The sequence below is a fragment of the Streptomyces sp. NPDC104814 genome (assembly GCF_055583185.1).
Window position 1 is genome coordinate 1 of the sequence record NZ_JBVJOL010000013.1, and the last position, 56,712, is coordinate 56,712.

Annotated in this window: 49 protein-coding genes (1 of these 49 only partly in view); 27 read left to right on the top strand and 22 right to left on the bottom strand. The window is 73.8% G+C overall.

The window, feature by feature from the left end; all coding sequences use genetic code 11:
• A partial coding sequence (locus tag ACZ64A_RS32385; protein WP_469815476.1) for a carboxyl transferase domain-containing protein occupies positions 1-206 on the bottom strand: 206 nt, incomplete at its 3' end.
• A gap of 53 nt (positions 207-259) precedes the next feature.
• The gene (locus ACZ64A_RS32390; RefSeq protein WP_469815478.1) at positions 260-1,846 is read right to left on the bottom strand and encodes an acyl-CoA mutase large subunit family protein; all 1,587 of its coding nucleotides are present in this window, start codon (positions 1,844-1,846) and stop codon (positions 260-262) included.
• Between the two features lie 102 nt (positions 1,847-1,948).
• Between ACZ64A_RS32390 and ACZ64A_RS32395 the strand changes: the two genes are divergently transcribed.
• The gene (locus ACZ64A_RS32395; RefSeq protein ID WP_469815480.1) at positions 1,949-2,635 is read left to right on the top strand and encodes a TetR/AcrR family transcriptional regulator; all 687 of its coding nucleotides are present in this window, start codon (positions 1,949-1,951) and stop codon (positions 2,633-2,635) included.
• Positions 2,636-2,776: 141 nt separating this feature from the next.
• On the opposite strand, the gene ACZ64A_RS32400 is transcribed toward ACZ64A_RS32395, so the two are convergent.
• Positions 2,777-4,399 carry an amidohydrolase gene (locus ACZ64A_RS32400; RefSeq protein WP_469815482.1) on the bottom strand — a complete coding sequence of 541 codons (1,623 nt, stop codon included), beginning with the start codon at positions 4,397-4,399 and terminating at the stop codon, positions 2,777-2,779.
• 196 nt (positions 4,400-4,595) lie between these two features.
• Positions 4,596-5,219 (bottom strand): TetR/AcrR family transcriptional regulator, encoded by a 624-nt coding sequence (locus tag ACZ64A_RS32405; protein WP_469815483.1) that lies wholly within the window; start codon positions 5,217-5,219, stop codon positions 4,596-4,598.
• 150 nt (positions 5,220-5,369) lie between these two features.
• Here ACZ64A_RS32405 and ACZ64A_RS32410 point away from each other — a divergent pair, with 150 nt between their 5' ends.
• From ACZ64A_RS32410 to ACZ64A_RS32425, 4 genes are all read left to right on the top strand, one after another.
• The gene (locus ACZ64A_RS32410; protein WP_469815484.1) at positions 5,370-6,818 is read left to right on the top strand and encodes a purine-cytosine permease family protein; all 1,449 of its coding nucleotides are present in this window, start codon (positions 5,370-5,372) and stop codon (positions 6,816-6,818) included.
• A complete protein-coding gene (locus ACZ64A_RS32415; protein WP_469815486.1) occupies positions 6,815-7,933 on the top strand; it encodes a C45 family autoproteolytic acyltransferase/hydolase in 1,119 nt (372 codons plus the stop codon). Before ACZ64A_RS32410 ends, ACZ64A_RS32415 begins: the two co-directional genes overlap by 4 nt.
• Before the next feature lie 202 nt (positions 7,934-8,135).
• The gene (locus ACZ64A_RS32420; protein ID WP_469815488.1) at positions 8,136-9,194 is read left to right on the top strand and encodes a right-handed parallel beta-helix repeat-containing protein; all 1,059 of its coding nucleotides are present in this window, start codon (positions 8,136-8,138) and stop codon (positions 9,192-9,194) included.
• Positions 9,195-9,242: 48 nt separating this feature from the next.
• On the top strand, positions 9,243-10,271 hold the full coding sequence (locus ACZ64A_RS32425; RefSeq protein ID WP_469815489.1) for a methyltransferase: 1,029 nt from the start codon (positions 9,243-9,245) through the stop codon (positions 10,269-10,271).
• 69 nt (positions 10,272-10,340) lie between these two features.
• Here the strand turns inward: ACZ64A_RS32425 and ACZ64A_RS32430 are convergent, their stop codons facing one another.
• Positions 10,341-11,477, bottom strand: coding sequence for a SchA/CurD-like domain-containing protein (locus ACZ64A_RS32430; protein ID WP_469815491.1), 1,137 nt, complete (start codon positions 11,475-11,477; stop codon positions 10,341-10,343).
• Positions 11,478-11,666: 189 nt separating this feature from the next.
• On the opposite strand from ACZ64A_RS32430, the gene ACZ64A_RS32435 reads away from it, so the two are divergent.
• Positions 11,667-14,051 (top strand): molybdopterin oxidoreductase family protein, encoded by a 2,385-nt coding sequence (locus ACZ64A_RS32435; RefSeq protein ID WP_469815493.1) that lies wholly within the window; start codon positions 11,667-11,669, stop codon positions 14,049-14,051.
• Positions 14,048-14,539, top strand: coding sequence for a hypothetical protein (locus ACZ64A_RS32440; protein WP_469815495.1), 492 nt, complete (start codon positions 14,048-14,050; stop codon positions 14,537-14,539). Before ACZ64A_RS32435 ends, ACZ64A_RS32440 begins: the two co-directional genes overlap by 4 nt.
• 131 nt (positions 14,540-14,670) lie before the next feature.
• On the opposite strand, the gene ACZ64A_RS32445 is transcribed toward ACZ64A_RS32440, so the two are convergent.
• The 5 genes from ACZ64A_RS32445 to ACZ64A_RS32465 form a co-directional block, all read right to left on the bottom strand.
• Entirely contained in the window at positions 14,671-15,183 is a 513-nt protein-coding gene (locus ACZ64A_RS32445) for a hypothetical protein (protein ID WP_469815497.1), read from the bottom strand.
• Complete coding sequence (locus ACZ64A_RS32450) at positions 15,180-15,986, bottom strand: SDR family NAD(P)-dependent oxidoreductase (protein ID WP_469815499.1); 807 nt, start codon at positions 15,984-15,986, stop codon at positions 15,180-15,182. The genes ACZ64A_RS32445 and ACZ64A_RS32450 overlap by 4 nt, the downstream gene beginning before the upstream one ends.
• Positions 15,979-16,746: a polysaccharide deacetylase family protein gene (locus ACZ64A_RS32455; protein WP_469815501.1), complete on the bottom strand. Its 768-nt coding sequence runs from the start codon at positions 16,744-16,746 to the stop codon at positions 15,979-15,981. The genes ACZ64A_RS32450 and ACZ64A_RS32455 overlap by 8 nt, the downstream gene beginning before the upstream one ends.
• Entirely contained in the window at positions 16,743-17,642 is a 900-nt protein-coding gene (locus tag ACZ64A_RS32460) for a DMT family transporter (RefSeq protein ID WP_469815503.1), read from the bottom strand. Before ACZ64A_RS32460 ends, ACZ64A_RS32455 begins: the two co-directional genes overlap by 4 nt.
• Before the next feature lie 88 nt (positions 17,643-17,730).
• Complete coding sequence (locus tag ACZ64A_RS32465) at positions 17,731-18,582, bottom strand: SDR family NAD(P)-dependent oxidoreductase (RefSeq protein WP_469815505.1); 852 nt, start codon at positions 18,580-18,582, stop codon at positions 17,731-17,733.
• A gap of 396 nt (positions 18,583-18,978) precedes the next feature.
• Here ACZ64A_RS32465 and ACZ64A_RS32470 point away from each other — a divergent pair, with 396 nt between their 5' ends.
• Together ACZ64A_RS32470 and ACZ64A_RS32475 are read left to right on the top strand one after the other, a co-directional pair.
• Positions 18,979-20,082 carry an MGDG synthase family glycosyltransferase gene (locus ACZ64A_RS32470; RefSeq protein ID WP_469815655.1) on the top strand — a complete coding sequence of 368 codons (1,104 nt, stop codon included), beginning with the start codon at positions 18,979-18,981 and terminating at the stop codon, positions 20,080-20,082.
• A 70-nt stretch (positions 20,083-20,152) separates the two neighbouring features.
• Positions 20,153-21,427 carry a cytochrome P450 gene (locus ACZ64A_RS32475; RefSeq protein WP_469815506.1) on the top strand — a complete coding sequence of 425 codons (1,275 nt, stop codon included), beginning with the start codon at positions 20,153-20,155 and terminating at the stop codon, positions 21,425-21,427.
• 162 nt (positions 21,428-21,589) lie between these two features.
• Here the strand turns inward: ACZ64A_RS32475 and ACZ64A_RS32480 are convergent, their stop codons facing one another.
• Positions 21,590-22,075 (bottom strand): DUF1360 domain-containing protein, encoded by a 486-nt coding sequence (locus ACZ64A_RS32480; RefSeq protein WP_469815508.1) that lies wholly within the window; start codon positions 22,073-22,075, stop codon positions 21,590-21,592.
• Between the two features lie 215 nt (positions 22,076-22,290).
• On the opposite strand from ACZ64A_RS32480, the gene ACZ64A_RS32485 reads away from it, so the two are divergent.
• Positions 22,291-23,526, top strand: a complete 1,236-nt coding sequence (locus ACZ64A_RS32485; RefSeq protein ID WP_469815510.1) for a polysaccharide pyruvyl transferase family protein — start codon at positions 22,291-22,293, stop codon at positions 23,524-23,526.
• Positions 23,527-23,584: 58 nt separating this feature from the next.
• Positions 23,585-25,039: an FAD-dependent oxidoreductase gene (locus ACZ64A_RS32490; protein WP_469815511.1), complete on the top strand. Its 1,455-nt coding sequence runs from the start codon at positions 23,585-23,587 to the stop codon at positions 25,037-25,039.
• 44 nt (positions 25,040-25,083) lie between these two features.
• Here ACZ64A_RS32490 and ACZ64A_RS32495 read toward each other — a convergent pair whose 3' ends face one another.
• Positions 25,084-26,697, bottom strand: coding sequence for a right-handed parallel beta-helix repeat-containing protein (locus ACZ64A_RS32495; protein WP_469815513.1), 1,614 nt, complete (start codon positions 26,695-26,697; stop codon positions 25,084-25,086).
• Between the two features lie 379 nt (positions 26,698-27,076).
• Here ACZ64A_RS32495 and ACZ64A_RS32500 point away from each other — a divergent pair, with 379 nt between their 5' ends.
• The 5 genes from ACZ64A_RS32500 (at position 27,077) to ACZ64A_RS32520 (ending at position 32,093) form a co-directional block, all read left to right on the top strand.
• On the top strand, positions 27,077-29,452 hold the full coding sequence (locus ACZ64A_RS32500) for an MFS transporter (protein WP_469815514.1): 2,376 nt from the start codon (positions 27,077-27,079) through the stop codon (positions 29,450-29,452).
• 283 nt (positions 29,453-29,735) lie between these two features.
• Positions 29,736-29,978: a DUF397 domain-containing protein gene (locus ACZ64A_RS32505; protein WP_361638029.1), complete on the top strand. Its 243-nt coding sequence runs from the start codon at positions 29,736-29,738 to the stop codon at positions 29,976-29,978.
• 152 nt (positions 29,979-30,130) lie between these two features.
• Positions 30,131-30,301: a hypothetical protein gene (locus tag ACZ64A_RS32510; protein WP_469815516.1), complete on the top strand. Its 171-nt coding sequence runs from the start codon at positions 30,131-30,133 to the stop codon at positions 30,299-30,301.
• A 140-nt stretch (positions 30,302-30,441) separates the two neighbouring features.
• Positions 30,442-31,341, top strand: a complete 900-nt coding sequence (locus ACZ64A_RS32515) for a universal stress protein (RefSeq protein WP_469815517.1) — start codon at positions 30,442-30,444, stop codon at positions 31,339-31,341.
• Positions 31,342-31,595: 254 nt separating this feature from the next.
• Positions 31,596-32,093 carry a hypothetical protein gene (locus tag ACZ64A_RS32520; RefSeq protein WP_469815518.1) on the top strand — a complete coding sequence of 166 codons (498 nt, stop codon included), beginning with the start codon at positions 31,596-31,598 and terminating at the stop codon, positions 32,091-32,093.
• Between the two features lie 12 nt (positions 32,094-32,105).
• Here the strand turns inward: ACZ64A_RS32520 and ACZ64A_RS32525 are convergent, their stop codons facing one another.
• Together ACZ64A_RS32525 and ACZ64A_RS32530 are read right to left on the bottom strand one after the other, a co-directional pair.
• Positions 32,106-34,073, bottom strand: coding sequence for an N-acetylmuramoyl-L-alanine amidase (locus ACZ64A_RS32525; protein WP_469815519.1), 1,968 nt, complete (start codon positions 34,071-34,073; stop codon positions 32,106-32,108).
• Positions 34,074-34,497: 424 nt separating this feature from the next.
• Complete coding sequence (locus tag ACZ64A_RS32530; RefSeq protein ID WP_469815520.1) at positions 34,498-35,643, bottom strand: aminoglycoside phosphotransferase family protein; 1,146 nt, start codon at positions 35,641-35,643, stop codon at positions 34,498-34,500.
• A 253-nt stretch (positions 35,644-35,896) separates the two neighbouring features.
• Here ACZ64A_RS32530 and ACZ64A_RS32535 point away from each other — a divergent pair, with 253 nt between their 5' ends.
• Entirely contained in the window at positions 35,897-37,393 is a 1,497-nt protein-coding gene (locus ACZ64A_RS32535) for a DNA-binding protein NsdB (RefSeq protein ID WP_469815521.1), read from the top strand.
• Positions 37,394-37,484: 91 nt separating this feature from the next.
• Here the strand turns inward: ACZ64A_RS32535 and ACZ64A_RS32540 are convergent, their stop codons facing one another.
• The 3 genes from ACZ64A_RS32540 to ACZ64A_RS32550 form a co-directional block, all read right to left on the bottom strand.
• On the bottom strand, positions 37,485-38,906 hold the full coding sequence (locus tag ACZ64A_RS32540; RefSeq protein ID WP_469815522.1) for a PP2C family protein-serine/threonine phosphatase: 1,422 nt from the start codon (positions 38,904-38,906) through the stop codon (positions 37,485-37,487).
• Positions 38,907-39,201: 295 nt separating this feature from the next.
• Positions 39,202-40,227, bottom strand: a complete 1,026-nt coding sequence (locus ACZ64A_RS32545; RefSeq protein WP_469815523.1) for a Gfo/Idh/MocA family protein — start codon at positions 40,225-40,227, stop codon at positions 39,202-39,204.
• 102 nt (positions 40,228-40,329) lie between these two features.
• Positions 40,330-41,424, bottom strand: a complete 1,095-nt coding sequence (locus ACZ64A_RS32550; protein WP_469815524.1) for a baeRF3 domain-containing protein — start codon at positions 41,422-41,424, stop codon at positions 40,330-40,332.
• 148 nt (positions 41,425-41,572) lie between these two features.
• On the opposite strand from ACZ64A_RS32550, the gene ACZ64A_RS32555 reads away from it, so the two are divergent.
• Positions 41,573-42,352: an alpha/beta fold hydrolase gene (locus tag ACZ64A_RS32555; protein ID WP_469815525.1), complete on the top strand. Its 780-nt coding sequence runs from the start codon at positions 41,573-41,575 to the stop codon at positions 42,350-42,352.
• A 28-nt stretch (positions 42,353-42,380) separates the two neighbouring features.
• Here ACZ64A_RS32555 and ACZ64A_RS32560 read toward each other — a convergent pair whose 3' ends face one another.
• Complete coding sequence (locus ACZ64A_RS32560) at positions 42,381-43,976, bottom strand: alpha/beta hydrolase (protein WP_469815526.1); 1,596 nt, start codon at positions 43,974-43,976, stop codon at positions 42,381-42,383.
• A 411-nt stretch (positions 43,977-44,387) separates the two neighbouring features.
• Between ACZ64A_RS32560 and ACZ64A_RS32565 the strand changes: the two genes are divergently transcribed.
• Complete coding sequence (locus ACZ64A_RS32565; RefSeq protein ID WP_469815527.1) at positions 44,388-45,095, top strand: chaplin; 708 nt, start codon at positions 44,388-44,390, stop codon at positions 45,093-45,095.
• Positions 45,096-45,543: 448 nt separating this feature from the next.
• Complete coding sequence (locus ACZ64A_RS32570) at positions 45,544-47,010, top strand: hydrolase (RefSeq protein WP_469815528.1); 1,467 nt, start codon at positions 45,544-45,546, stop codon at positions 47,008-47,010.
• A 293-nt stretch (positions 47,011-47,303) separates the two neighbouring features.
• Here the strand turns inward: ACZ64A_RS32570 and ACZ64A_RS32575 are convergent, their stop codons facing one another.
• On the bottom strand, positions 47,304-47,744 hold the full coding sequence (locus tag ACZ64A_RS32575; protein WP_469815529.1) for an SPW repeat protein: 441 nt from the start codon (positions 47,742-47,744) through the stop codon (positions 47,304-47,306).
• A 195-nt stretch (positions 47,745-47,939) separates the two neighbouring features.
• Here ACZ64A_RS32575 and ACZ64A_RS32580 point away from each other — a divergent pair, with 195 nt between their 5' ends.
• The 7 genes from ACZ64A_RS32580 to ACZ64A_RS32610 all read left to right on the top strand — a co-directional run bounded on the left by ACZ64A_RS32580 (position 47,940) and on the right by ACZ64A_RS32610 (position 54,007).
• Entirely contained in the window at positions 47,940-48,017 is a 78-nt protein-coding gene (locus ACZ64A_RS32580) for a putative leader peptide (RefSeq protein WP_361638668.1), read from the top strand.
• Between the two features lie 200 nt (positions 48,018-48,217).
• Complete coding sequence (ssuE, locus tag ACZ64A_RS32585; protein ID WP_469815530.1) at positions 48,218-48,772, top strand: NADPH-dependent FMN reductase; 555 nt, start codon at positions 48,218-48,220, stop codon at positions 48,770-48,772.
• Positions 48,773-48,839: 67 nt separating this feature from the next.
• Positions 48,840-49,982, top strand: coding sequence for an LLM class flavin-dependent oxidoreductase (locus tag ACZ64A_RS32590; protein WP_469815531.1), 1,143 nt, complete (start codon positions 48,840-48,842; stop codon positions 49,980-49,982).
• Between the two features lie 125 nt (positions 49,983-50,107).
• Positions 50,108-50,461: a YciI family protein gene (locus tag ACZ64A_RS32595; protein WP_469815532.1), complete on the top strand. Its 354-nt coding sequence runs from the start codon at positions 50,108-50,110 to the stop codon at positions 50,459-50,461.
• Entirely contained in the window at positions 50,458-51,645 is a 1,188-nt protein-coding gene (locus ACZ64A_RS32600) for an RNA polymerase sigma factor (protein WP_469815533.1), read from the top strand. Before ACZ64A_RS32595 ends, ACZ64A_RS32600 begins: the two co-directional genes overlap by 4 nt.
• A gap of 68 nt (positions 51,646-51,713) precedes the next feature.
• Positions 51,714-53,033: an aldehyde dehydrogenase family protein gene (locus tag ACZ64A_RS32605; RefSeq protein ID WP_469815534.1), complete on the top strand. Its 1,320-nt coding sequence runs from the start codon at positions 51,714-51,716 to the stop codon at positions 53,031-53,033.
• Between the two features lie 59 nt (positions 53,034-53,092).
• Positions 53,093-54,007 carry an aldo/keto reductase gene (locus ACZ64A_RS32610; protein WP_469815535.1) on the top strand — a complete coding sequence of 305 codons (915 nt, stop codon included), beginning with the start codon at positions 53,093-53,095 and terminating at the stop codon, positions 54,005-54,007.
• On the opposite strand, the gene sph is transcribed toward ACZ64A_RS32610, so the two are convergent.
• The 3 genes from sph to ACZ64A_RS32625 all read right to left on the bottom strand — a co-directional run.
• Positions 53,995-54,978, bottom strand: coding sequence for a sphingomyelin phosphodiesterase (sph, locus tag ACZ64A_RS32615; protein WP_469815536.1), 984 nt, complete (start codon positions 54,976-54,978; stop codon positions 53,995-53,997). The genes ACZ64A_RS32610 and sph overlap by 13 nt on opposite strands.
• Before the next feature lie 136 nt (positions 54,979-55,114).
• On the bottom strand, positions 55,115-56,107 hold the full coding sequence (locus ACZ64A_RS32620; protein ID WP_469815537.1) for an alpha/beta hydrolase family protein: 993 nt from the start codon (positions 56,105-56,107) through the stop codon (positions 55,115-55,117).
• Positions 56,104-56,712, bottom strand: the 3' portion of a protein-coding gene (locus ACZ64A_RS32625) for a zinc-binding dehydrogenase (RefSeq protein WP_469815538.1). The gene runs 312 nt beyond the window's last position; only the last 609 of its 921 coding nucleotides appear in the window; the start codon falls outside the window, past its right edge — the gene reads right to left on this strand; it ends in the stop codon at positions 56,104-56,106. Before ACZ64A_RS32625 ends, ACZ64A_RS32620 begins: the two co-directional genes overlap by 4 nt.

Here is a 56,712-nt window from a genome sequence, read left to right on the forward strand (position 1 = left end):
TGCCGGGCGAACTCGTCGAGCTCGACGAAGGAGCCTTCGTCCAGGAGCAGTTCGATGCGTTCACGGGCCGTCAGTTTGCCCTTGGCGTGCTGTTTTTCGACGGCGCGTGCGGAGCCGGCGTGCGTCGCTTCCTCGATACGGCGCTGCAGATCCGCGAGCTTGCCCGCGGTCGTACGGATGTCGATGTCGTTCACTTCTCGCTCCACCAGGACTTTCTCTCGCTCCACCGGGTGCTCTCGCCGCACCGGGACTTCGCTGATCAGAACGTGTCGTGCGGGACGTGCACGCCCCACACGTCGCGCAGGGCGTGGGAGACCTCGCCCACGGTGGCGCGCAGCCGCAGCGCCTCACGCATCGGGGGCAGCACGTTGTCCGTGCCCCGGGCGGCGTCCCGCAGGGCGTCGAGGGCGCGCTCCACCGCGTCCGTGTCGCGCTCGGCGCGCAGCACCGCGAGGCGTTCGCACTGGTCGGCCTCGATCTGGGGGTCGACGCGGAGCGGTTCGTAGGGCTCCTCCTCGTCGAGGACGTACTTGTTCACCCCGACGACGGTGCGCTCCTGGTGGTCGATCTCCAGCGCGATGCGGTACGCCGACTTCTCGATCTCCGACTTCTGGAAGCCCTGCTCGATCGCGGCGACCGCACCTCCGCGGTCCTCCACGGCCTGGATCAGCTCCAGGGCGGCCGCCTCGATGTCGTCCGTCATCGACTCCACGACGTAGGACCCGGCGAAGGGGTCCACCGTCTTGGTCACGTCGGTCTCGTAGGCGATGACCTGCTGCGTGCGCAGGGCGAGGCGCGCCGCCTTCTGCGTGGGCAGGGCGATGGCCTCGTCGTAGGAGTTGGTGTGCAGGGACTGGGTGCCGCCGAGGACCGCGCCGAGACCCTGGAGGGCGACCCGGACCAGGTTCACCTCGGGCTGCTGGGCGGTGAGCTGCACACCGGCGGTCTGGGTGTGGAAGCGCAGCATCTGCGACTTGGGGTTCTTCGCGCCGAACTCGTCGCGCATGATCCGCGCCCAGATGCGGCGGGCGGCACGGAACTTGGCGATCTCCTCCAGCAGCGTGGTGCGGGCGACGAAGAAGAAGGACAGGCGGGGCGCGAAGTCGTCCACGTCCAGACCGGCCGCGAGCGCGGCGCGCACGTACTCCTTGGCGTTGGCCAGCGTGAAGGCGATCTCCTGCACGGGCGTCGCCCCGGCCTCGGCCATGTGGTAGCCGGAGATGGAGATGGTGTTCCAGCGCGGCAGTTCCTTGTGGCAGTAGCCGAAGATGTCGCTGATCAGCCGCAGGGACTGCTTCGGCGGGAAGATGTAGGTGCCGCGGGCGATGTACTCCTTGAGCACGTCGTTCTGGATCGTGCCGGTCAGCTGATCGCCGGAGACGCCCTGTTCGGCCGCGACGAGCTGGTACAGCAGGAGGAGGGTGGAGGCGGGGGCGTTGATCGTCATCGACGTCGACACCTTGCCCAGCGGCAGGCCCTGGAAGAGGGTGCGCATGTCGTCGATGGAGTCGATGGCCACGCCGACCTTGCCGACCTCGCCGCGGGCGATCGCCTCGTCGGAGTCGTAGCCCATCTGGGTCGGCAGGTCGAAGGCGACGCTCAGGCCGCCGGTGCCCGCGGCCACCAGCTCGTGGTAGCGCTCGTTGGACTCCTTGGCCGTGCCGAACCCGGCGTACTGCCGCATGGTCCACGGGCGGCCCGTGTACATCGTCGGATACACGCCCCGGGTGAACGGGAACCGGCCCGGCGCGCCGAGCCGGGCGTCCGCGTCGGCCTGCGACAGGGCCGGTCCGTCGTAGACCGGCCGGATTGGCAGACCGGACTCGCTCTGGGCAACGGGATCCACGCCGGAACCTCCTCTGGTACTCGATATACATGAAACGGTACTCAGTACCGTCGGCGGGGGCAAGAGCCATCCGGCCACCGGGACGGGAGAGGATGTGGGGTCATGAGCAAGCCACCGGCGCGGATCCGACTCGCGGACGCCGCCTTCGCCCTCTTCGACGAGCGCGGATACGAGCAGACCACCGTCGACGACATCGCCGAACGGGCCGGACTGGGACGCACGACGTTCTTCCGGCACTACCGGTCGAAGGAAGCGGTGATCTTCCCCGACCACGACCGGCTGCTCGACCTGATCCGGGAACGGCTGGCGACCTCCAGCCATCGCACGGCGCTCGTCGCCGTCTCCGACGCGGTGCGCCTGGTGCTGCTGCACTACATCGAGGAAGGCGATCTCGCACGGCGGCGGTACGCCCTGACCAGCAAGGTCTCCGCGCTGCGGGACCGGGAGATCGCCAGCGTGGCGCGCTACCAGCGGCTGTTCCGCGAGTTCATCGCGGACTGGATGGGCGACCCCACCACGGCGGCGTCCCTGCGGGCGGAACTGATGGCAGCGGCCGTCGTCGCGGCCCACAACCACGTGCTGCGCCGCTGGCTGCGCGGCGAGTCCGCCGACCCCGTCGCGGAGATCGACGAGGCGATGGGCGAGGTGCTGGCCCTGTTCCCGGCGCCCGCGGCCGACGGAAGCGGAGCCGAGAGCGGTACGACGGTCGTCGCCTTCCGCAGCGGCCAGGACCTGGAGGCGCTGCTCCCCGCACTGCGGCGTCTGGTCGAGGACGGGCCGGCCCGGTGAACCGGCGCGGGGCGGGGCCGCGCACACCGGTGAGGGGGCGGGCCCGCGCACAGCGGTGAGGGGCGGGGCCGCGCACAGCGGAGCAGCGCTCGGCGCGTCCTGCGCTGCGTGGTGAGCGCTGCCCTGGTCGTCGCCTGTGCGCTAGAGCTGTGCGGCCCGGTGCGTCGGACGCCCGTCCAGCACCGTGAGGACGACCGGCAGTTCCGGCAGGTCCGTGGCGGACGTGGTGAGCGGGTCGCCGGCGAAGACCGTCAGGTCGGCGCGGTGGCCCACGGCGAGCAGTCCGGCACGGTCCTCCTCACCGGCCGCGTAGGCGGCGTTGACCGTCATCGCCTGGAGCGCCTCCAGGGCGGTGAGTGCCTGCTCCGGGCCGTGCGGCGGCTGGGTCAGGTCGCGGGTGGGGCGCCGGTGCCGGGCGCCGGACATCACGGTCAGCGGGGGATAGGGGGCGATGGGCCAGTCGGAGCCGAGGACGACACGCGCTCCGGCGTCCCACAGGTCGCGGCAGCGCCAGGCGCGGGCGGCGCGCTCCTCGCCGAGCCGGCGTGACCAGTTGTCGGTGTGGTCGGCGCGGGTGAAGTCGCAGCAGTGGGTGGGCTGCATGGAGGCGATGACGCCCAGCTCGGCGAAGCGGCGCACGGTGTCGTCCGGGACCGTCTCGATGTGCTCGACGCGATGCCGTACGGCGGGTCCCCCGGCGCCGCGCGCCGTCTCGACGGCGTCCAGGACGTGCCGTACGGCGGCGTCGCCGATGGCGTGGGTGGCCACCGGCACCCCGGCGCGGTGCAGCTCGCCGACGACCCGGGTGTAGGCGGCGGGGTCCGGCCAGAACGCGTGGGTGGACTCGCCGTGGCAGTCCGGCTTCTCCAGCCACGCGGTGCCGTTGTCGATGGTGCCGTCCATGAAGATCTTCACGCCGTCGACCCGCCACAGCCGGCCGCCGGTGCCCTGCTGGGCGATGAGCGCGCGCACCCCGTCCTCGTCCGTGCCGGGCTGGCACCAGGGCGCCACCCGCAGCCGCAGCGGCAGCTCACCGGACTCGTCCAAATCCCGGTAGAGGTCGAGGCTGTCGCCGCCCGCGTCCATGGCGTGGCCGCCGGTCAGTCCCGTCGCGGCCATCGCGCGCAGCGCGGCCGCGAGGCGGGCGCGGCGCTCGTCACGGGTGGGCTGCGGGGCGGCGCGCTCGACGAGTTCGCAGGCGGCGTCCTCCAGCAGCAGACCGGTGGGGCGGCCCGAGGCGTCGCAGACGACCTCGGAGGCCTGGTCGAAGGTGCGCGGCCCGTCGACGCCCGCGAGTTCCAGCGCGCGCCGGCTGGCCAGCGCGGAGTGCGCATCGAAGAGCAGGAGCAGGGCGGGTACGCCGTCGAGGACGGGGTCGAGGGCGGCGGCCTCGACCGGGCGGTCGCCGAAGGCGTTGGGGTCCAGGCCCCAGGCGTGCAGCCAGGCCCCGGGCGCGAGACGGGACACCTCGCGCGCCAGGGCCGCCCGGACGTCGGTGAGGTCCGTGCAGCCGGACAGGTCCAGGCCGTGGGTGAGTTCGGCGCCGGAGACCGGGTGCAGATGGCCGTCGGTCAGACCGGGCGTGACCACGGCGCCCTTGAGGTCGATGACCGTGGTGGCGGGGTCCGCGAGGGCGCGGATCTGCCGGTCGTCGCCCAGGGCGGTGATGCGCCCGTCGGCCGCGGCGAGCGCGGTCTGCGGCAGGAAGGCACCGGTGACCGGGTCGAGCAGACGACCGGAGAGCAGGACGAGGGACGTGCGCACAGCGGCTCCAGGGAGTACGGCGGGGCAGGGCCGCCTCGGGGGCGGCGGACGGGGGGATCGGTTGCGGCGCGCAGCCGCAGCGGACGGCGGGCTTCGCAGGCGCCGGGTCCAGCTCAACGCGCCGTGGGTCAGGCCCAGTTCGCGTTCCCCGGTCGTGGCGACAGGTGGTGGACGGCGGCTCCCGCAGGCGCCGGGTTCAGCTCAGCGTGCCGTGGGCCAGGTCCAGTTCGCGTTCCGCGGTGGTGGCGGCCAGGCGCACGATCGCGGCGGGCCGGTTCGTGGTGTCGGTGTTGGCGTGGGCGCCCAGGCCGTCGAGCACGACCAGGATGTGGATGGCGGCGACCAGCGGGTCGCCGGTGCGGAACTCCTCTGCCTCCACGCCCTGCCGGATCAGCGCGGCGAGCCGTTCGCGCCACGCGGCCTCCTGCACGCCGACCCGTTCGCGCAGCGGGGGCCGGTAGCGGCTGAGGTGCCGGGCGTTGATCCACAGGCGGCTGATCGCGTCGTAGGCCTCGCCCCTGGTGTGGGAGAGGAAGCACGCCAGCCGCTCGGTGGGGGTGCCGTCCTGGGGCCCGTCGGGCAGCAGTTGGTCGAGTTCGCCGGTCGCGGCACTGGCGAACGCCTCCGCGACCAGGTCCTCCACGGCGGGGAAGTAGTGGCTGATCAGCCCGGGCCGGACGTCGAGCTCCTCGGCGATCCGGCGCAGCGTGACGGCCTCCAGCCCCTCGGACAGGGCGACCTCCGCGGCCGCCGTGACGATCTCCGCGCGCCGGGCGGCGGGGTCCTTGCGAACTCGGGTGCGCTGAACGCTTGACGGCATACCCCGGATGCTATTGAGTGTGCGACCAATAAGCAAGCGATGGCCGGACGAACAGGCCGCCGCACCTCCCGAGCGGTTCCCGCGGCCTCGAAGCGGGCCCGCCCCCGGCCCGACGAGCGGGCCCCGCACCCCAGCACGTGGAGAGACCAGATGGCCTCACTGACCCCAGAACCGTCCACGGACACCGACGACCGTCCCGGCGACCCGGCCCCGCCCACCGGCCGCGTCGAGGCGCACGGCGTCGACCACATCCCCGACAGCGAGCGCCGCGGCCGCCCGCGCGAGCTGTTCCCGGTGTGGGCCGCGGCCAACGTCAACTACCTGTCCCTGCTGGTCGGCGGCGCCCTGGTACTGATGGGCCTGACCCTGTGGCAGGCCCTGGCCGTGATCGTCGTCGGCAATCTGTTCTGGGCCCTCACCGGCCTGCTCGCGGTGCCCGGGCCCGCCGCGGGCGCCCCCAGCGAGGTCATCACCCGTGCCCTGTTCGGCGTCCTCGGCAACCGCGTCAACAACGCCGTCACCGGCTGGATGATCTCGGTCTGCTACTTCGCGCTGAACCTGTCCTCCGCCGCCGTGGCCGCCTTCGCCCTCCTCGAGAAGGCGGGCATCGCCGCGACCACCCCGGTCAAGATCGTGACGGTCATCGCCATCGCCGCGCTCACGCTCGCGATCAGCATCTACGGCCACGCCTTCATCCTGCGCGTGTACCTGCCGATCACCCTGGTGCTCAGTGCCGTCTTCGCCGTCGTGGCCGTCGGTGTCGTCCGGCACGCCGACTTCGCGTACACACCGCAGCAGCCGCTGACCGGCACCGCCCTGTGGGCCACCCTCGCCGGCGGTGTCACGATCATCGCCTCGGGCCCGCTGTCGTACACGACCAGCGCCGACTTCTCCCGCTACCTGCCGCGGGCCGCCTCGGCCCGCGCCGTCGCCGGCTGGACCGCCCTCGGCGGCTTCCTGCCCAGCGTCGTGGTGTGCTCGCTCGGCGCGTTCGCCGCGACCGCCGTCGACATGACGGACCCGCAGACCGGCCTGGAGAAGGTCCTGCCCGGCTGGTTCACGCCGGTCTTCCTGTGCGCCCTGGTGCTCGGCACCATCGCCATCAACGCCCTGACCGGCTACAGCGCCGGCCTCGCCCTCCAGGCGGTCGGCCTGCGCATCCGCCGGACCATCAGCGTCCTGTTCGACGGCACCGCGGCCGTCGCCCTCACCCTCTACGCGCTGCTCGTCTCCGACTTCCTCGACACCGTCGGCCAGGTCCTGCAGCTGACCGTCATCCTGCTCGGCCCCAGCATGGCCGTCTACGCCACCGACATCGTCCTGCGCCGCAACCGCTACGACGGCCTCGCGCTGATGGACGAGACCCCGGCGAGCCCCTTCTGGTACCGGGGCGGCGTCAACCGGGCCGGGGCCTGCGCCCTCGCCGCCGGCGTCACCGCCGGGGCGCTGTGCGTCGACACCCTCTACACCGGCCCCCTGGCCGCCGCCCTCGGCGGCATCGACCTGTCCCTGCCGGCCGGCATGACCGTCGCCGCGCTCGTCTACGGACTCACCATGCGCCGCTCCGCCGGCATACGCGCCGCCCGGGAGGTGGCATGAACCGCCCCGAGTTCATGCACATCACCGGGGACACCCCCCAGCAGCGCGGGTACCACCGCGGACGGCTGGCCCGCGCCGGGATCGCCCGCTCCTGGGCCGTCTACGACCGCCTCTTCGCCACCCTCGCCGCACAGCACCGGCGCACGATCGACGTCCCGGCCCTCGCCGCACGCTCGGCCGCCGCGACCCGGGCCTGGGCGCCCGCCCTCGTCGAGGAGATGGAAGGCGTCGCCGAGGGCGCCGGCGTGCCGTTCCGGGTTGTCGCCGCGCTCAACGCGCGCACCGAGATCCTCGCCGAGGCCGGCGCCCCGCGCACCGGCGAGTGCTCCACGCTCGTGCGCACCGGCACACCCACGACCGGGGGCCAGTGCTGGGACTGGCACGAGGAGTTGGCCGACGCCTGGCACGTCCAGACCGTCACCGGTGGCGCGCGCGGCTTCGCCGGCATCACCGAGCACGGCATCCTCGCCAAGATCGGCGTCAACGACGCCGGGGTCGGCGTGCTGTTCAACATCCTCGGCCACCACGACGACGGGGTGGGCGGCGTGCCCGTCCACATGGTCGCCCGGCAGGTGCTGGGAGAGGCGGGCTCCTTCGAGGAGGCCCTCGCCCTGCTCGCGGACGCGCCCGTCTCCGCGTCCACCGTCCTCACCGTGGTCACCGCCGACCGGGCGGCGTCCGTCGAGCTGAGCCCGGCCGGAAGCGCGGTCGTCCACCCCGACGCGCAGGGCTGGCTGGTGCGCACCAACCACTTCCTCGCGCCCGGCCTCGCCGAGGGCGAACTGCGCGGCCGTCTGGAGCCGGAGACGTACGACCGCCACCGCGTCCTCAGCCGGCGCGTACGCGGACGTACGGCCCCCGTCGGCCCCGGCGAGCTGGCCGAACTGCTCACCGCGCACGGTGACGACGACGGCGCCCAGGTGTGCTGCCACGCTCCGGAGGGCGGGGAGTTGGGCACCCGCTGGGCGACGCTGGCCACGGTCGCGCTCGACGTCGCCGCACGACGGCTGGCGGTGCACAAGGGCGGCCCCTGCGGCGCGAAACCCACCACCTGGACGCCGGTCACGGCACCGACACCCCGACCCGCCGCCCGGCCGCCGAGGCCGACACGCTGACCACGCGGCCCGTCGCCCCGCCGGCACGCTGATCACGCCGTCCGTCCCGCCGCCCCCGCCGACCACGCCGTCCCTCGTGCTGCCCCCGCCGGCGCAGGACGAGGGCGGCGGGAGGCGCGCCCTGGGGAGACGCGGGGCGAGACACGCCGCCGGACGGACGAACCGCCGGGCTCGCGCCCGAGTCGGTCATACCGTGCCACATATGATGAAACGCCACTTCTCCTACCTGGCATGCACCGCCGTGCTCGCCGGTGCCGGAATCGGCGCGGCCCCGCCCGCGCCCCAGCCGCACACGCACGTCGTGCATCCCGGGCAGTCCATCCAGAAGGCCGTGGACGCCGCGCGGGCCGGGGACACCGTGCTCATCGCCCCCGGCACCTACCACGAGAGCGTCACGGTGCGCACGGCCGACCTGACCCTGCGCGGCATGGGCCGTGACACGGTGATCAAGCCGGCCACCACGAAGGCGGTGACCAGCTGCGCCGGCAACGGCAATGGCATCTGCGTCATCGGCAACAAGAACCACAACCTCAAGGGCGTCACCGTCGCCTCCCTCACCGTGACCGGCTTCCCCAAGAGCGGTGTGTTCGCCATGGCCACCGACGGGCTGACGGTGCGCCGGGTGAGCGCGGTGAAGAACGGCGTCTGGGGCATCGCCCAGGAGCGTTCCGTGCGCGGCGTGTTCGTGCACAACACCGCCCGGGGCAACGGCGACGCCGGTCTGTTCCTCGCCAACACCATCACGGCCGAGGCGGGCGCGACGAACACCCAGGGCACGGTCGTCGAGTACAACCGGCTCCAGGACAACCGGATCGGCGTCACCGTGCGCCGGCTGCGCAACCTGACCGTCGCGCACAACGGCATCAGCGGCAACTGCGCGGGCGTCTTCGTCGTCGGCGACGAGAACAAGCCCAAGGCCGGCGACCTGACGGTGGCCGACAACCGCATCGCGCAGAACAACAAGTCCTGCGCCAAGACCGCGCGGCTGCCCGCACTGCAGGGCTCCGGCATCGTGCTGACCGGCGCCGAGAAGGTCCTGGTCACCGGCAACGAGGTCACCGGCAACTCGGGCGCCTCCCCGCTGTCCGGCGGCATCGTGCTGTTCAAGTCCATGGTGGGCGCCACCAGCGAGCGGAACACGATCCGGGACAACAAGCTGTCGGGCAACGCCCCGGCCGACCTGGTCAACGGCGACACCGCCAAGAACAACACCTTCACGGGCAACACGTGCGCGGCCTCCCGGCCCGCGGGCCTGTGCTGATCCCTGGACGCGACGCCCGGTGAAACCGGACAGGAAGGAAGGCGGCGCATGACGACCGCACAGACCGCCCCACCGCCGCCCATGCGGCTGAGGGAGCTCGTGTTCGGGGCGGCGTGCGCCGCCGCCCTCCGCGCGGCCGCCCGGCTGGGCGTCGCCGACGCGCTGGGGGACACCCCGACGGCCGTGGAGGACCTCGCGGCCGCCGTCAAGACCGAGCCCAAGCCGCTGCGGCGCCTGCTGCGGGCCCTGACCTGCTACGGCGTGTTCGCCGAGCAGGCCGACGGCACCTTCGCGCACACCGAGATGTCCCGGCTGCTGCGCGAGGACGACCCGCACAGCCTGCGGGCCATCACCCTGTGGTGCACCGAGCCGTGGACCTGGGACGCCTGGCCCCGCCTCGACGAGGCCGTGCGCACCGGCCACAACGTCGTCGAGGAGCTGTACGGCAAGGAGTTCTTCACCTATCTGCACGAGGACGCCCCGGAGTCGGCGGCCGTCTTCAACCAGGCCATGACGACCTCCAGCCGCCAGTCGGCCGAGGACGTCACGCGCCTCCTCGACCTGTCGGGGAGCACGTCCGTGGCCGACATCGGCGGCGGCCAGGGGCACGTGGTCGCCGGCTTCCTGGAGAAGTACCCGGCGATGCGGGGCACCCTGCTCGACCTGCCGGGCGTGGTGGAGAACGCCGACCCGCGGCTGCGCAAGGGCGGAGCCTTCGCCGACCGGGTGGAGATCGTCGCCGGTGACTGCCGGGTCGCCATCCCGGTGAAGGCGGACGTCTACATCATCAAGAACATCCTGGAGTGGGACGACGAGAGCACCGCGCGGTGCCTGCGCAACGTCGTCGAGGCGGGCGGTCCCGGCGCCCGGGTCGTGGCCATCGAGAACCTGGTCGACGACACCCCGTCGATGCGGTTCAGCACCGCCATGGACCTGCTCCTGCTGCTGAACGTCGGTGGCGCCAAGCACACCACCGACAGCATGGTGAGCCGGCTGACGGCCGCGGGGCTCGTCATCGACGACATCAGCCCCGTCAACCCGTACCTGCACGCCTTCGACTGCACCGTGGCCGGCTGACCGGCCACCCGGCACACGACGGAGGCGGGACCCGAGCGGTCCCGCCTCCGTCGTGTGCGCCGGCCCGCGTCACTCCTGCGGCGAGCGGCGGTCCGTGATCGGCTCCATCCGGGCCAGCGCCACGACGTGCCGCAGGTCCACGCCGTCGGCCACGGCGCCCTCGCCGTCCAGCAGCGTCGTCAGATCCGCGACCTGACGGGCGTCGGTGAGGCCGAGGACCCGGGCGGGGTCGGCGTCCAGACCGCCGCGCACGTCGAGCAGCCGTACCACGATCTCGTCGCGCTGGAAGATCGTGCTGCGCAGGACCGGGCTCTTCGGGTCCTCCGCCGCCGCCTCGTCCCGCTGCGCGAGCAGCTCGGCCAGCCGCATCCCCTCGCCGGGCCGCGCCGGGTAGTACAGCGCGTGCCGCTCACCCTCCGCATCCCGAAGCCCCTGGTCCGTCGTGACGTGATGGACGGCCGGCAGCCCGGCGCGGGTGAAGAACACCCGCGCGGAGTCCGGGTCGTCCAGGTCCCGGTCCTGCTCCAGATGCGGGTTGATGGCCTCCTCCACCGCACGTACCTGCGGCTGGCGCGCCACGTGGCGCAGCGCCGCGAGCAGGTCGCCGCGCACCTCGATGGCGCGCACGACCCGGTTGCCGTGCATGAACAGGGACGTGCGGCACAGCCGCGTGGTGTCGTCGACGCGCGGCTCCGGCGAGGCGTAGTCGGCGAGGATCTTGGCGACGACCTCCTCGGTGCCCGGCTTGACCGTGAAGGTCAGCGCGTGCCGGATGATGCCGTCGCCGATCCGCGGCGAGGCCTGCAGCGTGGCCGTGGGGGCCGCGACGGCCGGCTCGGACCCGGTCTCGCGCACGACGTGGAAGCGCAGCGAGCGGGTGTCCCGGACACAGCCGTGCAGCGGGCGCACCATCCGCACGTGCTCCTCGCTGTTGACCCACGCGAGGAACGGCGGGGCGCTCTCCCACTCGCTCGTGATGAGCCACTGGGAGGGGTTCTCGATCGACTGGCACAGCTGCTCGCTGACGTGCCCCGGGACGGACGCGACATGGCTGCACAGCTGCTCGTAGGCCTCCAGGAACTGCTGCTGGGCGCCGTCGTTGACGTCCACCAGCAGGACGACCCGCAGTCTGGAGCCGTCGAACACGGACTGGGAGACCCGCTGCGACACCTGCCGCGCCGGCGGTCGTTCAGAGGTGGTGGTCATCCTGCGCACGTCTCCTTCGCGGGACAGCGGAACACGGGGAATCTGCGTCCGATCCTGTGCCGCTCCCACCGCCGCCGCGACTCGTGCGGACCACGTGGGTGAGTGCCCGGTGCGGCACAGATCCGGAAGTTGAGGGGAAGGTGCCGGAGGGTACTCGCCGCCCGTCCCGCCCGCTCGTGGAGGTGTACCGTGTCCCGACCCGCCGACCGTGTCCAGGACCCCTGGGGGGCCCGGACCCCCTACGCGCCCGGCGACCCCTGGCCGCAGCGCACCGACCAGCACCTGGCCGACGGGGTCACCGAGGACCGGGTGGAACGCTGGGTCCCCGCCGCCTCGGTGCTGCACTCCAACGGCGACGCCATGGACATCGCCGTCGCGCGGGACCGGATCGTCGGAGTGCGGGGCCGGCCCGGTGACCGGGTCAACCGCGGCCGTCTCGGCCCCAAGGACCTGTACGGCTGGCAGGCCGACAACTCCCCGGACCGGCTCACCCGCCCCCTGGTGCGCCGGGGCGGGCGGCTCGTGGAGTGGGACTGGGACACCGCGATGGAGCGTGTCGTGGCCCGCAGCAAGGAGCTGCTGGACGACAAGGGGCCCGGTGCGATCGGCTTCTACACCACCGGCCAGCTGTTCCTGGAGGAGTACTACACGCTCGCGGTGCTGGCCCGGGCCGGCATCGGCACCAACCACCTCGACGGCAACACCCGGTTGTGCACCTCCACCGCCGCCGAGGCGCTGAAGGAGAGCTTCGGCTGCGACGGACAGCCCGGCTCCTACGAGGACATCGACCACTGCGACACGCTCGCGCTGTTCGGGCACAACATGGCCGAGACGCAGACCGTGCTGTGGGCGCGCGTCCTGGACCGGCTGGCGGGCTCGGCGCCGCCCCGCCTGGTGTGCGTGGACCCCCGCCACACGGCGGTGGCGCGCAGGTCCGAGATCCACCTGGCCCCGCGCCCCGGCACCAACGTGGCCCTGCTCAACGCCCTGCTGCACGACATCATCCGCACCGGCCGCATCGACCGTGAGTACCTCGAACGCCACACCGTCGGCTTCGAGGAACTGGCTGCCATGGTCGAGCCGTGCACCCCGCGCTGGGCCGCAGGCATCTGCGACGTACCGGCCGCCGCCATCCAGGGCGCGGCGGAGATCCTCGGCGGCGCGAAGCGGCTCACCTCCACCGTCCTGCAGGGCGTCTACCAGTCCCACCAGGCCACGGCGGCCGCCGTCCAGGTGAACAACCTGCACCTGATCCGCGGCATGCTCGGCCGTCCCGGCTGCGGGCTGCTGCAGATGAACGGCCAGCCCAGCGCCGAGAACACCCGCGAGTGCGGCGCCGACGGCAATCTGCCGGGCTTCCGCAACTGGCAGAACGACGAGCACGTCGCCGAGCTGGCCCGGCTGTGGAACGTCACCCCCGAGACGATCCCGCACTACGGCCCGCCCACCCACGCGATGCAGATGTTCCGCTACGCCGAGCAGGGCTCGATCCGCATGCTGTGGATCTCCGGCACCAACCCCGCCGTCTCCCTGCCGGAACTCGCCCGCATCCGCTCGATCCTCGGCCAGGAACGGCTGTTCACGGTCGTGCAGGACCTGTTCCTCACCGAGACCGCGCAGCTCGCCGACGTCGTCCTGCCCGCGGCCACCTGGGGTGAGAAGACCGGCACCCTCACCAACGCCGACCGCACCGTGCACCTGTCGGTCAAGGCCGTCGAACCCCCCGGCGAGGCCCGCCCCGACCTCGACATCTTCCTCGAGTACGCCCGCCGGATGGACTTCCGCGACAAGGACGGCGGCCCCCTGATCACCTGGCACGACCCCGAGTCGGCGTTCGAGGCCTGGAAGCGGTGCAGCGCCGGACGGTTGTGCGACTACACCGGTCTGAGCTACGGCCGGCTGCGCGACGGGGGCGTGCAGTGGCCGTGCACCCCCGACGCCCCCGACGGCACCGCCCGCCTCTACATCGACGGCTTCCCTTTCGCGTACGCCGAGGCCTGCGAGAGCTTCGGAAAGGACCTGGTCACCGGCGCCACCATGGAGCCCGTCGAGTACCGCTCCCTCAACCCGGACGGCAAGGCGATGCTCAAGGCCGCCGAGTACATCCCGCCGCACGAGAGCACCTCACCGGAGCACCCGCTGCAGCTGATCACCGGGCGCACCGTGTATCACTTCCACACCCGCACCAAGACGGGCCGCGCCCCCGAACTGAACGCCGCCGCCCCCGACGTATGGGCCGAGATGAGTCCGGAGGAGGCCTCCCGGCAGGGTCTGGCCGACGGCGACCTGGTCCAGGTGACCACCCCACGCGGCGCGATCCGCGCCCGGCTGCGCACCACCGCCATGCGCGACGGCACCGTCTTCGTGCCGTTCCACTACGGCTACTGGGACACCCCGCAGGGTCATCGCCCGCCGGACGACGGACCCGGCCGCGCCGCCAACGAGACGACGATCACCGACTGGGACCCCGTCTCCAAGCAGCCGCTGTTCAAGACCGCCGCGGCGCGCGTCACCCTGGTCGCCCGCCGCGACACCGCGCGGCGCGACCGCACCGAGGCAGGGAGCAGGACATGACCGGTATGAGCGTGACACTGCGCGCCCTGCACGACGGGGAACGCGACCTGGAGGAGGCGCTGCTGGCCGCCGCCGAACGGCACCGCACGGACCACGAGTTCCACCATGTCGCCATCGACTGCGCCCGCTGGTCGCGCGAGCACAGCACCCGGCTGGCAGCCCTCGGCCACCACTACGGCCTCGACCTGCCCGGCCCGCACGACCACCCCACGCCCGGCGCCCTGGCCACCCTGCGGGAGAAGGCCGCCGAGGCACTCGGCAGGCGCCCCGAGACGGGGCTGCTGCTCCTGCACGACCTGCGGGACCTGCACCTGGCCGCCGGCCGCAACTCCGTCCACTGGGAGATGCTCGGCCAGGCCGCACAGGCGTCCCGGGACGAGCGCCTGCTCGAACTCGTCGCGTCCTGCCATCCCCGGACGCTGCGCCAGATGCGGTGGGCCAACACGATGATCAAGGTGCTGTCACCGCAGGTACTGCTCAGCGCGTAGCCCGCGCCGGCGGGCCGGGAACCCGACCGCGCGGGCGGGTTCGGGTTCCCGGCCCGCCCGCGCGGCTGAAGCTCCCGGCCTGGTGCGCCCGTCGGAGGTCTCTGCCTCGCCCGCGCGACGGAGGGCTCTGCCTAGTCCGCGCGGGTGAAGGTCTCCCCGGTCTGCCGGGCGCGCAGATCCTCCAGAGTGCGCTGCTGCCGGGCGGCGCGCTCCAGCAGTTCGTCGAGGCGGGACGCGTCGAGGCGAGGCTCGACCTCCGTGAGGCGGCGCAGCGACTGCCAGCCCGACGCCTTGCCCTCCACCGCCAGCCGCAGCAGCTCCAGCTCCAGCAGCGTGGTCAGCGGGGAGCGGCGCACCAGACGGCCGTTGGTCTTGAGCTGGCCCGCCTTCTCTCCGAGCCAACCGGCGTACGCCTTGTACCGGCGCACCGGGACGTCCACCGCCCGCATGATCTCCACGAGGCTGCGCCGGTCCTGGTCGATCTCGGCGGCGACCGGACGCAGGGCATCGCCGAGCGCGGTGCCCCGCTGTGCCCGCGTCAGGTAGCGCACGCGCTCCACTCCGGCCGTGGCGCCCGCGAGGTGGTCGTTGAGGTAGATGCCGAGCAGGTCCCTGTCGACGGCGCCGGGCGATCGGTCGTTCATTGTTCCTCCTCACGCGTGGCGGCCCCGGTCCCGGGCTCGGCCATCCTCCGGTGCACGGCGGCCTTGGCCGCGTCGGGCAGGACCTTGTCGGCGACGCCCTGCACCTTCGTCTTCACGGAGCCGGTGACCACCTTCTTGCGGCCCTTCATCACCGCCTCGAACGCCTGCTCGGCGACCTGGGCGGGATCGTCCTTCTCCGCGCTGCCCACCCGGGTGTCCAGCATGCCGGCGCGGCGGAAGAAGTCGGTCTCCGTGGGTCCGGGCAGGAACGAGGTGACGGTGACGCCGGTGTCCTTCAGCTCCTCCTGCAGCGCCTGGGCGAAGGACTGCACGAACGACTTCGAGGCGTTGTACACCGGCTGGAACGAGCCGGGCATCATCGCCGCGACGGACGACGTGAACAGCATCCGGCCGACCCCGCGCGCCACCATCTGCCGCAGCAGCGGCTTGGCCAGCCGGACCGTAGATGTCACGTTCAGGTCGATCACCGCCTGGTCGTCGGCCAGGTCCGTGTCCACGAACGCGCCGCCCTGCCCCACACCGGCGTTCAGCGCGGCCACGTCCACCTCCAGCCCGGTCGTCGCGGCGACCAGCCGGTCCACGCCCGCCAGGTCCCGCAGGTCCGCGCGCACGGCCCGCACCGAGACGCCCGTCTCCCGCAGCCGTTGCGCCGCGTGGTCGAGGCGGTCGTCCTCGGCGTTCACCAGCAGATCGAAGCCGGCCTGCGCGAACTGCCGGGCGAGTTCGAACCCGATGCCGCTGGAGGCCCCGGTGACCAGGGCGAGCGGCCGTGTCTCAGTCATGCCGACCAAGTAACCGTGCCCCGCCCCGCCAACCGTCCGGCACCCCGTGTTCGTCCAGCGGCCCCACCGTCAGCCCCGCCTGCCGGCAGCCGACGACGATGCCCGGGAGCGCGTCGAGCGCGGCGCGCCAGCAGCCGGGGGCCGAGGTGACGTCGGAGTCGTGCAGCAGGATCGTGCCCCCGTCGCGCAACTGCGCCGTCACCGTCGCCCGCACCGAGGCGGCCGTGGCGTCGGCGGTCCAGTCCTGGCCCCAGGCGCTCCACAGCACCGGCCGCAGCCCGGCGGCGCGGGCGGCCGCCCAGCGCCCGGAGGTGAGGATCCCGTACGGCGGGCGGTACCAGCGCGGACGGCACCCCGTCAGCTCCCGCACCGCCGCGACGGCCGCCTTGACGTCCCGGGCGTCGCGCACCGGGGTGGGCAGCCACGGGCGGGCATGGGCCCAGCCGTGCACGGCGACCTCGTGTCCGCGGCGCACGGTCTCGCGCAGCACACTCGGGTGCGCCGCCGCCCGCGCGCCCAGCACGAAGAACGTCGCCCGCACCCCCAGCTCCTCCAGCGCGTCCAGGAAACGCGGCGTGGACACCGGATCGGGTCCGTCGTCGAACGTGAGGGCGATGTGCCCCGGACGGCCGACCCCGGCCAGCCCGGGCAGCCAGCGCCGCCGCGGCCCCGGCAGCCAGGTGCCGGCGGGCCCGATGTGCCCGAGCGCCAGCCCGACGGCGCCGAGGACGGCCGTACGGCTGAGGGCGGCGGGGTTCATCGACGGTTCGCCTCCTCGTCGGGTTGCCGGGGGCTGTCCCAGGCGCCGGAGACCGACGGTGCCCGTGCCAGGCCCACGCTGCCCAGGCCGATCAGCGTCACGCCGATCAGTTCGGGCACGATCCGCACACCGAGCAGGATGTGCTCCTGGAACAGGGCCCAGCCCAGTGCCACGCTGGTCAGCGCGTCGCCCAGGGTCAGCGCGGGCTGCGACGCCGCCAGCGTGCCCGCCCGCAGCGCCCCCTGCAACAGCACGAACGCCGTCAGCCCGGCGACGACGGTCGCGTACGGCGGCCACTGCTGGAGGACAGTGCCGACCCCCTGGGACAGCCGGCCCATGACCTCCTTCAGCAGGGCCGCCGTACAGGCGAACGACACCGCAGACGCGAGGCCCAGCAGAGCGGCGCGCGGCGCGCCCACCACCGTGCGGGCCACCAGCCCCGCCGCCACCACGACACCGAGGGCCACCACCCCCGCCAGCAGCCAGCGCCCCGGCGAGGCGGTGGTGCGCGCCCCGGAAGGCGCGGCCGTGCCCAGGAACAGCGCCAGCCCGGCCGCGAGTGCCGAGAAGGCGAGCCAGGTGCGCCGGTCCGGCCGGTGCCCGAAGACCACGCTGCCCACCGCCAGCGTGAACAGCAGTTCCGCCGTCAGCAGCGGCTGCACCAGGGACAGGCTGCCCTCGGCCAGCGCCGCCGCCTGCAACACCGTCGACGCGAGCAGCAGCAGCGAGCCGGCCAGCCAGTACGGCCGGCGCAGCAGACGGGCGAACAGGCGCAGCGCGCCGCGGGCCCCGACGTCGTCCGCGGGCTCCTCGGCCGCGGCCCGCCGCTGGAACACGGACGCCGAGGCGTTGGACAGCGCCGCGAGCAACGCGAGGACGACGGTCAGCGCGGTCACCCGGCGCACTCCGGCGGGCTCGGATGTCCATCGTGCGCGGGAATTCCGGCGTTCGCAGGAGCCCCCCGGATCGTCCGGACCCGGTGCCTCATCCGAACCGGGCCGCGAGCCGCCGGTACAGCCCCGGGGCCATGCCGTGCACCCGCACGGGCAGCCGCAGCCAGCCGGGGACGTACACGTCGTCCAGGTCCCGGCGCACGGCCCGCCACACCGCGTCCGCCACCCGCTCGGGCGGGACGGGCTTGGGCCGCGCACGCCGGTAGGGCTCTCCCCGGCGCTCGAAGAACGGGGTGTCCACGACCCCGGGGACCACATGGCTGACCCGCACCCCGCTGCCGTTCAGTTCGTAGCGAAGGGCGTCGGCGAACGCGCCGAGCGCGGCCTTCGCGGCCGAGTACACCGCCTCGCCGCGCACCCCGACGGCGCCTGCCAGGGAACCGACCAGCACCACCCGTCCGGACCCCGCCTGGACCATGTGCGGCACCATCTGCCGCACCAGGCCGATGGTCGCGGTGAGGTCGACGTCGATCACGTCCTGGATGGCGCGCGGGGGCATCGTGCGGAAGTCACCGGCCCAGCCGATGCCCGCGCCGGCCACCAGCAGGTCCACCCGGCCGGTGCGGTCCAGTACGAAGTCGGCCAGCCGCCGGTCGGTGCCCGGCGTGGTCAGATCCGCCGGGAAGACGGCACCGGACGCCTGCCCGGCGACGCGCTCCAGACGCAGCATGTCGCGGCCGTTGAGCACCAGGTACCAGCCGCCCGCGGCGGCCAGCCGGCGGGCTACGGCCGCACCGATACCGGACGACGCGCCGGTCACCACCGCCACGCCCCGGTGCGCGGGCCGGCCGTCCGCGTCGAGCAGCCCGGGATCGGCGACCCGGCCCGGCACGCCCGCGGGCGTCTGGTGGGCGGATCGGGCGCTGAGCGGTGCACGGGGCATGTCAGATGACCTCGGAGTGCGACGGAGAACGCCGGAGAGGAGTATCCCGTCCGAAGCCGGTCGAAACGCCCGCGAACCAGGGCGGTTCGGGTGACGCCGGGCCGTGCAGGGCCCGGACAGCGGTCGTTTCGGGCGGTGGCGGGCAGCGGGGCGTCGGGCGCGTGAGCGCCCGCGTGGCCGTTCACGTTGCCGTTGGGGTGGCCGGGTCTCGCGGGCGGTGCGGGGGGTGCGGCCGTCGGGGCACCGGCCGTGCCGGCGCCCGGCCCTTCGGACGCAGGCGGTGCGGGCGCCCGGCCGTTTGGGCGTGGGCGGTGCGGGGGACAGCCGGAAGACGTGAACGACACCTCCACCGCCGCCACGGGCGGACCCCGGCGCATCCTGGTCGTCAGCGCCAGCATGGGCGAGGGCCACGACGCCGTCGCCGCCGAGCTCGTCCGCCGGGCCCGCGAGCGCGGCCACCGGGCCGACGCCGTGGACGTCCTCGCCCTGCTGCCGCACCCGCTTGGCGGGGTGGTGCGCCGCGGCTACCGGTCCTCCGTCCTGCACGCCCCCTGGGCCTACGAGGGCGTCTACCGCGCACTGCTGCGCCGCGGCGACGGGCCGCGCCCCAGCGGAGTGCCGCTGGCCCGGCTCGCCGCCGGGCGGTTCCTCGAGCGGGTGGAGCGCGACGACGCCGACGTGGTGGTGCCGGTGTTCCACCTCGCCGCGCAGCTGACGGGCCATCTGCGCGAGCGCGGTCTGCTGCGGGTGCCGAGCACCGTGTGCCTCGTCGACTTCGCGGTCCACCGGCAGTGGCTGCACCCCGGCAACGACCGCTACTTCTGCCTCACCGAGCAGGCCGCCCGCGAGGTCGGCGCGGACATCGGCACCCCCGCCGAGGCGACCGGCCCGGTCGTGTCCCCCGAGTTCTTCGCACCCGAGAACGACACCCCACGAGCAGCCACCGGGGACGGGACACCGGTCGGGGCGGCCGGCTGGCGCGCGCTCTTCGCCCGGCACGCCCACGGTGACCGGCCCGTCGTCCTGTCCGCGGGCGCCTGGGGAGCCGCCTCAAGGCTGCCCGGAACCGCCCGGCTGCTGGCCCGGGCGGGCTTCCTCCCCGTCGTCCTGTGCGGTCGCAACGACCGACTGCGGGCCCGCTGCGCCGAGCTGCCGGGCGTGCTGACCCCCGGCTGGGTCGAGGACATGCCGGGGCTGCTGCACGCGGCCCGCGCGCTCGTCGACAACGCGGCTGGCCAGACCGCCGTCCAGGCACTCGCCGCGGGGCTGCCCGTCGTCGCCCACCGGCCCGTGCCCGGCCACGGCGCGGAAGGCGTGGCCCGGATGGCGGCGCTCGGCCTGTCCGACGCGGCCGCCGACGGAACCGCCCTGCTCGCCTCACTCGAACGGCTCACCGCCGACGGTCCCGAGCGCGCCGAGCGGATCGCGCGCGGACGGGCACTGTTCCGGCAGGACGTGCTGGCCCGGGTGGCCGCGAGCGCCCGGCCGGTACCGGCGTGAGCCGCCGCGAGGCACCGCTGTGATCACCGGGACGCGTGTTCCGGCCCGGTCACCGGGGCACCCGGCCGGCATGAACGTCAGCGACCGTCTCCTGTCCGACCGCTCGCTCGCGGCCCTCGCCCAGGGCTACACCTGGCTGCCGGGCCTGCTGCGCCACGCCCCGGGCGAAGCGGCGGCCACCCGCGTGCTGGGCCGGCCCGCGCTCGTCGTGCGCGGGCCGCAGGCGGTGCGCTTCTTCTACGACGAGGACCATGTGCACCGCTCCGGCGCGCTGCCGGGCCCCGTCCTGAGCACCCTGTTCGGGCACGGCGCCGTCCACACCCTCGACGGTGCCGCCCACCGCGCGCGCAAACGGCTGTTCCTCCCGCTGTTGCACGGCGACCGGATCGCCGCCCTCGTCGACCACGTGGTTCCCGCCTGGGACGACGCCGTACGGGAATGGGGCGCGGCGCACGAGGTGGTGCTGTTCGACGCGGCGGCCCAGGTGCTGACCCGCGGCGTGTGCCGCTGGGCGGGCGTCCCGCTCGACGAGGACGGCGGCGAGGCCGAGCGGCTCGCACACGACCTGGTGGCGATGGTCGACGGCTTCGCCACGGCCGGCCCCCGGCACTGGCGGGCCCGCCGCGCCCGCAGCCGGCAGGAGAAGCGGTTCACCCGGCTGGTCGAGGACGTGCGGGCCGGACGCGCCGACGCCCCCGAGGGCTCCGTGCTGGCGGCCGTGTGCCGGCACCGTGAGGCCACCGGGGAGGAGCTGGACGCGCGCACGGCCGCCGTCGAGCTGCTGAACGTCGTCCGCCCCACCGTCGCGGTCGCCTGGTTCGTGGCCTACTCCGCGCACGCCCTGCACCGGTGGCCGCAGCACCGCGACCGGCTGCGCGGCGGAGACCTCGCCGACGCGGCCGACTTCGTCAACGAGGTACGCCGCTTCTACCCGTTCGCGCCCTACCTCGGCGGCGTGGCCATCCGTGAGCTGACCTGGCAGGGGGTGACGGTGCCGGCCGGCGGCCTCGTCCTGCTCGACGTCTTCGGCCAGAACCACGACGCCGGGCTGTGGGGCGACCCGTACGCCTTCCGGCCGGAGCGGTTCCGCGGGCACGTCACCGACCGCGACGAACTGATCCCGCAGGGCGGGGGCGATCCCGCCACCGGTCACCGCTGCCCGGGCGAGGGCCTGACCATCGGGCTGCTCGAAGCGCTCGCCCAGCGGCTGGCCGCCCTGGAGTACACGGTGCCGCCGCAGGATCTGCGGATCTCCCTGCGCCGGCTCCCCGCGAGGGTCGCCGACGGCTTCGTGCTGCGCGACGTCCACCTCCCGGCGGCGCCGCGCACCCTGCACGCCGCCTGAGCCCACGACCGCCGCCGGCCGCCCCGCCCCGCTCCGCACCCGCTCCCGGGTGATCGCGCGTGACGGCCGGCGCGTCCACCAGCACACGCTCGCAGCCCCCGCGAGCCCCGCAGCCGCCCGGCCACCACCGTCAGCCGAGCACGGCCGCCCCGGCCACCGCCCTCAGCCCTCGGCGTTCTGCTGCGCCCAGGTCCAGGCGTACTGCAGCACGTCCGCCGCCGTGACGGCGGTCAGTCCCGCGCACACCAGCCGGGTGCCGCGCGGAGCGACGGCGTAGGAGCACACCAGCGCGCCCGCCACCCACGCCGAGGTGCAGAACGGGCACGACACCAGGTCGCCCACGGCCCGCTGGGCACCACCGCCGCGCGGCTCGTCCATCACCTCACTGGCCTCGCCCTGGCGGGTGCGCCGGGTGAACGGCGCCCGCAGAAAACTGGTGATCTTGTCGCGGGTGAGCAGCCTGGACGCCTTGAACACCGCCGTGCCCATCAGGGCGACGTCCCACGGCGGCACCTGCTCGGGCGGCCGCACGCCCCGGCGGTGCGCGACGGCCGCGAAGAGCGCGACCCCCGCGGTGAAGGTCGTCGCGAGCGCGGCGTACCCCCCGAGGGGGACCTCGCCCTCGTCGTCGTAGCCGGGTGCCGTCATGAAAATCCTCCCTGGTCGGCCGGTCGGGCCGGGCCCGAGTGCCCCACCGCGCGCGCCGCCACACGCGACCGCACACTGAACACATCGCCCCTGCCCCCCGGGGCACCCGTGCGCGCGGCGGTGTTTCCCCCGGGCGGCGCAGGCAACCCGGGGCCGACGGCACGACCCGTACGCCCGGCGGCCGGTACCCGCCGTCGCGTTCCGAGGAGGTCCGGATGACCATCACCGAGCCCTCACCGCACGGCCGGGCCGGTCCACGCATCGGCGTGCTCGGCTCCTACGGAGGCTTCAACACCGGTGACGAAGCCATCCTCACCTGTGTCCTGAGCTGTCTGCGCGCCCACCGGCCGCAGGCACGGCTCGTCGTCTTCAGCCGCGACGCCGAGCACACCCGCGCCCACCAGAGCCAGGCCGACGAGGTCGTCGACTGGGAGGGTGTTCCGCAAAAGCCGGTGCTCGACGTGCTGGGCGGCCTGGACCTGCTGGTGCTGGGCGGCGGCGGCATCCTGTACGACGGTGAGGCCCGCCGCTACCTGCGTCTGGTCGGCGCGGCCCAGACCCGGGGCGTGCCCACGTTCGCCTACGCGGTCGGCGCCGGGCCGCTGCGCGAGGCCGACGACCGGGCGGCGGTGCGCACGGTGCTGCCGGCCATGGCGGAGGTGGTGGTGCGCGACGAGGAGTCCCGGCTCGTGCTGGAGGAGGTCGGCATCGACCGCGACCTCACCGTCACCGCCGACCCGGCCCTGCTGCTGCCGCCCGAACCCTTCACCGAGCAGATGATGCGGCAGGAGGGCGTCCCGGCCGGGGTGCGGCTGGTGGGGATGTCGGTGCGCGAACCCGGGCGGGCGGCGGAGAAGCTCGACGAGGGCGACTACCACGCGCTGCTCGCCGACGTCGCCGACTTCCTGGTCCGCCGGCTCGACGCGCACGTGATCTTCGTGCCGATGGAGCGCCAGGACGTCCGCCACGCCCACGGCGTGCTCTCCCGGATGACCGCACCCGACCGCGGGCGCATCCTGCACAACGCCTACAGCCCCGGCCAGGTCCTCGGTTTCATGAGCCACCTCGACCTGGTGGTCGGCATGCGCCTGCACTTCCTGATCTTCGCGGCGCTGGCCGGGCTGCCCGTGCTGCCGCTGCCGTACTCCGGCAAGGTCTTCGACTTCGCCCGCCGCCTGGGTGCGCCCGCGCTGGTCGGCGTGGCCCGCGAGCAGGCCGGGCTGCTGCTGGCCGAGGTGGACCGGCTGTGGGACGAGTTCCCGCAGCGGCGTGGGGACTTCGACGAGCGGGTCCGGCGACTGCGGGAACGCTCACGCGAGACCTGCGCACGCTGCGGCGTGCTCCTCGACACCCTGCAGACCCTCCCGGCCGACCCTCCCGGCCTCCTCGGCGACGACCAGTTGGGCGCGGGCGACCCGCCGCCGCGGGCCCACACGGCCTTCCCGGTCTGACCGCACCGGGCCGCCGCCCTGCCGAGTCCCCCCCGGAACCAGCCGACGGGAAGAGGACATGCCCCTCCTGGAACCGCCCCGAGAACCCCGCACCGTCACCCTCCCCGCGCGCCCGGCACGGCACGGGGGCCGCACCGACGTCCTCGTCGTCGGCGGGGGACCGGCCGGCACCGCCGCCGCCCACGCCGCGGCGGAGGCCGGCGCCGACGTCGTCCTGGTGGAGCGCTACGGCTTCCTCGGCGGCAACGCCACGGCCGCCCTGGTGATGCCGCTGATGTCGTTCCACAACGAGCAGAAGCAGGCCGTCTTCGACGAGGACGGGCAGGACGGCCGGCTGCTGCCCTCCGACCACGGCGAAGGCGAGCCGGTCGTGGCCGGTTTCCTGTGGCGGCTGCTGGACCGGCTCACCGCGCGCGGCGGCTGCATCCCGCCCTCCCTGGACACCGGCTACACGGTGCCGTTCGACCCGGAGACCTTCAAGCTGGTCCTCCTCGACCTGCTGGATGAGGCGGGCGTACGGCTGCTGCTGCACTCCTTCGCCTCCGCCGCGCTGCCCCTGGACGACGGCTGGCGGGTGGTGTTCGAGACCAAGTCCGGGCCGGTGGTGATCGACGCCGACGTGGTCGTCGACGGCACCGGGGACGGTGACGTGGCGGCCGCGGCCGGGGCGCCGTTCGAGGTGGGGCGGCCCGAGGACGGGCGGGTGCAGCCGATGACGCTGATGTTCCGCGTCGCCGACTTCGACCCGGAGGGCTTCGCCGGATACGTGCACGCCCACCCCGACCAGTGGCGCGGGGTGCACGGATTGTGGGACCTCGTGGAGGAGGCCACCAGGGCCGGCGAACTGCGCCTCGCACGCGAGGACATGCTCTTCTTCGGCACCCCGCACCCGCACGAGCTGAGCGTCAACAGCACGCGGGTCACCCGGGCCCTCGGCATCGACGTGTGGGACCTCACCCGGGCCGAGTACGTCGCCCGCCGCCAGATGGAACAGATCGACCGCTTCCTGCGCACCCGCGTGCCGGGCTTCGAGAAGGCGTACGCCGTGCAGAGCGGCACCCAGATCGGGGTCCGCGAGACCCGCCGGATCCTCGGCGACTACCAGCTCACCGGCCATGACATCCTCGGCGCCCGCTCCTTCCCGGACGTCGTCGCGCACGGCGCCTACCCGATCGACATCCACAACCCGCGCGGCACCGGCACGGTCCTCAAACGCGTGCCACGCGGCCGCTTCTACGACATCCCGCTGCGCTGCCTGCTGCCCCACGGCACCGAGCGCCTGCTGGTCGCCGGGCGCTGCATCTCCGGCTCCCACGTGGCGCACTCGTCCTACCGCGTCATGCCGATCGCCATGGCGACGGGCCAGGCCGCGGGCGCCTGCGCGGCCCTCGCCGTACGCCTCGGCCGCCCCCCACGCGAGGTCCCCTCCCCTCTGGTCCAGCGGGAACTGCTGCGCCAGGGCGCCCGCCTGCACCTCCCGGAGGACGGACAGGCCGTGGCGGCGGGAAGTTAGCGGTGGCGGCGGTTCCGGGCGCGGCCTGCGCAACGCCCGCCGATTCATGCCTCGTTGTCCCTCCAGCGGCCGCCCTGGGGTGCCGTGTCGTAGCGGGTGGAACGGCCGGCGTTGCCGGTGAAGTCGTTGTCGGTGACGCGGCCCCCCTCCCAGCGGCCCTCGGGCATGATCCACAGGGCGTGGTTCTGGGTGCGTGGCTCCTGGTCGTCCCAGAAGCGGTTGCCGTGCACATGGGGCCGGGTCAGCGGCGCCGACACGGTGAGACCGGCGCGCGGGGCGGGGGAGTCCGGCAGCCGGTAGGCGGTGCCCGCGGGGGGTGTGCCGTCGCGCCAGGCGGAGTCCGCGCCGGGACGCCACGGCGCCAGGGTGAGCTCCGTCGACGTGTTGCGCAGCACCACCGCGCCCTGCCCGCCCACCGTCACCCGCTTGCCCCGGTGGCCGTCGGCCGGCCAGCCGGCGTGCTCGTCGATCAGCGAACGCGCCCGATACCGCACCCCGTCCCCGCCACCCGCCGCAGCGGGCGCGGCCCGCCGCCCGTTGTCGCGGAACCGGTTGCCGAGGAACGCCGGCTCCCGCAGCGCGGCGTCCACCCGTACCCCGTCCAGCGCGTTGCCGCGGATGTCGTTGGACTCCAGTACGACGTCCGTGGCCGGCTCCTGGTCGCCGCCCGCCAGATTGTGCTGCCAGTACCCGTAGCGCCCGTTGCCGCTGATCCGGTTGCCGCGGAAGGCGTACGGCCCCGGCGTGTTGCCGAACCCGATCCCGTCGCGCAGGTTGCCGTCGATGACGCAGCCGGTGACGACCCCGCCGCGCCCGCCGATCCCGGACGTGCCCTGCGAGGACACGTCGAACCCGGCCTCGTGGTTGCCGAGCATCGTGCAGTTGGCGACGAGCAGCCCGTCCGCACCCCAGTCGGAGATGCCGAACCGGTTGTCCTCGGCGTGGCAGGCGGTGATCCGGATGCCCCGCGGCGGCGTCCACCGCTCCTGCTGCAGTTCCAGGAAGATCCCGTTGGTGCCGTTGCCGGTCGCCGTGCACGCCGTCACCGTCAGCCGCTCCACGTCCCCCCAGCCGCCGATCCCGATCCCGATGCCGGCGCCGCCCATCTTCTCCCCGGGGTCCTGCGCCCCGCAGCGCTCGGCGAGCACCCCCTCCACCACCGTGTCCTGCAGGAAGTCGCAGCCGAAGCCGGTCGCGGCGGCATCGTGGACGTACAGGTCGCTGAACCGGCCGCGCAGCACGTACTGCAGCCCGAGGCCCTTGGCCAGCGGCTGGTAGTCCGTCGTCCGTGCGCCCGACGCGTCGATCTCGAAGTGCGCGAAGGTCACGTCGGCCAGGTGGTTGTGCGGCCCGGCGTCGTGCTGCTGCGCGGTGAACCAGACCAGCGGCACCGGCTCGGAAGGACGGCCGGGATTGCGCAGCACGAAGCAGGTCGCGCCGCGTCCGGCGCCGATCAGCGACACCCCGCTGCGCCACACCACCGGCTCGTCCAGGATCGTGTAGCGGCCCGGCGGCACGAGGATCCGGCGCGGCATCCCGTCCGCCGCGCAGGCCGCGCCCAGCTCGTCGACCAGGGCGGCGAGCGCCGGCCGGTCGTCGGTGGTGCCGTCGCCGGCCAGTCCGTACGCGCGTGCGTCGACCGTCAGGGGAGCGGACATCGGCTTCTCCTCTCCTCCGGGGTGCGGGAGCCGAGTACCGGGGTTCGCCCCCGCGCATGCGTCACCCGGCCCGCGCACCTCGCACGCGTGCCGTGACGCGGCGAGGGCGCCGGTGCCCGGCCGGGGTCGCTGGAACAAGTCGGCACGGTGCATGCGCCCGTCCCGCCCGCGGATGCGCCGGACGGCGAAGCGGTCGCCGGTCCCGCTCGCGAGCACGAAACGGGCGAACCCCTTGCGGAGCGGGGCGAGTTAACCCTTCGCCCCGCCGGGATGCTCACGGGACGATCACACTTCCCTCATCTCCTTGCCTAAGTCAATCAATTGTCCTACCTTCGGGGGCCGTATCGATGCGCGCTGCCCTCACGGAGGCCCGACAGCCATGTCCCACGCTCATCCCCGGCCCGCCGAGGAGGTGGCCGCTCCCGGGCGGCCCAACCTCGTGGTGGCGGTGCTGGCCTTCGGCGGGATCGTCGTCTCGCTGATGCAGACCCTGGTGATCCCGATCGTGCCGGAGCTGCCGGCCCTGCTCCACGCCCCCGCCTCCGACACAGCCTGGGCGGTCACGGCGACGCTTCTCGCGGCGGCGGTGGCGACGCCGGTGACGGGCCGGCTGGGGGACATGTTCGGCAAGCGGCGTCTGCTGCTGGCCAGTGTGGTGCTGCTGGTGGCGGGGTCGGTGACGGCCGCGCTCAGCGACAGCCTGACGCCGATGATCGTGGGCCGGGCGCTGCAGGGCCTGGCCTCGGGCGTGATCCCGCTCGGCATCAGCATCATGCGGGACGAACTGCCCGCCGAGCGCCTCGGTTCGGCGACCGCGCTGATGAGCGCCTCCCTCGGTGTGGGCGGCGCCCTGGGTCTGCCCGCGGCGGCGCTGATCGCGGACCACTTCGACTGGCATGTGCTGTTCTGGACCTCGGCGGTACTGGGCGCGGTGGCGTTCGCGCTGGTGTGGGCGCTGGTGCCGGAGTCGGCGGTGCGCACGGGCGGCCGGTTCGACGGCGTCGGCGCGCTGGGCATGGCGGCGGGCCTGATCTGCCTGCTGCTGGCCATCTCCAAGGGCGCGGACTGGGGCTGGGGCAGCGCCACCACGCTCGGCCTGTTCGCCGCAGCGGTCGTGGTCCTGCTGCTGTGGGGCGCGTACGAACTGCGCACCGGTGAGCCGCTGGTGGACCTGCGGACGACCGCCCGCCGCCAGGTGCTCGTCACCAACCTCGCCTCGATCGCGTTCGGTTTCTCGATGTTCGCGATGTCCCTGGTGCTGCCGCAGCTGCTCCAGCTCCCCGAGGCGACCGGCTACGGCCTGGGCAGGTCGATGCTCGACGCCGGTCTCGTCCTGGCGCCGACGGGCCTGGTGATGATGGCGATGGCGCCCGTCTCCGCCGCCGTCTCCCGTGCCCGGGGCCCGAAGGTGACGCTGATGCTCGGCGCGGTGATCGTCGCGGCCGGCTACGGGCTGAACATCTGGCTGATGAGCGCCGTCTGGCAGCTCGTGCTGGTCTCCTGCGTGATCGGCGCCGGCATCGGCTTCGCCTACGGTGCGATGCCCGCGCTGATCATGGGCGCGGTGGAGCCGTCCGAGACGGCCGCCGCCAACAGCCTCAACACCCTCATGCGGTCCATCGGCACCTCGACGGCCGGCGCGATCGCCGGGGTCGTCCTGGCTCACCTGACGACGGACCTCGGATCGGTGGCGCTGCCCAGCGAGAACGGGTTCAAGGTGGTGATGGCCACCGGCTGCGGTGCGGCGGTCCTGGCCCTGCTGGTCGCCGCGTTCATCCCGGGCCGGCGCCCGGCCGCGGCGCCCGCCCCCGCGCCGGAGGCGGCACCCGCTCCGGCGGAGGCATCCGCAGCGGGCGTCGCCGAGACGGGTGAGGAAGCCGTCGCCGAGGCGGGTGAGGTGGCCGTCGGCGCGGCGGTCGCCGTACCGCTGGCCCGCGCGGTCGCCGAGCTGGTGGCGGTGGTCCCCGGCCTGAGCGGCGACGCGCTGGCGCCCGCCGGAGCCGAGGTGCGGGGCCTGGTGCGGGGCACCGAATCCGCGCCGGTCCCGGGCGCCGCACTGACCCTGATCTCCCTCGAGGGACGGCAGTTGGGCCGCGCCGTCACGGACACCGACGGCTCCTACACCCTGCCGGCGCCGGGGCCGGGCACGTATGTGCTGATCGCGGCGGCGGACGGCTGCCGGCCGCAGGCCACCACGCTCGTCGTCACCGGCCGCGAGGTCGCGCACGACGTGCTGCTCGACGGCTCCGGCGGGCTGAGCGGCGTGGTGCGGTCGGCGGACAGCGGGGCGCCCGTCGCCGACGCGGTCGTGATCGTCACCGATGTCCGCGGCGACGTCCTGGCCACCGGACGCACCGACGTCCTCGGCGAGTTCATCCTCACCGACCTGGTGCCCGGCCCGGTCACCCTCGCCGTCAACGCGCCCAAGCACCGCCCGCTGGCCCTGCACGCCGAGATATCCGCCACCGGCGTCACCCGCGTCGACGTCGACCTCACCGTCGGCGCGTACGTCCGAGGCACCGTGCGCGGGGCCGGCGCACCGCTCGGCGACGCCCGGGTCACCCTGGTGGACGCCGCGGGCAACGTCGTCGGCACGACCACGACCGGCGCGGACGGGGCGTACGCCTTCTCCGACCTCGACAGCGGCGCGTACACGGTGATCGCGACCGGCTATCCGCCCAGGGCGACCGGGATCACCGTCGCCGGCGGCGGGGACGGGGAGCACGACATCGAACTGGCCCACCCCGCGCCGTAACCGATCCGCCGCCCCCTGGCGGAAGACGGTGCCTTGTCCGCCCCGCGCGGACAGGGCACCGTGCCGGGGCGGCCTACCGGCCTGGCGCACGCGGCGAGTTCGCCGGTGGTGCGCCGAACAGCCCGGCGCGGGAGGGAAGTTGCGTACGGCGGGCGCCCGGCACCCGTGTGACGGGTGGGGTGCGAACCCGCCGGATGATGAAAGGTCCCCCTCACGTGGCCTGTCGGGGTCCCCGGTCGATCGCTAGGCTGGCCGCGGACGACGAGTCGGGAGGAGCACGGACGTGGCCGAGAGCACCATCCAGCAACAGCCGCTCACGGGCTGGGACAAGCCGGAGCTGGACCTCAGCAACGCCCAGTGGCAGTCGGGCAGCCGAGGCCTGGGGGATGTCCAGATCGCCTTTGTCGAGGGGTTCATCGCGATGCGCAACAGCCGCCGTCCCGCGAGCCCGTCCCTGATCTTCACGCCCGCGGAGTGGGGCGCCTTCGTATCCGGCGCACGGGAGGGCGAGTTCGATCTGACCTGAGAGAGTTTCGGGCACCCGCCCCTCGGAGCCTAGTGGCGGGCCCGCCTCCTCGGGCACAGCCTCGGCTGGGCCTGCGCCCGGCGTGACGGCGCGCTCGTCGGATTCGTGCACCTCGCCCGGGACGGCGGGCCCACTCCTTCGTCCTGGACGCCATGGTGGCCGCGCCCGAGCGCGGAGCCGGCGCGCTCGTCGCCGGGGCCGCCCGCGGGGCCCGCGCGGCGGTCTGCGCCCGGCTGCACGTCGACCACGCGCCGGAGCCGGGGGCCTCCCACCTCGGCGCGTGTGGCTTCGAGCCGGCGAGCGCCGGCCTGCTCGCCCTGTGACGACCGACGTCCCGCGAGGGCCGCCCGCGTGCTTTTCACCTCCTTTTCCGGACACGTGACCACACAAGCCGCTCCCGGAGTGCCGCCTGGGCCAGGCTGGCCCAGGATGAGGAAGGTCTTGTTCCGGAGGTGAGAGACGCATGAGCACGCTGCCGGTCATCGCGGCGGTCGACGGCTCCGAGGACAGCCTGCGCGCCCTGGACTGGGCCGCCGAGGCGGCCCAGGCGCGCACGGCTCCGCTGCAGGTGGTCCATGTGCGGCAGTACGTCGCCTGGGCGCAGCCCGGCGCACCCGTGGTCCTGCCGCCCCCGCCGGAGGAGGACCCGGTGCTCACCGAGGCCCGCGCCCGCCTCGACACGCGCGGACAGGCGCCCGCGGCTGCCTACATCGGGATCGACGGCGCACCGGCCGCCGCGCTGCCGGAACTGGCCGTGGACGCCCAGCTGCTCGTGCTCGGCTCCCGCGGCCGCGGCGGCTTCACCAGCCTGCTGCTCGGCTCCAACGGCATGACCGCGGCGCGGGAGGCCCCGTGCCCGGTCGTCGTCGTGCCCCGGGCCGACCGCACGGTCGAGGGCGCACCGCCGGGTGAGCCGGGCCCCCGGGTGGTGGTGGGCCTCAACGCCGACGGCCCCGACGAGGCCACCCTGGAGTTCGCGTTCACGGAGGCCGAGCTGCGCCGGGCCCGGCTGCAGGTCGTCGCCGCCTACCCGTGGCCCGCCCAGAGCTGGACCACACACGGCGAGATCCTGCCACCGGCCGTCGACCAGGCGGCCGTCGAGGCGGAGACCCGCGCCCTGACCGACGGCTTCCTCGCCCCCTGCCGCGAACGCCACCCGCAGGTGCGGGCCGAGCCTTCGGTGCTCCCCGGCGACGCGGCGGGCAACCTCGTCGCGGCCTCCCAGGGGGCCGACCTCGTCGTCGTCGGCCGCCACCGCCGCCGGCCCCTCGCCCCCCGGCTGCTGGGCTCCGTCACCCACGCGGTCCTGCTGCACGCGGTGTGCCCGATCGCGGTGGTCCCCCCGCAGCCGCCGGAGGAGTGACCCCCGGCCCGCGCGCCGGGCCGCCCCCGCTCACCGGCCGCACACGGCATCCGACGAACCCGCACGCGGGACCCGACGAGCCCGCACACGGCATCCGATGAGCCCGCACACGGCATCCGATGAGCCCGCACGCGGGACCCGGTGGGCGCGATCGGCCCGCGCGCCCGGCTCGTACCACCACGAACGGCGTCGCAAGATCACCTGGGTGGCGGCCCGCACGACGCCGAAGGGCGCGGGGCACGTACCATGGCCGCATGTCGTTCCTCCGTCGCCGCAGCGCCACCCCCGCCGGCCCCGACTTCGACGTGCTGGCCATGGACCCGGGCGACTGGCCCGGAAACCTGGGTGCCGGCCTGCTGCCCGCCCCCGACGGCACCTGCCAGGGCGTCTACCTGCGTTACGACCTCTTCGGCGGCCGCGGCCCGGCCATGATCATCGGCAATCTCCCCGAGGGCTCACCGGCCCGCGAGGTGGACGAGGGAGAGGTCCCCTTCGAGGTGGCCCAGCTGCTGCTGGCGCTGGAGAACGACGAGGAGGTGACCGTGGTCGGCACCGAGGACGTGCCCGTGCTGCAGGGGGACAACCTGCTCATCGTGCGCCGGCTGAAGCTGTCGGAGGGCCGCATCTCCTGCGTGCAGTTCGACCGCAGCGACAACGTCCTGGTCACCATCGCCGCCTGGGACCGCCCCATCACGGACGACCTGTACGCCCTGCTGAAGCCGCTCCCCGCGGAGCTGTTCCAGCAGGGCTGAGGCCCGCCGCGATCACTCGGACGACGGCGCCACCTGCACGTCGGCCGCCCGTACGAAGGCCACGCGGTGGCCGTACTGGATCTCGTAGTACAGGTCCTTGCCGACGACCACCCGGTGCGAGCCCTCGTCGAAGGTCACCGCGTAGTAGTACTCACCCGGCACCTTGTCCCCGACCACGTAAGCCTGGCCGGCCGCCACCTTGTACGGCAGCGGGGACACCGACTGCGCGGGGACGCCCGCCGGATACGCCGAGGCCTCCGGGTACGCCCTGCCGTACACCGGGATGCTCGCCGCGCCGGCCTTCGGGGTGACCACCAGGCCCGCCGCGGGCACGGCCGCCGGCTTGCCGTGGGGGTTCTTGAACCAGGCCTTCTGGCCCAGGTACCAGATCGCCGTCCAGTCGCCGTCCTGCCCGGCCACCGCGTACTGCTGCCCGGTGGAGACCCGCGAGGACAGGTCGTTGACATCGTTCGTCGGTGTCCTCCCCGTACCGATGTCCTTGATCAGCGGGGAGTTCTCGTCCGGCTGCGAGTACAGCCGCACCTCGCTCGAGCCGTGCGCCGGGCACACCTGGCCGCCCTTGGTGCAGCCCGTGTACACCGGCTGGTTCGCGGCGTAGTCCGGCCGGATGGTCACCAGGCCGCCGCCGCTGCGCGCGGTCCGCTTCACCGGGTGGCCCAGCAGCTCGAAGTAGTGCCGCCAGTCCCAGTACGGACCGGGGTCGGTGTGCATGCCCGGGATCGTGCCCGTCGTGGGACCGGGCACCGTGTCGTGGCCCAGGATGTGCTGCCGGTCCAGCGGGATGCCGTACCGCTCGGACAGGTACTTCACCAGACGGGCGGAGGCACGGTACATCGCCTCCGTGTACCAGGCGTCCGGGTCGGCCAGGAAGCCCTCGTGCTCCAGGCCGACCGACGCGCCGTTGATGTACCAGTTGCCCGCGTGCCAGGCCACGTCCTTGGCCTTCACATGCTGGGCGATGTGCCCGTCGGTGGAGCGCAGCGTGTAGTTCCACGACACATACGTCGGGTCCTTGATCAGGTTGAGGACGCCCTCCCAGCCGCCCTCGGTGTCATGGACGACGATGTAGCGGATGCGCTGCGAGGCGGGCCGGTCGGCCAGGTCGTGGTTGCCATAGTCGTTGTCGCCGAACTGCTCGTACGGCGCCGGCACCCACTCGCACGACACGGACGACGGGCACTCGGTGTTCGCCGCCGACGCCCGGCGCAGGTGCGTGCGGGCGAGCTGCCCGGTGTCGGGGGCCACACGGGGCTGCGCCGCGAGCGCCACCAGCTGACCCGAGTCCGTGAAACGTTCCTGCCCGGTGTGGATCACGTCGAACACGTCGTTCGCGTACGCCGCGGCCGTCCCCGTGTCGTCGGCTCCGGAGAAGCGGGCGACGGCGCCGTACCACTCGGCCGGGTCGGCGCTGAGCGGCTCGCCCAGGTCCTTCTGCGCGGCGGCCAGCAGCGCGGCGCCGCCCGCGATGTTCGCGGCCGGGTCCGAGCGCAGCTCCCCGTCCGGGATGCCGGTCAGCTCGGCGGCCCGGGTGAGCGTCTTCAGCCGCGCGGGCAGCGCGCTCTCCTCGGGGAGCTTCGGCTCGGGGCGCAGCGCCGGGCGGGCCTCGTCGCCGCGGGCGTCCTCGGTGCCGTCGCTGTGGTGCGGCGAGGTCGCCAGCGCGGTGCGGGCGTCGGTGAGGTGCATGGGGCCGTAGCCGCCGGTCACGCTCGGCGCGCCCCCGTGCGTGTCCCAGCGGGACTGCAGGTAGGAGACGCCGAGGAGGACGCTCTGCGGCACGTGGTACTCGGCCGCCGCGGCGGCGAAGGCCCGCTGGAGCGCGCCCGCGGAATCGTCGGCGTGGGACGGGCCGGCGCCGAGCAGCGGCAGCAGCAGCGCGCCGGACGCCACGGCGACGGCGCCCCGGCGGGCGAGCCGTCCGGGACCGTGGGAGAGATGGGGGTCGGTGGCGGAACCGCGCAAAGCTGCCTCCAGAGACGTGCGGTCATGACGGGGCGTGCGGAGCCGAACCCGGTCAGTGGTACCGGCTGGCCGACGATCCGTCAATCATGCGGTCATGGAGGCGATTTCCCACGTCAGACGGTGGGTGGGGCGGGTTTCGCGGCGGGTGGTTCACCCGCCTGCACGGCGTCAGTGGCCCATACCAGTGGTTGTGGTCCGCCACCCGGCGGCCGTCCGCGGTGCGCCGCCGCTGCGAGCGCACCGCGGACCACGGCCCCGGCGTGCGGGCACCGACCGGCGTGGGAGGGTGCCGGTGCCCGGCGGCCGGGGTATCGGGCGGCCGGCCCACGGCGGCCCGCCGCACCGCTGGAGGAGGCCTTCCACGGGTGCCGCGTCGCCGCCCTCGCGGGCCGTCGGCGCGCGGCACCTTCCCTCGGGGCGCCGGTCAGCGGGTGCCGACCGCCGCGCGTACCGCCCGGCGGACCAGTTGGCAGTCGTCGTGCAGGCGGCGCAGCAGCAGGCGCAGTTCCTCGCCGGAGGGCGCGGCGCCGGGGTGGGCCGATCCCGGGGCGGCCGGGGGAGCGTCGTGCATCGAACGCTGCACGGCCGTCTCGTAGGTGCGGATCTCCCGGGTGAGGACGAGCATCAGGTTCACCAGGAAGGCGTCCCGGGCCGCCGGACCCGCCTGCTGCGCGAGCTGGCTGATCTGCCGCCGGGCCACGGGGGCGTCCCCGAGCACGGACCACAGCGTCGCCAGGTCGTAGCCCGGCAGGTACCACCCCGCGTGCTCCCAGTCGACCAGCACCGGACCGGCCGGCGACAGCAGGAGGTTCGACAGCAGGGCGTCGCCGTGGCAGAACTGGCCCATGCCGCCCCGGCCCGCCGCGTGCGCGATGCCGTGCAGCAGCTTCTGCAGGTCGCCCAGGTCGCGGTCGGTGAGCAGGCCCAGTTCGTGGTAGCGGTTGATCCGGGCCGCGTAGTCCAGCGGGGCGCCGAAGGTCCCGGCCGGCGGCCGCCAGGCGTTCAGCCGGCAGATCGCCGACAGTGCCGCCCGTACGTCCGTCCGCGGCGGGGCCTCCACCGGGTGCCGCTGGAGTGCCGCCACCCGTCCCGGCATCCGCTCGACGATCAGTGTGCCGTTGTCCGGATCCGCCGCGATCAGCCTCGGTACCCGCACCGGGGGGCGGTGCCGGACGAACGTGCGGTATGCGGCTATCTCCTGCCGGTACCGCTCGGCCCACTCGGGGGAGTGGTCCAGTAAGCACTTGGCGACGGCCGTGCTGCGACCGGTCGTGCCGACCAGGAGCACGGAGCGTCCGCTGCGGCGCAGCACCTGCACCGGGGAGAACTCCGGGCAGATCCGGTGCACCGACGCGATCGCCGAGCGCAGCTGCGCTCCCTGGGGGCCGGACAAGTCGAGTCTCCCGCTGAGCGGTTGCGTGCCGGCCCCCGGGCCGCGCCGGCCGCGGGCCGCGCCGAGCACGGGGGCCGCCCCACGCGTGGGGGCCAGATAGGGGCCGCTGCCGCCCACCGCGGGGCGGGGGAGCAGCGGCCGGGGCGGGGCGGACACGGAGGACGATGCTGCGTACATGGGCGAAACAGATCCCTTCGTGTGCCTGCGACGTCAAAGCGCCGTCCGCCCCGGCCGCCGTGGTGCACCCTGGGGAGTGCGCCCGTCGCGATGGCTGCGAGCGGGTGGCGACCGGGTCGGGGTGGCGCATATCTACCTGACACCCGGCGGCCACTGGCACACCATCTGGCGGACCCTGGCGAACCCTGGCGAATAGTCGCTCGGCACCTCCCACCGGGCTACTGTCAACTCAGCCGAGAACCTGGGGGCTTGAGTGAGCGGACAACCCAACACCCGTCTTGCGGACCTGTTCGGCATGGCCGGCTGGTCCAAGGGAGAACTCGCGAGGCTGGTCAACAAGCAGGCGGCGGCCATGGGCCACCCGCAGCTGTCGACCGACACCTCACGGGTGCGGCGGTGGATCGAGACGGGAGAGATCCCGCGCGATCCGGTGCCGCGGGTGCTGGCGGCCCTGTTCACCGAGCGTCTCGGCCGTGTCGTGACCATCGAGGACCTCGGTCTGGTCCGGCACGGGCGCGCGGGGAAACGGCAGGGCGACGGGAGCGTGGAGCATCCCGACGGTGTGCCGTGGGCGCCCGAGCGGACAGCGGCGGTCCTCACCGAATTCACGGGAATGGACCTCATGCTCAACCGACGCGGCTTGGTGGGCGCGGGTGCCGCGCTCGCCGCGGGATCCGCACTCAGCGGAGCCATGCACGACTGGCTGCACACCGACCCGACCCTTTCCGCCGACGCCCCCCACATCGACCACCCCCTGCACGCCGACCCCGCCGGGTACGACCGCTACGAGGCCGCCCCCATCGGGACGCAGGAGGTCGAGGAACTCGAACGCTCGGTCGAGGTCTTCCGCGCCTGGGACGCGGCCCGCGGCGGCGGGCTCCAGCGCAAGGCCGTGGTGGGCCAGCTCAACGAGGTGGGCGGCATCCTCGCCTACCACCACTCGCCGGGCATCCAGCGCCGCCTGTGGGGCGTCGCCGCCAACCTCGCCGTCCTGGCCGGCTGGATGTCGCACGACGTGGGCCTGGAGCCCACGGCGCAGAAGTACTTCGTCATCGCCGCCCACGCGGCGCGCGAGGGCGGGGACCGCCCGCGCGCGGGCGAGGCGCTGTCCCGGGCGGCCCGGCAGATGGTGCACCTGGGCCGGCCCGACGACGCGCTGGACCTGATGAAACTCGCCCAGACCGGCTCGGGCGAGAGGCTGCTGCCCCGGACCAAGGCGATGTTCCACACCATCGAGGCCTGGGCGCAGGCGTCGATGGGCAAGGGCCAGGCCATGCGCCGCACCCTCGGCCAGGCCGAGGACCTCTTCGTCTCCGACAAGGCCGACGAGGAGACGCCGGACTGGATGCAGACCTTCAAGGCCGAGGACCTGTACGGGATGCAGGCGCTCGCCTACCGCACCCTGGCGGAGTTCGACCCCGACGCGGCCGTGCACGCGCAGTACTACGCGCAGAAGGCGCTGGACCTGCGGATCGACGGCCGGGAGCGCTCGAAGATCTTCGACCATCTGTCCATGGCGTCGGCCTGCTTCATCGCCGACGACCCCGAACAGGCCGACCGCTACGCCCGGCTGGCCCTGATGTCGATGGGCTCGAACTCCTCCCGCCGCACCTGGGACCGGCTGCGCCAGATGTACCGGCTCACCGCCGAGTACGCCGGCTACCCGGGCATCCAGGAACTGCGCGAGGAGATCATGCAGGCCTTGCCCAAGGGCAAGAGCAGCAGGGCGGGAGGCAGCGCACCGGCGTAGCGAGCGGGCCGTCCCGTCACCAGGAGCGAGGAGCGGGCGACCCGGGTGACAGCGGCGGGCGCGTTCCCCGCGTGAGAGACGGGCGAAGGGGTTACGACTCCACCCGGGCCACCAGGACGCACGCACCGTCCTGGCGCTCGGCGGCGTCGGACTCCGCCACGACCGCGCGCACGCAGTCCTGCGCGTCGGGGGCCTCCGCGATCCGCGGGGCGAGAGCGAGCAGCGCGTCGGAGCCGTCCGTCGCGGCGTGCGAGGGCAGCAGGCCCGCGGTGTGCAGCAGGAGTACGTCGCCGACCTCGAGGGTCTCCTCGGCCTGGCCGTAGCCGGCGGTCGGGGTGGCCCCGAGCAGCACGCCGTCCGGGGGCACCAGCCGGCGCCCCGTCCCGGCGCGGTACAGCACGGGGGCGGGGTGCCCCGCCTGCGCCCACACCAGGGTGCGGTCGGCCGGCCGGTAGCGGCAGCAGACGGCGCTGCCCAGGGCCGGCCGGCCGGCGGTGTCCAGTAACTGGTTGAGCAGCGCCATGAGCTGCCCGGGTGCGGTGCCCGCCATCGCCATGCCGCGCACGGCGCCGAGCAGCATCGCCATGGTGGACGCCACGGCCGGTCCATGGCCGGTGAGGTCGCCGACGCCCAGCAGGCTCTCGCCCGCGGGCAGTTCCAGGGCGTCGTACCAGTCGCCGCCGATCAGCTCGCCGGCCGCGGCGGGCAGATAGTGGGCGGCGATGTCGAGGGAGCCGGTGCCGCGGCGCGGGAGCCGCAGGGAGCCGTGCCACGGGGGGAGCACGGCTTCCTGCAGCTCGACCGCGACCCGGTGCTCGGTCTGCGCCCGCTGCCGGCGGCGCCGCAGCGAGTCACGGGTCTCGCTCACCGCCCGCTCGCTGCGCCGCAGTTCACTGACGTCACGCAGCACCGCCCACATCGAGGTGGTACTGCCGTCGGTGTCGAGCACCGGCTCGCCCATCATGTGCACCGTGCGGATCTCGCGGTCCGGGCGCACGACGCGGAACTCGCCGTCGATCGGTTTGGCGTCGATCAGGCAGTCCGTGACCATCGCCGTCAGCTGCGGCCGGTCCTCCTCCAATACCAGGGAGGGCAGTTCGTCCAGGGTGAGCGCCGGGCCGGACGGGTCTCGGCCGAGGATCCGGTACAGCTCGCCGGACCAGGTGGCCTCGTCGGTCAGCAGGTTCCACTCCGCGGTGCCGACCCGGCCGATCAGCGCACCGCTCGGTGCCTGCTCGGCCCCGGCGGGCGGCTCCTCGGTCGCGGGCCCGGGGGGCAGCGGGCCGTCCCGCAGTTGCGCCAGGTGCTCGTCGAGGTCGTCGAGCTGGTGCAGCGCCAGCTCGTACAGGGCGCGCTGCCAGCGCTCCGCGGGGTCGCTGCCGTCGCCCTGGGTGTCCCGCCGTACCGCGTCCACGTCACCCTTGAGCCGCCGCGTCTGCGATATCAGCGCGTCCACCGAGCCGCGGGAGGGCGGCTGGGCGGAAGAGCGGTCCGCGGAGACATGGGACGGCATGACGCACTCCGATGCGGGACGGTACGGCCGGACGGGTGGGACCGGTTACGACTGTTGCACAGCGCGCGATGCCGTGTAAGGGATTTGGCACCACACGATACGGTGGTGCTTCTGGCATATGCCACAGTCTTCCCGGAGGGGTGCGGCGGTACCGCTGACGTAGGGTGCCGTCGCAGGCAAATCGTAATACCCGTACGAGACTTGACGGACCATCGGGCGAGTCGCGCAGACGTTCAAGCGGGTGTTCGACGGGCATGTGTTCGCCCGCCTCGGCGGCCCCCGGAGCCCGCCCGCGTCAGCGGCCGGTCCCGGCGTACAGCGCCGGGCGCGGGGCCGGCTCGACCGTCACGCGCCCGCCGTTCTCCAGCGCGCGCACCCCGGCCTCGGCGACCAGGGAGGCGGCGTAGCCGTCCCACGCGCCCGGACCGGTGACCCGGCCCGCGCGGGTGGCGTCGACCCAGGCCTGCACCTCGCGGTCGTAGGCGTCCGCGAACCGCACCAGATAGTCCTGCGGCACCTCGACGCCCGCGCCGCCGCGCGCGGTGACCGCCATGCCGTGGTCCTCGCCGATCCGCGCGCTGCCCGCCTCGCACACGGCCTCGCAGCGCACCTGGTAGCCGAAGCCGCAGTTGACGAACACCTCGACGTCGACCAGAGCGCCCCGGTCGGTCTCGAACAGCACGAACTGCGGGTCCGCCAGCCCCTCGGGGGCACCGGCGGAGGGGCGCGGACGCAGCACGGTCACCGCGGTCAGCTCCTGCCCGAGCAGCCAGCGCGCGGCGTCGATCTCGTGCGAGACGGAGCTGTTGACCAGCATCGCACTGGTGAAGCCGGGCGGGGAGGAGACGTTGCGGTGCACACAGTGCAGCATCAGCGGCCGGCCGAGCCCGCCGCCGTCCAGCAGCGCCTTCAGCCGCTGGTACTCGGCGTCGTAGCGGCGCATGAAACCGATCTGCGCCAGCCGCCGGCCGAGCCGCGCCTCCGCCTCGACCACCCGCAGGGCGCCCGCCGAGTCCGGCACCATCGGCTTCTCGCACAGCACCGGCAGTCCGCGCGCGAACGCCGCGAGCAGCGCCTCCTCGTGCGCCGGACCGGGGGAGGCGATCAGTACGGCCGCCACTCCCGGCGCGTCCAGCGCGGCCTCGGTGTCCGCGTGCACGCTCACCCCGTCGATGCCGGCGGCGGCCTCCTTGGCACGCCCGGTGTCCGGGTCGGCCACGGCGGCGACCCGTGCCCCGCTCACCACCCGGTCCAGACGGCGTATGTGGTCGGCACCCATGTGCCCGGCGCCCAGCACGGCCACACCCAGCGGATCGCTCACGTCTCCCACGGCTCCCTCCCGGGTCGCGCGCGCCCGCCCGGCGGCGCACGCGACTGAGGGTGTCACGGCCGTCAAGGCCGCACGGGGCACTGCCCGGGAGCGTCAGAACCGCAGCACGCCCGCTATGCCCTCCGCGTCGGCCAGTGAGCCGTCGGGGACGAACCGCACGTCCGCGCCGGTCTCCAGGCACTGCTCGACGATCTCGTCGACGATGTCCTCGCGGGCGTCGAGCTCACCGCCCTCGGCGGGCTCCAGGTGGTCACCGACGTCGCGGACCGTCACCCGGTAGTTCTCCTCCACGGCGAGCAGCCGTACCCGGGCCTCGCGGGCGCTGCGCCAGATCTCGTCGAGCCCGGCCGCGAACGCGCGCCGTCCGCGCGCCGCTTCGAGTTCCCCGGCGACCGTGTCGGCCGTCCTGCGCTGCTGATCCGCCACGACGGGCCGCACGGCTTGCCACACCGCCTCGGCCGAGGCGTGGGTGAGTCCGCCGTGGCGTATGTGCACCGCGCACTTGGCGACCGTGCCGACGTCGTCGAACAGGGACAGGGCGGCCTGCTCGCCGGTGACGAAGACCGGCCGGGAGTCGTGGCGCAGCACCTCGGTCATCGCCGTGTCGGCCTCGCGCAGGAACTGCCGGGTGCCCTCGTCGCGGAACGTGCTCGGCAGGTCGCCGATGCGCTCCATGCGTTCGGCGTCGAAGTTGTCCCGGCTGCGGACCAACGGGAAACCGCCGGTGTGCTCCTCGACCACCCGGTCGTGGCCGCCGCTCCACAGTGTGACGCGGTCGGCGGAGACCGACAGCACCCAGAACGGGCGGTCGGCGGCCTGGGCGGAGACCAGGTTGCGGGTCAGGAAGGTGTCCGACAGCACCACCCGTTCCGGCACGGAGCGGGACAGCGACCACACCTGGTGCTCACCGGGGGCGGCGAAGATCACCAGCCCGTCCTCGGTGTGGGTGAGGTCCACCTCCGCCAGGGCCCGGTCGAGTTCGCGCGCGACCTCGGCGCGCCGCTCCCGGCTGACGGCCGGATCGGCCTCCAGCCGGCGCTTGGCCTCGGCCACGACATTGCGCAGCCGGACCCGGTCCTGGGAGTTGTCGGGTTCGCGGCGGTGCGTCGGTGTCAGCACGGACACCGCCGGATACGGGCGCGGTCGGCGCAGTTCGGCGAGAGTCGCAGGGCTCAGTGCATGCTCCATGACAGCACCATAGGGCCGATTCGCGTATCGGGCATTTGGGGTAACCGGGGCCGGCGCAGCGCGGATTTTCCGCACCCCGCGGCGATGACGCACGCCGTGCGGACCGTTACGCTACCCGCCAGTAACCCACTGCTCCCAGGAGACGCCCATGCCGCAGCTCGAGGTCGACGGCGCGACGCTCACGTACGACGACGAGGGCCCCCGCGACGGCGCGGCGCCCCTGGTGTTCGTGCACGGCTGGACCGCCGACCGGCACCGCTGGGACCACCAGCTCGACCACTTCGCGCGGCGGCGCCGGGTGATCCGGCTCGACCTGCGCGGACACGGCGAGAGCAGCGGCGCGGGCGTGAGCACCATCGCGGCGCTGGCCGACGACGTACTCGCGCTGCTCGACCACCTCCGGGTCGAGCGGTGCGTCCTGGCCGGTCACTCCATGGGCGGGATGATCGCGCAGACCATCGCCCTGTCCCGTCCCGAGCGCGTCGAGCGGCTGGTACTGGTGGGCACCACCGGCCGTATGACGTACAGCCGCGCCCGGGGCATGCTGATGGCGGCGTCCACGCGTGTGCCGTACCGCCTGTTCATCGCGGCCAACATCCGGCGCGCCTTCGCCCCCGGTCACCCGCGCGAGGAGATCCGCCGGTACATCGCGGCCTCCGCCGCCGTGCCGCGCGAGGTCGTGATGACCCTCTTCGGCGCCATGCGGGCCTTCGACGTCCTCGACCGGGTCGGCGAGATCCGCACGCCCACCCTGCTCGTGCACGGCACCCATGACGTCCAGCTGCCCCTCGCGCAGATGCTGCGCATGGCCACCGCCTACCCGGACGCCGTCGTCCGGCTGATCGACGCCGGGCACGAACTGCCCCTGGAGAAGCCGCGGGAGCTGACCCGGGCGATCGACCGGTTCCTCACCGGCCAGGCCGCCTGACCACGAGGTGCGCCGGCGGCTCGCGGCGTCAGTCGTCCTCGTCCGGACCGCACGAGCTGCCGCTCACCGGCAGCGATCCGTACAGCAGGAAGTCGTCGACCTTGCGGTGCACGCACTTGGACGAGCCGTAACCCGTGTTGCCGTCGCCGCGGTTGTCCAGGACCACCGCTGAAGAGCCGAGGCGCTCGGCGGTCTCCTGTGTCCAGCGGTACGGCGTCGCCGGGTCGCCCCGCGTGCCCACGAGCAGGATCTTCGCCGTGTGCAGGTCCTTGACCTTCTCGCGGATGAAATCGGTGCCCGGGGGACGGCCGTAGCACATCAGCACCTGCGTCAGCCGGAACCGGCCGAAGACGGGGGAGGCCTGCTCGTAGGCGGCGCGCAGCCGGCCCAGGTCCGCGGTGATCCGGGCGGCCGAGGGCCGGTCGGGATCGTCGGCGCAGTTGATCGCCATCAGGGCCGCCGGAGGGTTGTCCAGCGGGACGTCCTCGGCGTCCGTCAGCCCGCCGCCCCCGTGATCGCCCGGGTCGCGGCGCACCACGGGCGCCGGCGGTGCGAAGCCGCCGGACGCGAAGCCCATCACGCCGCCGGTGTCGCCGTCCTGGACCAGCTCGGCCAGCGCCCGCTCCAGCGAGGGCCACAGCTCCTTGCTGTACAGCCCCTGCCCGATCGCGCCCACCAGGTCCTGACCGGAGAACGGCTTGCCGATACCGCTCGGCACCGGGTCCGCGTCCATCGAGTGGACCAGCTTCACGACCTGCTCGCGGGCCGAGCGCGCGTCCTGGCCGAGCGGGCACGCGATGTCCTGCACACACCAGTCGACGAAGTCGTCCAGCGCCACCTGCTGCCCCTGCGCCCCCGCGATGCCCTGCTCGGCCAGCGACTCGGTCAGCGTGTCCACGCCGTCCAGCACCACCCGGCCCACCTTGTCCGGGAACTCGGCCGCGTAGACGGCGCCGAGCCGGGTGCCGTAGGAGAAGCCCAGGTAGTTGAGCTTGCCGTCGCCGAGCGCCGCGCGCATCACGTCCAGATCGCGGGCCGCGTCGACCGTGCCGATGTGCCGCAGCACCGGGCCCGAGTGCCGGGCGCAGGCCGCGGCGGCCTGGCGCAGTTGCTCCAGCGCGGCCCGCGGGTCGGCCAGTTCGTCCTGGGCCCCGGCCGCCGCGAACGTGTCGTCCTCGCCCTCGCCGCAGCTGACGGGGGAGGAGCGGCCGACGCCGCGGGGGTCGAACGTCACCACGTCGTAGCCGTTGGTGAGTCCCATGAAGTCCTTGCCGCCCTGGGCGAGCTGGGGCACGCCCGCACCGCCCGGCCCGCCGAAGTTGAGCAGCACCGAGCCGCGCCGGTGGCCGGTCGCCCGGTAACGGGCCAGGGCCAGGTCGAGCGTGCCCGCCCGGGGATGCGCGTAGTCGAGCGGGACGGTGATCTTCCCGCACTGCAGGTCCCGGGGCATTCCGTCGCCCTGGCATCGGCCCCAGGTGATCTTCTGCTCGTAGAACCGGCTGAGGTCGGGCCCGGAACCGGCGTACGCCGCGGGCACCCCGGCACCCAGCAGGGCGAGCCCAAGGGCTCCGGAGAGCGCGCAGCGGCGTATCGCCGCGGACCGCGTCGACCGCTCGGACAGCATCCTTGCCTCCCAGGGCGCCCCGTCGCGGACCGGAACCGGCGCCCTCGCTCACCTTAAGCGGGCGGCGCGCACCCCGCCCGTCCGCGCACGGGCCGGTGGCAGGACCCCGCCCCGGCGGTTGCCACGGCTCCGCTCCGGCGGGTGGCACGTCCCTCACCGGCTGGTGGCACGGCTCAGCACCGGCGGGTGGCACGGCCCCGCATCAGGCCGGTGGTGCGGTGCCGTACCGGGCGGCCGGGCTGCGCCCGGGATGTCACGGCCCGTGCGTCTTTACCGCTTGTTCGACAAACATGCCGCTCGATGGGGTGAAGAAACAATCAACGTCCGATACGCCCATAACCCGGGCCGCCGGACCGCGTTCCAGTCGGTGCGGGCGAGCGCCCGCGTCCATGTCTGGAAGGCAGGGAACCTATGAGACGGGTTACCCGAAACGGTCTGATCGCCGTCGCCGCCGCCTCGGGCGCGATGGCCCTGACGGGGGCCGCGTACGCCGACTCCGCGGCGGACGGCACGGCCGCCGGATCACCCGGGCTGATCTCCGGCAACACCGTCCAGCTCCCGGTGCACGTCCCCGTGAACGTGTGCGGGAACACGGTGAGCGTGGCCGGTGTGCTGAACCCGGCGGCGGGCAACCGCTGCGCGAACACCTCCGGCGGGGGCGCGCCCGCTGCGGGCGCCGGAGGCTCGGGCCACACCCGTTCGGGTGGCTCCGCCCCGGGCGCCTCCTCCTCCGGGACCTCCGGCGGGGCGCGGGCCGGGGGCGTCACGTCCGACTCGCCGGGGGTGCTCTCCGGCAACGGCATCCAGCTCCCGGTCGACCTGCCGGTCAACGTCAGTGGCAACAGCGTGAACGTCGTCGGCGTCGGCAACCCGGCCACCGGCAACACCTCCGTGAACCACTCCGGCGGCCACCCCTCTCCCGGCCCCGCCCGGCCCACCCCGCGCCCCGCCGCGCCCCCGAAGCGGCACCCCGCGCCGCACGCGCCGAGCCGGCAGGCCGTCAGCTCCCTCGCGCACACCGGCGCGGACCTGAACGTGCCCGCCGCCGTGGGCAGCGCGGCCCTCGTCCTCGGCGGCGCAGCGCTCTACCGGCGCTTCCGCCCGCAGACCGGACGCTGATCCCACTCGCGGGGGTCATGGGCAGAGCGTCCAGCCGGTCGTCGTGGGCGCGACCGCTCGGTGATCCGGTCGACGCCCACCCGGTCGACGCCCACCCGGTCATGGCGCGCGTCTGTCGGACGCACCGCCGCGGTCGCCGGCCGCGCCCGTCCCGACGGGCGCGGCCGGGGCGGCGGCTCCCCTCCGATGGAACGGCCGCGCGGACGAGACGGCGTAGACGATCCGGCCGATCCCCACCCAGGCGTGCGCCACCGGGCCGCCCCGGGAAGCATCCGACGCGTCCGGCGACTCGCTCCACCGGCGACGCGCGGTCTGTTCACCGCCCCGTCATGCCATGTACCTTTCAACTGTCTCCACGCGTGTAGAACACTCCCGCTCGGCTCTTCTCTACGCGCGGAGATCGGCGCCCCCACCGCCTTCTCTCCCCCCTCACCCGGAGGTTCGCCGGATGTCCGGATCGACCAGACCCCGCCGTACGGTCACCACCGTCCTCGCCGTCCTCGGCCTGTGCCTCACCGGAGCAGCGCTGCAGACCGGTGCCACGGCCACCCCGGCCCACGCGGCCACGGCCACCCCCCACCGTGTCCTGTTCGACAACGCCCACGCCGAGACGGCCGGCAACGCCGACTGGATCATCTCCACCAGCCAGCCGGACCCGCTGGGCCAGAACGCCACCCCGTCCGCCGAGACGGACTGGACGGGCGCCCTGTCCTCCTGGGGCGTGGCGCTGCAGAAGACCGGCGACTACAGCCTGAAGACGCTGCCGTCCGGTTCGAGCCTCAGCTACGGCGGCACCTCGGCGACGGACCTGTCCCGGTTCGACACCCTGGTCCTGCCCGAGCCCAACACGCTGTTCACCAGTGCCGAGAAAACGGCGATCATGACCTTCGTCAAGAACGGCGGCGGTCTGTTCATGATCTCGGACCACACCGGGGCCGACCGCAACAACGACGGCCAGGACGCCGTCGAGATCCTGAACGACCTGATGACGAACAACAGCGTCGACTCCACCGACCCGTTCGGCTTCTCCATCGACGCGCTGAACATCGGCTCCGACCACCCGGCCGCGATCAGCGACGCCACCGACCCCGTGCTGCACGGCTCCTTCGGCACCGTCACCAAGAGCCTCATCGCCAACGGCACCACCGCCACGCTCAAGCCCGCCGACAACCCGAACGTCAAGGGCCTGCTGTACCGCACCGGTTACTCGGGCAACACCGGCGCGTTCTTCGCCACCAGCACCTTCGGCAGCGGCCGCGTCGCGTTCTGGGGCGACAGCTCGCCCATCGACGACGGCACCGGCCAGTCCGGCAACACCCTCTACGACGGCTGGAACGACACCAGCGCCACCGACGCCCCGCTCGCGCTGAACGCCACCGCCTGGCTCGCCGGCGCCGGCACCACGGGCGGGGGCGGCACCGGCGGTGGCGGGACCGGCACGTGCACGGCCGCCCAGCTGCTCGCCAACCCCGGCTTCGAGTCCGGCGCCACCGCCTGGACCGCCTCCAGCGGGGTCATCAGCAACGACACCGGCGAGGCCGCCCGCACGGGCTCCTACAAGGCCTGGCTGAACGGCTACGGCGCGGCCCACACCGACACCCTCGCGCAGTCCGTGACCGTCCCCGCCGGGTGCACGAACGCCACCCTGCGCTTCTACCTGCACGTCGACACCGCCGAGACGACCACCACGACGGCCTACGACACGCTCAAGGCGCAGGTCCTCAGCAGCAGCGGCACCGTGCTGGCGACGCTCGCGACCTACTCGAACCTGAACGCGGCGAGCGGCTACACCCAGCGCAGCTTCAGCCTCGCGGGCTACGCCGGGCAGACGGTCACGGTCAAGTTCACCGGCACGGAGGGCTCCACCCTCCAGACCTCGTTCGTCCTCGACGACACCGCGCTCGACGTGAGCTGAGGCCGGGGCGACGGAGACCCTGTCCGCGAGCTTCACCGTCTTGACGTACAGCCGCTCGGCCCCGGGGGGGGGCTGTGCGTGGATGCGGCCGGCGCGGCGGCACGGCGGGCGCCGGTTCGGCGGCGGAGGCCCCGCCCCTCGACGCGCCCACCTCGTGCGGTGCGCCCGAGGCTGCGCCCCCTCCCCGTGACCGCACGCCGAAGGGCCGGTCCGCTTCATGCGGGCCGGCCCGTTTCTCCTTCACCTTCTTCTGTGTGTGCCTCACTTGGTCGTGCGGGGGTCGCGACCTGCCGTCACGGCCGGGGCGTGCTCCTCGCCGCCGTACCGGCGCACAGCATTCCGAGTACCAGCGCCAGGGCGCCGATGACGATGTTGTTCACCACCACGCCCGTGTCCGGGCTGCTGCCGACGACCCACGGGGCGATGATCATCCAGACGCCCAGGGCGCACATGGCCCAGCTCAGGCCGTACATGCGCTCGGGTGCGCGGGTGAAACCGAGGGCCAGGAGGCCGATCGCGATACCGATGATGAGGTTGTGCGTCACGAGCGGGGGCTGGCTGGTCGTGTAGTGGACGATCCACGGGGACACGGCGCAGTACAGGCCGAGCAGGAACACCGGTCCGTCCACGAGCGCCACATCGCGACCGCCGAGCATGCGGGCGTAACGCGCCTGCATCTCGGAGACGTCGGGGTGAGTGCTGATGTCACCCCTGCCGTGCGAGAGGTTGGCCATGACTCGTCTCCTTCGACTGGCGGCCGACCGCTTCCGGTACGGGAAGCGGTCTATGCCGCTTCGCCCATTCTGCGCTTATTTCACCTTTATGTGGAGAGTTCGCGCGGGCGGCGGCCCGCCCGGTCCGCGATGCGAGAACGACCGGGTTTTCCTTGACGGCCCTCGTGCGCTGCTGCCACGATCCATGGCATGACCATGCGACTGGACCTCACGCGGCGACGCCACGTCGACCTCGCGCGCGTCTCCAGCGCCTCCTGTCGCCTCGCGGCCTGACGCAACGCCGCGCCTCTTTTCCTCACCAGCCGGACGCAACCGGCTTCCCGCCGCCTGCCCTGAAGCAGACGTGCTCCCTCGCCCCGCCACCACGCACCCCCGCGCAGCCGTGCGTGCGGCCGCGCCACCACGCCCGCGTGCCCGTCCGCCGCCGCGCACCGCGCAGCTCCGCCTCCGGAGCCCTGCAAGAAAGAGGACCCATGGCCACCGTCCTGTCCGTCTCCGGCAGCCCTTCCGCCTCCTCCCGGACCGCCCGTCTGCTGCGCCATCTCGACCAGCGGCTGGCCGCGCAGGGTCACGACGTCATCCCGCTCGACGTGCGCACCGTCCCCGCCGAGGCCCTCCTCGGCGCCGACTTCCGGCACCCGGCGATCGTCGAGGCCACCGAACTGTTCGCCCGCGCCGACGGGGTCGTCGTCGGCACGCCCGTCTACAAGGCCGCGTACTCCGGCGTGCTCAAGGCGCTGCTGGACCTGCTCCCGCAGTACGCGCTCACCGGCAAGACCGTCCTGCCGCTGGCCACCGGCGGCAGCACCGCGCACGTCCTGGCGCTCGACTACGCGCTGCGCCCGGTGCTGAACTCCATGGGCGCCGCGCACATCGTCCCCGGCTGGTTCACCCTCGACAAGGACATCACCGTCCGCGAGGACGGCTCGGTGAGCGTCGCCCCGGCCACCGCGCAGGCCCTGGAGCAGGTCGTCGACCAGTTCGGGGCGGCCCTGCACCGCAGCCCCGTCCTGGCCGCGGCGAGCTGACCGCCCGCCGCCGTCCCCCTGAGCCCCGGCTGACCTCGCCGGACCCGCGTGAACGGAGAAATCCCTCGTGTCCCTGACCTTCCACTGGTTCCTGCCCACCAACGGTGACAGCCGCGATGTCGTCGGCGGTGGCCACGGCACCCCGGCCACCGCCTCGGGCCGGGACCGGCCGCCCACGGTCGGTTATCTGAGCCAGATCGCCCGTGCCGCCGAGGACCTCGGCTTCACCGGCGCGCTCACCCCGACCGGTGCCTGGTGCGAGGACGCGTGGCTGACCACCGCGATGGTCAGCCGGCACACCGAGCGGCTGAAGTTCCTCGTCGCCTTCCGGCCCGGCTTCGTCTCCCCGACGCTCGCCGCGCAGATGGCGTCCACCTTCCAACGGCACTCCGGCGGACGGCTGTTGCTCAACGTCGTCACCGGCGGCGAGAGCCAGGAGCAGCGCGCCTACGGCGACTTCCTCGACAAGGACGCCCGCTACCGCCGTACCGGCGAGTTCCTGGAGATCGTGCGGGACCTGTGGGAAGGCAAGAGCGTCGATCTGCACGGCGAACACCTGCGGGTCGAGGGTGCCTCGCTCGCCCGGCTGCCCGACCCCGTCCCGCAGGTGTACTTCGGCGGCTCCTCGCCCATCGCGGGGGAGATCGCCGCCCGGCATGCGGACGTCTACCTCACCTGGGGCGAACCGCCTGCGCAGGTCGCCGAGAAGATCGCCTGGATCAGGAAGCTCGCCGCCCGGCACGGCCGCACCCTGCGCTTCGGCATCCGGCTGCACGTCATCACCCGTGACACCGCCGCGCAGGCGTGGGCCGAGGCGGACCGGCTGCTGTCCGGCTTCGACCCCGAGACCGTACGGGCGGTGCAGGCCGGGCTCGCCCGCAGCGAGTCGGAGGGCCAGCGGCGGATGCTCGCGCTGCACGGCGGCGGCCGCGACGGCCTGGAGATCCACCCCAACCTGTGGGCCGGCATCGGCCTGGTGCGCGGCGGCGCGGGCACCGCGCTCGTCGGCAGCCACGACGAGGTCGCCGATCGCATCGAGGAGTACGCGGCCCTCGGTATCGAGGAGTTCGTGCTGTCCGGCTACCCGCACCTGGAGGAGGCGTACTGGTTCGGCGAGGGCGTCCTGCCACGGCTGGCCGCGCAGGGACGGTGGCGCCACCCGTCCGCCCCGGCGTCCCCGGCCGTGGCCCAGGTGCCGTTCGCGAGCTAGGTGAAGGTCGGCACGGCACCGGCACCGCCGGAAACTTTTCCCGATTCCTTCGGCCCGGGTGTCGATCCCGGTCGGAGCCGTTCGTGTAGGAGGTGAGACAACCCCACGAGGCCGAGGAGGCCGTCATGACGTACTACCTGCTCAGCGTGATGCAGCCGGCCGGTGAGCCGCCCGCGCCCGAGGTGCTCGCCGAGATCGGCGCGAACCTCGAGGTGTTCCACCAGGAACTGCGCGAGGCCGGCGCCTGGGTGTTCGCCGGGGGGCTGCACGGACCGGAGTCCTCCACCGTGCTGCGCCCGAAGGGCGGCGACGTGCTGATCACCGACGGCCCGTACGCCGAGGGCAAGGAACACCTGGGCGGCATCTGCCTGATCAACGCGCCGGATCTGGACGCCGCCCTCCACTGGGGCCGCAAGGCCGCCCTCGCGACGACCCTGCCGATCGAGGTGCGGCCCTTCATGGGCGAAGCGGACCGATGACACAAGACGTCGAGTCCGTCTTCCGCGCGGAGTACGGCCGCGCGGTCGCCGTCCTCGTCCGCTCCCTCGGCGACATCGACCTCGCCGAGGAAGCGGTGCAGGACGCCTTCACGGTGGCCCTGCGGACCTGGCCGGAGCGGGGCGTGCCGCCGAGTCCCGCCGGGTGGATCATCACCACCGCCCGCAACCGCGCCGTCGACCGGCTGCGCCGCGAGGCGACGCGGGACGCCCGGCACGCCGAGGCGGCCCGGCTGTACGCCGCCGACCCGCCCGCCGAGGAGGGCCCCGTGCGCGACGACCGGCTCCGACTGATCTTCACCTGCTGCCACCCCGCGCTCGCCACGTCCGCGCAGGTCGCGCTCACCCTGCGGCTGCTCGGCGGCCTCGGCACCGAGCAGATCGCCCGCGCGTTCCTCGTCCCCGAGCCGACGATGGCCCAGCGCCTGGTGCGCGCCAAGGCGAAGATCCGCAACGCCCGCATCCCGTACCGCGTGCCCCGCGACGCCGACCTGCCCGACCGGCTGCGCGGAGTGCTCGCCGTCGTCTACCTGATCTACAACGAGGGATACGCCGGCGACCCCGGCCTGTGCGCCGAGGCGGTGCGGCTGGGCCGCCTGCTGGCCGAGCTGATGCCGGACGAACCCGAGGTCACCGGCCTGCTCGCGCTGATGCTGCTCACCGACTCGCGCCGCCCCGCGCGCACCGACCCCTCCGGCGCCCTGATCCCGCTGCCCGAACAGGACCGCTCGCGCTGGGACCGGGCGCTGATCGCCGAGGGACAGGATCTGGTCCGCCGCTGCCTGCGCCGCAACCGGCCCGGGCCGTACCAGATCCAGGCCGCGATCAACGCCGTACACAGCGACGCACCCGCCGCCGAGGCCACCGACTGGGCGCAGATCCGCCGGCTGTACGACCACCTCATGACCCTCGCGCCGAGCCCGGTCGTCGCCCTCAACCGGGCGGTGGCCGTCGCCGAGACGCAGGGCGCCGAGCCCGCACTGAGCCTGGTGGACGCCCTGGACCTGGAGGGCTATCACGTCTTCCACGCCGTACGCGCCGACCTGCTGCGCCGGCTGGGGCGTACGGCGGACGCCGTGCGGGCGTACGACCGGGCCCTCGCGCTCGCCGCGGACCCCGCCGAACGCGGCTACCTGGAGCGACGCCGCCGCGAGCTGGTCCGGTGATCCCGATCACCACGGGAATTCATTTCGGTACCTGAAAGGTTGGCAAATGCATCCACCGAGGAGGCATTGTGAACCAGACCCCCGAGCAGATCAGCGCCACCGTCGCCCGCCTGCGCACCACCTTCCGTACCGGCCGCACCCAGCCCGTCGCCTGGCGCACCGCCCAGCTGCACGCCCTGCGCGCGATGCTCACCGGCCAGGGCGCCGAACTGGCCACCGCCCTCCACGCCGACCTCGGCAAGAGCGAGGCGGAGGCCTACCGCACGGAGATCGACTTCACCGTCCGGGAGATCGACCACACCCTCGACCACCTCGACGACTGGCTGCGCCCCGAGCCCGCCCCCGTCCCGGCCCACCTCGGCGCCGACGCCACCGCGTGGACGCAGTACGACCCCCTGGGCGTGGTCCTCGTCATCGCCCCCTGGAACTACCCCGCCCAGCTGCTGCTCGCCCCGCTCGTCGGCGCCCTCGCCGCCGGCAACGCCGTCGTCGTCAAGCCCAGCGAGCTGGCGCCCGCCACCTCCGCCGCGCTGGCCCGGCTGCTGCCCGCCCACCTCGACACCGACGCGATCGCCGTCGTCGAGGGCGGCGTCCCGGAGACCACCGCCCTGCTCGCCGAGCGGTTCGACCACATCTTCTACACCGGCAACGGCACCGTCGGCCGTGTCGTCATGCGCGCCGCCGCCGAGCACCTCACCCCGGTCACCCTCGAACTCGGCGGCAAGTCCCCGGCGTTCGTCGACACCGGCGCCGACCTCGACGTCGTCGCCGACCGGCTGGTGCGCGGCAAGTTCCTCAACGCCGGCCAGACCTGCGTCGCCCCCGACTACGTCCTGACCGACCCGGACACGGCCGCAGCCCTCGAACCGGCCCTCGCCGCCGCCGTCGAGAAGATCTACGGCAGCGACCCGCAGACCTCCCCGCACTACAGCCGCATCGTCAACGCACGCCACTTCGACCGGCTCACCGCCCTGCTCGGCTCCGGCCGCGTGGTCGTCGGCGGCGACGGCGACCGGGACGACAAGTACCTCGCGCCGACCGTCCTCGCCGACGTCGACCCGGCGTCCCCCGTGATGCGGGAGGAGATCTTCGGCCCGATCCTGCCGATCATCACCGTGCCCGGCCTGGACCAGGCCATCTCCTTCATCAACGAACGCGACAAGCCGCTCGCCCTGTACGTCTTCTCCGGCTCCGAGGACACCCGCCGCCGCGTCGCCGCCGAGACCTCCTCCGGCGGACTCGGGTACGGGCTGCCGCTCGCCCATCTCACCGTCCCCGACCTGCCGTTCGGCGGCGTCGGCGAGAGCGGCACGGGCAGCTACCACGGCCGGTACTCCCTTCAGACCTTCAGCCACCGCAAGGCCGTCCTCGACAAGCCGCTCGGCTGAGCCGGCCGCCCGCGCACCACGAGGCACGGTCCCGCGAAACGCACGGATAGGATCCGCCGATGACCACGGAAACGATCACCGCAGACCGTGCCGGCACCTGGAAACTCGGCGACCTCACCGTCAGCCGCGTCGGCTTCGGCGCGATGCGGCTGACGGGCAGCGCCGCCTTCCACCACGGCACCCCGAGCGACCGCAGCCGCTCGACAGCCGTCCTGCGCAAAGCGGTCGAGCTCGGCGTCGACCACATCGACACGGCCGCCTTCTACTTCTCCTCCCTGCGCTCCGCGAACGAGATCATCAACAGCGCGCTGGCGCCGTACCCCGACGACCTGGTGATCGCCGCCAAGGTCGGCCCGTTCCGTACGTACACGGGGGAGTGGGGCACCTCCGCGCGGCCCGAGGAACTGCGCGGCCACGTCGAGGAGAACCTGCGTCAGCTCGGCCGCGACCACCTCGACCTCGTCTATCTGCGCAGGATGAGCCAGGAGTCGATCAGCGAGCACTTCGGTGCCCTGGCCGAGCTGCGCGAGGCCGGACTGATCCGCCACCTGGGGATCTCCAACGTGGACGCCCGCCACCTCGCCGAGGCGCGGGCCATCGCGCCGGTGGTGTCCGTGCAGAACCGCTACGGGCTCGGCCACCGCACGCCGCAGAGCGAGGAGGTCCTGCGCCTGTGCGGCGAGGCGGGCATCGCCTTCGTGCCGTTCTACGCCGTCGCCGGTGCGGCCGGCGAACAGGGCGCGACCACTGACCACGACGCCGTGCTCCTCGACGTCGCCCGCGCCCACGGCGCGAGCCCGGCACAGGTCCGCCTCGCCTGGACGCTGCACCAGGGCCCGCACGTGCTCGCCATCCCCGGCACCGGCAACCCCGTTCACCTCGCCGAGAACGTGGCCGCCGGAGCCCTGCGCCTCACCGACGACGAGCTGTCACGGCTGAACGCCCTGCACGGGCAGGCCTCTCAGCCCGCGTAACCGGTCACCGGGTAGTGGTCGGAGAGGTCGGTGTAGGTGTAGGCGGTGCCCCAGCTCGACACCGTCCACGGCGCCGACTGCTCCTTGACCACCTCGTTCTTCCACACCGCGGGCCGGGCATGCCCCGCGCGGTACAGGATGTGGTCCAGGTCCTCGCGCGGGTCGTCCGGGTAGCGGTAGCGGGCGATGGAGTTCTCCTGCGTGTCGAACGAGTACGGGTGCCCGATGCGGGCGTCGGCCCCGACGAGATCGGCATCGGCGAGCATCGAGCCGTACTCGGCGCCGCGCGAGTCGACGTTCATGTCGCCGACGACCAGCACCTCCTCGTTCGCGGGGATGTTCTTCGCGTCGAGGAAGGCGTCGATCGCCTTGAACTGCCGGCTGCGCGTCACCGCGGCCTCCCCCGCGGCGCAGCCCGGGTCCGTGGACTGCGTGTGCGTGCCGACGACGTGCACCTTCGTGCCGTTCACGTTCAGCACCACGTACGCGAAGCCCTTGTCCGACCACCAGTCCGCTCCGCAGGCGTCCTTGTAGACGTACTGCTCCTTGCGCAGCACGGGCCACTTGCTGAGCACGGTGACGCCCCCGTCCTCCGGCGCCGTCGACGAGTACGCACCTCCGGTCGCGTCCCAGCCGCTGGTGCCGCGCCCCACCACCGGCGTCTGATAGGGGTATTCGGCCGCGGCGGCCCTCTTCAGCGCGTCGGAGGCGGAGTTGTCGAACGCCTCCTGCAGGACCACAACGTCGTTGCCGTGGAAGGACGACGCCTTCGGGATCTCGGCGGCCCGGTGGTCCTGGCCCCAGTTCGGGTAGAGGTTCTTGCTCATGAGGAAGGTGTTGTACGTCAGCACCCTCAGCGACGGCGCGGGATCGGCCGCGGCCGCGGGCGCCGCGCCGGCCAGTGCGGCGGCGGGCAGGGCGAGGGCGAGCACGGCTGCGCCCAGGGTGCGGCGCGGTGCGGGAAGCGTCACTGGATCTCCCTGTGGATGAAGGGCGTTGAGTGGCGCGGGACATCAAACCACCGGGAATTACCGCCGGGTAACCCCTGGGGGAGCTCCATGTGACGCGCGGGCGGCTGTCTGCCCCGCGGTGCTGCGGTGCGGCGCCTCATGCGGGTGGGTGCGTCAGCGCGTGCATGAGGTGATCTGCGACATGGGGCAGCCAGTCGGGACGTGCGTTGCCGAGGAGGTGGTCGCCGTGGGGCACGGACAGGTAGGTGCCCTGCGGCGCCAGCCGGGCCAGGGCCTCGCCGTCGGTCACGCCGGGAATGACGTCCAGGCCCCCGTCCACGACCAGCAGCGGGGCCGCGATGCGCGGTGCCAGGTCGGTGAGGTCCACCTGGCGGGCGAAGTCACGGGCGGCACCGGCTCCTCCGGCGCGCCGGGCCATGATCTCCCGTACCGGCGGAGGCAGTTCGTCCCAGTCGAGGCGGAAGGGGCCGCTGACGGTGGCGACCGCCGCCACCCGCGGTTCCAGAGCCGCGGCCCGGGCCGCGAACCAGCCGCCCAGGCTGAGGCCGACGAGTCCGACGCGGGCGACGCCGAGGGCGTCGACGACCCGGCCGACGACCTCTTCGTAGTCCGCTCGCAGGGTCGTGGTGGCGGCGAGCGAGCCCTGCCCGGGGCCGTCCATCGCGAACACCGCCAGGCCCCTCGCCAGCAGCGCGGACACCACCCCGAGGAACTCCTCCTTGGCCGAGTCCAGGCCGGGGACGACGATCACGGTGCCGGGGGCGTGCGACGGGCCGCGCAGCCACCCGGTGAAGCCCTCGCCGCTCACGCGCCGTGCGCCGGGTTCCAGCACGGTCAGCGCCCGGCCCAGCGCGTCGTCCGCCTCGGCGGCGGCACGGCTCGCCTCCGCGTACGGCGCGAGGGTGGCGAGGTGGAACCAGCGGGCCGCCGTCAGCAGGTGTTCCCCCCGGGAGACGGACGATCCGGCGCTCTCCGCGCGGCGCAGGTACGCCTGTCCGGTGCGCAGGAAGGCCGGTCCCCAGTCGGCCACGGAGGTGAGGCCGTCGGTGACGCGCCGGTATTCGTGGGGGTCGACGCCCGCGCCCGTGGCACGGGTCCACTGTGCGGCGGCGAACTCCGCTGCCTTCATCGTGCTCCTCCCGTCAGCAGGACGGCCTTGCCGCGTATCCGGCGCTCGCGCAGATCGACCAGCGTGCCGGCGGTCCGGGTCCAGTCGGCGACCCGGCCGATCTCCGGGTGCAGCCGCTCCTGTTCCACCAGGCGCACCAACGCGGCGAGATCGGCGCCGTAGGGGGCGCCGGCGTAGTGGAAGTGCTGGATGGTGACCCGTTCGGGCCCGTTGAGCAGGTCGAAGAAGTCGAGGGTCACCGGGGTGCGGCTCGCCTGGCCGAACCAGACGAGCAGGCCGCCCGGGCGGACCTTCGACAGGGCCACCGGCAGATCCGGCCCGCCCGTCGACTCCAGTACGACGTCGAACGGCCCCTGCGCCGCCGCCACCTCGTGCACCACCTTCGCGCCCAGCTCCGCGAGGCGCTCGCCCCGGGCCGGGGTGGCCGTCACGGCGGTCAGCTCGGCCCCCGCCCCGACGGCCAGCTCGGTGACGTAGTGACCGACCCCGCCCGAGGCGCCGGTCAGCAGCACCCGCCTGCCGGCCAGGGAACCGGCCGTACGCAGCAGCCGCAGAGCGGTGATCCCGGCCAGCGGCAGGGCGGCCGCCCGTACGCACTCGATGCC

Excerpts from the sequence above, each read along its gene's own strand:
- ACZ64A_RS32580 (WP_361638668.1), top strand. The coding sequence starts at position 47,940 with ATGCGACTGGACCTCACGCGGCGACGCCACGTCGACCTCGCGCGCGTC.
- ACZ64A_RS32475 (WP_469815506.1), top strand. The coding sequence starts at position 20,153 with ATGAACGTCAGCGACCGTCTCCTGTCCGACCGCTCGCTCGCGGCCCTC.
- ACZ64A_RS32560 (WP_469815526.1), bottom strand. The coding sequence starts at position 43,976 with ATGCTGTCCGAGCGGTCGACGCGGTCCGCGGCGATACGCCGCTGCGCG.
- ACZ64A_RS32550 (WP_469815524.1), bottom strand. The coding sequence starts at position 41,424 with ATGGAGCATGCACTGAGCCCTGCGACTCTCGCCGAACTGCGCCGACCG.
- ACZ64A_RS32610 (WP_469815535.1), top strand. The coding sequence starts at position 53,093 with ATGACCACGGAAACGATCACCGCAGACCGTGCCGGCACCTGGAAACTC.
- ACZ64A_RS32485 (WP_469815510.1), top strand. The coding sequence starts at position 22,291 with ATGACCATCACCGAGCCCTCACCGCACGGCCGGGCCGGTCCACGCATC.
- ACZ64A_RS32510 (WP_469815516.1), top strand. The coding sequence starts at position 30,131 with ATGGTGGCCGCGCCCGAGCGCGGAGCCGGCGCGCTCGTCGCCGGGGCC.
- ACZ64A_RS32430 (WP_469815491.1), bottom strand. The coding sequence starts at position 11,477 with ATGACCACCACCTCTGAACGACCGCCGGCGCGGCAGGTGTCGCAGCGG.
- ACZ64A_RS32450 (WP_469815499.1), bottom strand. The coding sequence starts at position 15,986 with ATGACTGAGACACGGCCGCTCGCCCTGGTCACCGGGGCCTCCAGCGGC.
- ACZ64A_RS32455 (WP_469815501.1), bottom strand. The coding sequence starts at position 16,746 with ATGAACCCCGCCGCCCTCAGCCGTACGGCCGTCCTCGGCGCCGTCGGG.
- ssuE (WP_469815530.1), top strand. The coding sequence starts at position 48,218 with ATGGCCACCGTCCTGTCCGTCTCCGGCAGCCCTTCCGCCTCCTCCCGG.
- ACZ64A_RS32620 (WP_469815537.1), bottom strand. The coding sequence starts at position 56,107 with ATGAAGGCAGCGGAGTTCGCCGCCGCACAGTGGACCCGTGCCACGGGC.
- ACZ64A_RS32595 (WP_469815532.1), top strand. The coding sequence starts at position 50,108 with ATGACGTACTACCTGCTCAGCGTGATGCAGCCGGCCGGTGAGCCGCCC.
- ACZ64A_RS32420 (WP_469815488.1), top strand. The coding sequence starts at position 8,136 with ATGATGAAACGCCACTTCTCCTACCTGGCATGCACCGCCGTGCTCGCC.
- ACZ64A_RS32410 (WP_469815484.1), top strand. The coding sequence starts at position 5,370 with ATGGCCTCACTGACCCCAGAACCGTCCACGGACACCGACGACCGTCCC.
- ACZ64A_RS32480 (WP_469815508.1), bottom strand. The coding sequence starts at position 22,075 with ATGACGGCACCCGGCTACGACGACGAGGGCGAGGTCCCCCTCGGGGGG.
- ACZ64A_RS32555 (WP_469815525.1), top strand. The coding sequence starts at position 41,573 with ATGCCGCAGCTCGAGGTCGACGGCGCGACGCTCACGTACGACGACGAG.
- ACZ64A_RS32575 (WP_469815529.1), bottom strand. The coding sequence starts at position 47,744 with ATGGCCAACCTCTCGCACGGCAGGGGTGACATCAGCACTCACCCCGAC.
- ACZ64A_RS32600 (WP_469815533.1), top strand. The coding sequence starts at position 50,458 with ATGACACAAGACGTCGAGTCCGTCTTCCGCGCGGAGTACGGCCGCGCG.
- ACZ64A_RS32540 (WP_469815522.1), bottom strand. The coding sequence starts at position 38,906 with ATGCCGTCCCATGTCTCCGCGGACCGCTCTTCCGCCCAGCCGCCCTCC.
- ACZ64A_RS32445 (WP_469815497.1), bottom strand. The coding sequence starts at position 15,183 with ATGAACGACCGATCGCCCGGCGCCGTCGACAGGGACCTGCTCGGCATC.
- ACZ64A_RS32570 (WP_469815528.1), top strand. The coding sequence starts at position 45,544 with ATGTCCGGATCGACCAGACCCCGCCGTACGGTCACCACCGTCCTCGCC.
- ACZ64A_RS32530 (WP_469815520.1), bottom strand. The coding sequence starts at position 35,643 with ATGTACGCAGCATCGTCCTCCGTGTCCGCCCCGCCCCGGCCGCTGCTC.
- ACZ64A_RS32415 (WP_469815486.1), top strand. The coding sequence starts at position 6,815 with ATGAACCGCCCCGAGTTCATGCACATCACCGGGGACACCCCCCAGCAG.
- ACZ64A_RS32395 (WP_469815480.1), top strand. The coding sequence starts at position 1,949 with ATGAGCAAGCCACCGGCGCGGATCCGACTCGCGGACGCCGCCTTCGCC.
- ACZ64A_RS32405 (WP_469815483.1), bottom strand. The coding sequence starts at position 5,219 with ATGCCGTCAAGCGTTCAGCGCACCCGAGTTCGCAAGGACCCCGCCGCC.
- ACZ64A_RS32565 (WP_469815527.1), top strand. The coding sequence starts at position 44,388 with ATGAGACGGGTTACCCGAAACGGTCTGATCGCCGTCGCCGCCGCCTCG.
- ACZ64A_RS32520 (WP_469815518.1), top strand. The coding sequence starts at position 31,596 with ATGTCGTTCCTCCGTCGCCGCAGCGCCACCCCCGCCGGCCCCGACTTC.
- ACZ64A_RS32490 (WP_469815511.1), top strand. The coding sequence starts at position 23,585 with ATGCCCCTCCTGGAACCGCCCCGAGAACCCCGCACCGTCACCCTCCCC.
- ACZ64A_RS32515 (WP_469815517.1), top strand. The coding sequence starts at position 30,442 with ATGAGCACGCTGCCGGTCATCGCGGCGGTCGACGGCTCCGAGGACAGC.
- ACZ64A_RS32465 (WP_469815505.1), bottom strand. The coding sequence starts at position 18,582 with ATGCCCCGTGCACCGCTCAGCGCCCGATCCGCCCACCAGACGCCCGCG.
- ACZ64A_RS32440 (WP_469815495.1), top strand. The coding sequence starts at position 14,048 with ATGACCGGTATGAGCGTGACACTGCGCGCCCTGCACGACGGGGAACGC.
- ACZ64A_RS32500 (WP_469815514.1), top strand. The coding sequence starts at position 27,077 with ATGTCCCACGCTCATCCCCGGCCCGCCGAGGAGGTGGCCGCTCCCGGG.
- ACZ64A_RS32495 (WP_469815513.1), bottom strand. The coding sequence starts at position 26,697 with ATGTCCGCTCCCCTGACGGTCGACGCACGCGCGTACGGACTGGCCGGC.
- ACZ64A_RS32425 (WP_469815489.1), top strand. The coding sequence starts at position 9,243 with ATGACGACCGCACAGACCGCCCCACCGCCGCCCATGCGGCTGAGGGAG.
- ACZ64A_RS32470 (WP_469815655.1), top strand. The coding sequence starts at position 18,979 with ATGGGCGAGGGCCACGACGCCGTCGCCGCCGAGCTCGTCCGCCGGGCC.